53 protein-coding genes and 2 tRNA genes (1 of these 55 cut by a window edge) are annotated in these 55837 nt (G+C 67.2%); 33 read left to right on the top strand and 22 right to left on the bottom strand.

The annotated features are described in order from the left end of the window. Positions 1-897: the 3' portion of a UbiH/UbiF/VisC/COQ6 family ubiquinone biosynthesis hydroxylase gene (locus tag IFR23_RS15750; protein ID WP_192976710.1), read on the top strand. It extends 318 nt beyond the left edge of the window; only the last 897 of its 1215 coding nucleotides appear in the window; the start codon falls outside the window, past its left edge; its stop codon occupies positions 895-897. Here IFR23_RS15750 and IFR23_RS15745 read toward each other — a convergent pair. From IFR23_RS15745 to IFR23_RS15725, 5 genes are all read right to left on the bottom strand, one after another. Then, complete coding sequence (locus IFR23_RS15745; protein WP_192976709.1) at positions 887-1501, bottom strand: DUF2238 domain-containing protein; 615 nt, start codon at positions 1499-1501, stop codon at positions 887-889. The genes IFR23_RS15750 and IFR23_RS15745 overlap by 11 nt on opposite strands. 51 nt (positions 1502-1552) lie before the next feature. Further along, complete coding sequence (locus IFR23_RS15740) at positions 1553-2212, bottom strand: alpha/beta fold hydrolase (protein ID WP_192976708.1); 660 nt, start codon at positions 2210-2212, stop codon at positions 1553-1555. A gap of 40 nt (positions 2213-2252) precedes the next feature. Beyond that, complete coding sequence (locus IFR23_RS15735; protein ID WP_056064457.1) at positions 2253-3554, bottom strand: CitMHS family transporter; 1302 nt, start codon at positions 3552-3554, stop codon at positions 2253-2255. 217 nt (positions 3555-3771) lie between these two features. Beyond that, positions 3772-5253: an OprO/OprP family phosphate-selective porin gene (locus IFR23_RS15730; RefSeq protein WP_192976707.1), complete on the bottom strand. Its 1482-nt coding sequence runs from the start codon at positions 5251-5253 to the stop codon at positions 3772-3774. Further along, positions 5250-6332 (bottom strand): ABC transporter substrate-binding protein, encoded by a 1083-nt coding sequence (locus IFR23_RS15725; RefSeq protein ID WP_192976706.1) that lies wholly within the window; start codon positions 6330-6332, stop codon positions 5250-5252. Before IFR23_RS15725 ends, IFR23_RS15730 begins: the two co-directional genes overlap by 4 nt. A 109-nt stretch (positions 6333-6441) precedes the next feature. Between IFR23_RS15725 and IFR23_RS15720 the strand changes: the two genes are divergently transcribed. Next, positions 6442-7107, top strand: a complete 666-nt coding sequence (locus IFR23_RS15720) for a response regulator transcription factor (protein WP_342344980.1) — start codon at positions 6442-6444, stop codon at positions 7105-7107. Then, on the top strand, positions 7097-8491 hold the full coding sequence (locus tag IFR23_RS15715; protein ID WP_192976705.1) for a sensor histidine kinase: 1395 nt from the start codon (positions 7097-7099) through the stop codon (positions 8489-8491). The genes IFR23_RS15720 and IFR23_RS15715 overlap by 11 nt, the downstream gene beginning before the upstream one ends. A gap of 125 nt (positions 8492-8616) precedes the next feature. Here the strand turns inward: IFR23_RS15715 and IFR23_RS15710 are convergent. Beyond that, positions 8617-8691, bottom strand: a tRNA-Gly gene (locus tag IFR23_RS15710). A gap of 165 nt (positions 8692-8856) precedes the next feature. On the opposite strand from IFR23_RS15710, the gene IFR23_RS15705 reads away from it, so the two are divergent. From IFR23_RS15705 to IFR23_RS15680, 6 genes are all read left to right on the top strand, one after another. Continuing rightward, positions 8857-9639 carry a hypothetical protein gene (locus tag IFR23_RS15705; protein WP_192976704.1) on the top strand — a complete coding sequence of 261 codons (783 nt, stop codon included), beginning with the start codon at positions 8857-8859 and terminating at the stop codon, positions 9637-9639. Then, a complete protein-coding gene (locus IFR23_RS15700; protein WP_197978491.1) occupies positions 9608-11077 on the top strand; it encodes a Y-family DNA polymerase in 1470 nt (489 codons plus the stop codon). The genes IFR23_RS15705 and IFR23_RS15700 overlap by 32 nt, the downstream gene beginning before the upstream one ends. Before the next feature lie 7 nt (positions 11078-11084). Next, entirely contained in the window at positions 11085-14603 is a 3519-nt protein-coding gene (locus IFR23_RS15695; RefSeq protein WP_192976703.1) for an error-prone DNA polymerase, read from the top strand. Positions 14604-14917: 314 nt separating this feature from the next. Further along, a complete protein-coding gene (locus tag IFR23_RS15690; protein WP_192976809.1) occupies positions 14918-15814 on the top strand; it encodes a tetratricopeptide repeat protein in 897 nt (298 codons plus the stop codon). Further along, positions 15811-16452: an LON peptidase substrate-binding domain-containing protein gene (locus tag IFR23_RS15685; protein WP_056064511.1), complete on the top strand. Its 642-nt coding sequence runs from the start codon at positions 15811-15813 to the stop codon at positions 16450-16452. Before IFR23_RS15690 ends, IFR23_RS15685 begins: the two co-directional genes overlap by 4 nt. Then, a complete protein-coding gene (locus IFR23_RS15680) occupies positions 16449-16634 on the top strand; it encodes a Trm112 family protein (RefSeq protein ID WP_342344979.1) in 186 nt (61 codons plus the stop codon). Before IFR23_RS15685 ends, IFR23_RS15680 begins: the two co-directional genes overlap by 4 nt. Before the next feature lie 10 nt (positions 16635-16644). Here the strand turns inward: IFR23_RS15680 and IFR23_RS15675 are convergent, their stop codons facing one another. Further along, the gene (locus IFR23_RS15675; RefSeq protein ID WP_244655734.1) at positions 16645-17676 is read right to left on the bottom strand and encodes an alpha-hydroxy-acid oxidizing protein; all 1032 of its coding nucleotides are present in this window, start codon (positions 17674-17676) and stop codon (positions 16645-16647) included. 162 nt (positions 17677-17838) lie between these two features. Then, positions 17839-18636, bottom strand: a complete 798-nt coding sequence (locus IFR23_RS15670; protein ID WP_192976702.1) for a class II aldolase/adducin family protein — start codon at positions 18634-18636, stop codon at positions 17839-17841. A 94-nt stretch (positions 18637-18730) separates the two neighbouring features. Here IFR23_RS15670 and IFR23_RS15665 point away from each other — a divergent pair, with 94 nt between their 5' ends. From IFR23_RS15665 to IFR23_RS15655, 3 genes are all read left to right on the top strand, one after another. Continuing rightward, a complete protein-coding gene (locus IFR23_RS15665; protein ID WP_192976701.1) occupies positions 18731-19396 on the top strand; it encodes a Crp/Fnr family transcriptional regulator in 666 nt (221 codons plus the stop codon). Between the two features lie 41 nt (positions 19397-19437). Then, on the top strand, positions 19438-20229 hold the full coding sequence (locus tag IFR23_RS15660) for a DUF72 domain-containing protein (RefSeq protein WP_192976700.1): 792 nt from the start codon (positions 19438-19440) through the stop codon (positions 20227-20229). Positions 20230-20552: 323 nt separating this feature from the next. Continuing rightward, complete coding sequence (locus IFR23_RS15655; RefSeq protein WP_192976699.1) at positions 20553-20696, top strand: hypothetical protein; 144 nt, start codon at positions 20553-20555, stop codon at positions 20694-20696. 258 nt (positions 20697-20954) lie between these two features. Here the strand turns inward: IFR23_RS15655 and IFR23_RS20320 are convergent, their stop codons facing one another. Next, positions 20955-22604, bottom strand: a complete 1650-nt coding sequence (locus IFR23_RS20320) for a uroporphyrinogen-III synthase (protein WP_244655729.1) — start codon at positions 22602-22604, stop codon at positions 20955-20957. Continuing rightward, entirely contained in the window at positions 22601-23506 is a 906-nt protein-coding gene (hemC, locus tag IFR23_RS15640; protein WP_446740922.1) for a hydroxymethylbilane synthase, read from the bottom strand. The genes IFR23_RS20320 and hemC overlap by 4 nt, the downstream gene beginning before the upstream one ends. A gap of 64 nt (positions 23507-23570) precedes the next feature. Between hemC and tsaD the strand changes: the two genes are divergently transcribed. From tsaD to IFR23_RS15625, 3 genes are read left to right on the top strand one after another with little or no spacing between them, the layout of a single operon-like run. Next, positions 23571-24596, top strand: coding sequence for a tRNA (adenosine(37)-N6)-threonylcarbamoyltransferase complex transferase subunit TsaD (gene tsaD / locus IFR23_RS15635; RefSeq protein WP_192976697.1), 1026 nt, complete (start codon positions 23571-23573; stop codon positions 24594-24596). After that, positions 24593-25570: an NAD(P)H-dependent glycerol-3-phosphate dehydrogenase gene (locus IFR23_RS15630; RefSeq protein WP_192976696.1), complete on the top strand. Its 978-nt coding sequence runs from the start codon at positions 24593-24595 to the stop codon at positions 25568-25570. Before tsaD ends, IFR23_RS15630 begins: the two co-directional genes overlap by 4 nt. A 58-nt stretch (positions 25571-25628) precedes the next feature. Then, positions 25629-26126, top strand: a complete 498-nt coding sequence (locus IFR23_RS15625; RefSeq protein WP_056064776.1) for an MmcB family DNA repair protein — start codon at positions 25629-25631, stop codon at positions 26124-26126. Between the two features lie 110 nt (positions 26127-26236). Here IFR23_RS15625 and IFR23_RS15620 read toward each other — a convergent pair whose 3' ends face one another. Then, positions 26237-26845 (bottom strand): ankyrin repeat domain-containing protein, encoded by a 609-nt coding sequence (locus IFR23_RS15620; RefSeq protein ID WP_244647334.1) that lies wholly within the window; start codon positions 26843-26845, stop codon positions 26237-26239. 79 nt (positions 26846-26924) lie between these two features. On the opposite strand from IFR23_RS15620, the gene IFR23_RS15615 reads away from it, so the two are divergent. From IFR23_RS15615 to IFR23_RS15605, 3 genes are read left to right on the top strand one after another with little or no spacing between them, the layout of a single operon-like run. Continuing rightward, positions 26925-27506: an SCO family protein gene (locus tag IFR23_RS15615; protein ID WP_192976695.1), complete on the top strand. Its 582-nt coding sequence runs from the start codon at positions 26925-26927 to the stop codon at positions 27504-27506. Further along, complete coding sequence (locus IFR23_RS15610; protein ID WP_133020171.1) at positions 27503-27937, top strand: YcgN family cysteine cluster protein; 435 nt, start codon at positions 27503-27505, stop codon at positions 27935-27937. The genes IFR23_RS15615 and IFR23_RS15610 overlap by 4 nt, the downstream gene beginning before the upstream one ends. A gap of 26 nt (positions 27938-27963) precedes the next feature. Beyond that, positions 27964-28638 (top strand): M48 family metallopeptidase, encoded by a 675-nt coding sequence (locus IFR23_RS15605; protein ID WP_192976694.1) that lies wholly within the window; start codon positions 27964-27966, stop codon positions 28636-28638. On the opposite strand, the gene IFR23_RS15600 is transcribed toward IFR23_RS15605, so the two are convergent. The 5 genes from IFR23_RS15600 to IFR23_RS15580 form a co-directional block, all read right to left on the bottom strand. Further along, complete coding sequence (locus IFR23_RS15600; protein WP_446740921.1) at positions 28614-30704, bottom strand: PBP1A family penicillin-binding protein; 2091 nt, start codon at positions 30702-30704, stop codon at positions 28614-28616. The two genes, IFR23_RS15605 and IFR23_RS15600, sit on opposite strands and share 25 nt — an antisense overlap. Positions 30705-30841: 137 nt before the next feature. After that, positions 30842-31252, bottom strand: coding sequence for a peptide-methionine (R)-S-oxide reductase MsrB (gene msrB, locus IFR23_RS15595; RefSeq protein ID WP_192976692.1), 411 nt, complete (start codon positions 31250-31252; stop codon positions 30842-30844). Between the two features lie 44 nt (positions 31253-31296). Then, positions 31297-32385, bottom strand: coding sequence for an NAD(P)/FAD-dependent oxidoreductase (locus tag IFR23_RS15590; protein WP_192976691.1), 1089 nt, complete (start codon positions 32383-32385; stop codon positions 31297-31299). Further along, the gene (locus tag IFR23_RS15585; RefSeq protein WP_192976690.1) at positions 32364-33044 is read right to left on the bottom strand and encodes a methyltransferase domain-containing protein; all 681 of its coding nucleotides are present in this window, start codon (positions 33042-33044) and stop codon (positions 32364-32366) included. Before IFR23_RS15585 ends, IFR23_RS15590 begins: the two co-directional genes overlap by 22 nt. Continuing rightward, on the bottom strand, positions 33041-34120 hold the full coding sequence (locus tag IFR23_RS15580; protein WP_192976689.1) for a type III polyketide synthase: 1080 nt from the start codon (positions 34118-34120) through the stop codon (positions 33041-33043). The genes IFR23_RS15585 and IFR23_RS15580 overlap by 4 nt, the downstream gene beginning before the upstream one ends. Positions 34121-34621: 501 nt before the next feature. Between IFR23_RS15580 and IFR23_RS15575 the strand changes: the two genes are divergently transcribed. The 6 genes from IFR23_RS15575 (at position 34622) to IFR23_RS15550 (ending at position 43401) form a co-directional block, all read left to right on the top strand. Further along, positions 34622-35083: a hypothetical protein gene (locus tag IFR23_RS15575; protein ID WP_192976688.1), complete on the top strand. Its 462-nt coding sequence runs from the start codon at positions 34622-34624 to the stop codon at positions 35081-35083. A gap of 326 nt (positions 35084-35409) precedes the next feature. Beyond that, positions 35410-36354, top strand: a complete 945-nt coding sequence (locus IFR23_RS15570) for a hypothetical protein (RefSeq protein ID WP_192976687.1) — start codon at positions 35410-35412, stop codon at positions 36352-36354. Positions 36355-36380: 26 nt separating this feature from the next. Then, positions 36381-36854, top strand: coding sequence for a DUF11 domain-containing protein (locus IFR23_RS15565; protein ID WP_192238399.1), 474 nt, complete (start codon positions 36381-36383; stop codon positions 36852-36854). Positions 36855-36909: 55 nt separating this feature from the next. Next, complete coding sequence (locus IFR23_RS15560; RefSeq protein ID WP_192976686.1) at positions 36910-38028, top strand: DUF11 domain-containing protein; 1119 nt, start codon at positions 36910-36912, stop codon at positions 38026-38028. A 69-nt stretch (positions 38029-38097) separates the two neighbouring features. Next, positions 38098-43128 carry a DUF11 domain-containing protein gene (locus IFR23_RS15555; protein WP_244655728.1) on the top strand — a complete coding sequence of 1677 codons (5031 nt, stop codon included), beginning with the start codon at positions 38098-38100 and terminating at the stop codon, positions 43126-43128. 18 nt (positions 43129-43146) lie between these two features. Then, complete coding sequence (locus IFR23_RS15550; protein WP_192976685.1) at positions 43147-43401, top strand: hypothetical protein; 255 nt, start codon at positions 43147-43149, stop codon at positions 43399-43401. A gap of 43 nt (positions 43402-43444) precedes the next feature. Here IFR23_RS15550 and IFR23_RS15545 read toward each other — a convergent pair whose 3' ends face one another. Together IFR23_RS15545 and IFR23_RS15540 are read right to left on the bottom strand one after the other, a co-directional pair. Then, positions 43445-43597, bottom strand: a complete 153-nt coding sequence (locus tag IFR23_RS15545; protein WP_175518116.1) for a hypothetical protein — start codon at positions 43595-43597, stop codon at positions 43445-43447. 78 nt (positions 43598-43675) lie between these two features. Beyond that, positions 43676-43762 (bottom strand) — tRNA-Leu (locus tag IFR23_RS15540). A 112-nt stretch (positions 43763-43874) separates the two neighbouring features. On the opposite strand from IFR23_RS15540, the gene IFR23_RS15535 reads away from it, so the two are divergent. Beyond that, entirely contained in the window at positions 43875-45251 is a 1377-nt protein-coding gene (locus tag IFR23_RS15535; RefSeq protein WP_244655727.1) for an MATE family efflux transporter, read from the top strand. Here IFR23_RS15535 and IFR23_RS15530 read toward each other — a convergent pair. Next, entirely contained in the window at positions 45248-46066 is an 819-nt protein-coding gene (locus tag IFR23_RS15530; protein ID WP_192976684.1) for an MJ0042-type zinc finger domain-containing protein, read from the bottom strand. The genes IFR23_RS15535 and IFR23_RS15530 overlap by 4 nt on opposite strands. A gap of 152 nt (positions 46067-46218) precedes the next feature. Here IFR23_RS15530 and ftsE point away from each other — a divergent pair, with 152 nt between their 5' ends. From ftsE to IFR23_RS15510, 4 genes are read left to right on the top strand one after another with little or no spacing between them, the layout of a single operon-like run. Then, positions 46219-46947 carry a cell division ATP-binding protein FtsE gene (ftsE, locus tag IFR23_RS15525; RefSeq protein ID WP_056054749.1) on the top strand — a complete coding sequence of 243 codons (729 nt, stop codon included), beginning with the start codon at positions 46219-46221 and terminating at the stop codon, positions 46945-46947. Next, positions 46944-47843, top strand: a complete 900-nt coding sequence (locus IFR23_RS15520; RefSeq protein WP_342344978.1) for a cell division protein FtsX — start codon at positions 46944-46946, stop codon at positions 47841-47843. Before ftsE ends, IFR23_RS15520 begins: the two co-directional genes overlap by 4 nt. Then, positions 47840-48376 carry an ElyC/SanA/YdcF family protein gene (locus tag IFR23_RS15515; protein WP_192976683.1) on the top strand — a complete coding sequence of 179 codons (537 nt, stop codon included), beginning with the start codon at positions 47840-47842 and terminating at the stop codon, positions 48374-48376. The genes IFR23_RS15520 and IFR23_RS15515 overlap by 4 nt, the downstream gene beginning before the upstream one ends. Further along, positions 48373-49053: a lysophospholipid acyltransferase family protein gene (locus IFR23_RS15510; RefSeq protein WP_121904886.1), complete on the top strand. Its 681-nt coding sequence runs from the start codon at positions 48373-48375 to the stop codon at positions 49051-49053. Before IFR23_RS15515 ends, IFR23_RS15510 begins: the two co-directional genes overlap by 4 nt. 144 nt (positions 49054-49197) lie before the next feature. On the opposite strand, the gene IFR23_RS15505 is transcribed toward IFR23_RS15510, so the two are convergent. Both IFR23_RS15505 and hisC read right to left on the bottom strand, forming a co-directional pair. Beyond that, positions 49198-50106 (bottom strand): prephenate/arogenate dehydrogenase family protein, encoded by a 909-nt coding sequence (locus IFR23_RS15505; RefSeq protein WP_056064181.1) that lies wholly within the window; start codon positions 50104-50106, stop codon positions 49198-49200. After that, positions 50106-51203, bottom strand: a complete 1098-nt coding sequence (gene hisC / locus IFR23_RS15500) for a histidinol-phosphate transaminase (protein ID WP_192976803.1) — start codon at positions 51201-51203, stop codon at positions 50106-50108. Before hisC ends, IFR23_RS15505 begins: the two co-directional genes overlap by 1 nt. 254 nt (positions 51204-51457) lie before the next feature. On the opposite strand from hisC, the gene metX reads away from it, so the two are divergent. The 4 genes from metX to IFR23_RS15480 all read left to right on the top strand — a co-directional run bounded on the left by metX (position 51458) and on the right by IFR23_RS15480 (position 54142). Then, a complete protein-coding gene (metX, locus tag IFR23_RS15495) occupies positions 51458-52609 on the top strand; it encodes a homoserine O-acetyltransferase MetX (RefSeq protein ID WP_197978485.1) in 1152 nt (383 codons plus the stop codon). Then, the gene (locus IFR23_RS15490) at positions 52606-53040 is read left to right on the top strand and encodes a GNAT family N-acetyltransferase (RefSeq protein WP_192976681.1); all 435 of its coding nucleotides are present in this window, start codon (positions 52606-52608) and stop codon (positions 53038-53040) included. The genes metX and IFR23_RS15490 overlap by 4 nt, the downstream gene beginning before the upstream one ends. Further along, positions 53037-53636 (top strand): methionine biosynthesis protein MetW, encoded by a 600-nt coding sequence (gene metW, locus IFR23_RS15485; RefSeq protein ID WP_192238391.1) that lies wholly within the window; start codon positions 53037-53039, stop codon positions 53634-53636. Before IFR23_RS15490 ends, metW begins: the two co-directional genes overlap by 4 nt. Positions 53637-53755: 119 nt before the next feature. Further along, on the top strand, positions 53756-54142 hold the full coding sequence (locus tag IFR23_RS15480; RefSeq protein ID WP_192976680.1) for a response regulator: 387 nt from the start codon (positions 53756-53758) through the stop codon (positions 54140-54142). Here IFR23_RS15480 and IFR23_RS15475 read toward each other — a convergent pair. Further along, the gene (locus tag IFR23_RS15475; protein ID WP_446740920.1) at positions 54132-55664 is read right to left on the bottom strand and encodes a sensor histidine kinase; all 1533 of its coding nucleotides are present in this window, start codon (positions 55662-55664) and stop codon (positions 54132-54134) included. The two genes, IFR23_RS15480 and IFR23_RS15475, sit on opposite strands and share 11 nt — an antisense overlap. Between the last annotated feature and the right edge of the window lie 173 nt (positions 55665-55837).

Below are 55837 nucleotides of genomic sequence, written 5' to 3'. Positions count from 1 at the left end.
AAGCTGCTCCGCCGCACGCTGTTCGATGCCGCGACTGCCGCGCCGCATGTCGACCTCCGCATGCAGACGCGCGCGACGTCGGTCGACCGCGCCGAATCGGGCGTCACCGCCACGCTGGACTCGGGCGACGTCATTCGCGCGCCGCTGTTGATCGCCGCGGAGGGCCGCAACTCGCCGACGCGCGAGGCCGCCGGGATCACGATCGCGCGCTGGTCCTACGAGCACACCGCGATCATCGCCGCGTTCCATCACGAGCGTTCGCACGAGGATGTCGCGTACGAGATCTTCTACGCGAGCGGCCCGTTCGCGCTGCTCCCGCTTCCGGATGATGCCGATGGCCATCGCTCGGCGATCGTCTGGACGGTCGACGCGAAGAACGCTCCCGGCATGCTGAAACTTGGCGACCGAGCGTTCCTCGCGGAAGCGGAAAAGAGCATGGGCGGCTTCCTCGGCACGCTGTCGATGGCGACGCCGCGGTCGAGCTACCCGCTCGGCTTCCACCACGCCGCGCGCATCACCGACACGCGTCTCGCATTGGTCGGCGACGCCGGCCACGGCATCCACCCGATCGCCGGACAGGGGCTCAACCTGGGTTTCCGCGACGTCGCCACGCTCGCCGAGGTACTGGTCGAGGGCAAGCGCCTCGGCCTCGACCTCGGCGATGCGGCGCTGCTCGCGCGCTACCAGCGCTGGCGCGGGCTCGACACGTTCATGACCGCGGCGGCCACCGACACGCTCACCCGTCTGTTCGGCCTCCCCGGCAAGACCGCCAGCGCCGTCCGCCGCTTCGGCATCAGCGCGGTCAATGCGATCCCGCCGCTCAAGGATCGATTCATGGCGGAAGCACGCGGTGAATCGGGTGACTTGCCCAAGCTGTTACAGGGTCTCAAGACCTGAGGCCGACAATCTGCCTGTCGTGAACGCGGGATAGCAGGAGCAACGCGAGTATGGCGCCGACCAGGCACATCAGCATGTCCCACTGCGTATCCCACGGATCGCCCTGCGTCCCGAGAAACGCGTCCGCGCCTTGGCCGAGCGCGACGGCGGCGCCGAACTCGATCAGTTCGTACAAGGCGCTGACGGACAGGCAGTAGGCGAGGACGGTGACGATCAGGAGCCGACTGGACGCGATGCTGCCGGTCCGGACAAGGATCTCGCGCAGCACGATCGCGGGCACGAAGCCCTGCATCAGATGGCCGAACCGAACATAGGGATTGCGGGCGAGATGCAGCCAGTCCTGTACCGCGAAACCGACCGGTACGCGCGCATAGGTGTAAGCGCCGCCTAGCATGAGAACGAGGCCGTGGAGCGCGATCAGCACGAGGGCGAGCGTCGTGAACGCGAAGCTGCGTCGCAGGGCGACCAATATGGGGAAGGCGATGAGGACGGGTGCGATCTCCATCCACCACGTCGCGCGATCGGCTGGCGCCCAGCCGGATGCCAAGAGCCCGATCGACCACAGGATTGCCAATATGGGAAGCCGGCGGTCGGTCGAGGTCATGATGCGCTTTCGTCGAAGGACAGGGTCCTTGTAAGGGGCCCTCCTAATCGATCAGCCGGTCTTCAGCCACTGGCGGAGCAGCGCGGTGACTTCGCCGGGACGCTCCATCGGCGCGAGGTGGCCGCAGGAGCGCAGCATGTGGAACCGCGAGCCCTCGATCCGCGCACTCAGCGCGCGTGCGTCGTCGGGGGTGCAGATCAGGTCGCGGTCGCCGACCGCCACGAGCGTCGGGACGTGGATCGCGGCGATCGCGTCGCTGATGTCGGGACGCGCGAGCAGCGCGCGTTGCTGGCGTTCGAAGACGGTCTGGCCGACGCGCTCCGCCATCGCCTGTGCGGGGCCGGCGACGATCGCGGTCAGGCGCGGGTCGGCGTGCGGCGCGGTGGCGAGCAGGCCCTGGCCGACGACGGTGCGCGGGCGCACTTCCATCGACGCGCGGGTGCCGAACAGCGCGATCCGCTCGATCCGGTCGGGGGCTTGCCGCACCATCTCCATCGCGACGTAGCCGCCGAGGCTGACGCCGGCGACCGCGAACCGCGGTGGTGCGCTGGCAAGCACGCGTGCGGCCATTTCGGACAGCGTATCGTCTTGGGAGAGGTCGCCGAACTCCACTTGCGCGATCCCGGCGAGGTCGACGATCTGGCGGGCCCAGAGCTGGCCGTCGCAGCCCATCGCGGGGAGCAGCATCAACGGTGTACGCGGTCGGACCATGCGAAATCTCCGGTAGCGGCGAGTTGCGGGGATGCTCACCTCAGGCGACGAACGGGAAGGCGAGCGCGATCATGCCGACGATCGTCATCACGACGCACACGGCGATCGCGGGCACGAGCGTGAAGCGCTGGTGATCGGCGAGGTCGATCCCGACCAGGCTGACCAGCAGGTAGGTCGACGGCACCAGCGGGCTGAGCAGGTGGACCGGCTGGCCCATCAGCGATGCACGGGCGATCGCCTCGGGTGCGACGCCGTAATGCGCGCCGGCCTCGGCGAGGATCGGCAGCATCCCGAAATAGAACGCGTCGTTCGAGATGAAGAAGGTGAACGGCATGCTCAGCACCGCGGTGATCGGCGCCATGTACGGCCCGAGCGCGGGCGGGATCACACCGACCACCGCCTTGCTCATCGCCTCGACCATGCCGGTGCCGCCGAGGATGCCGGTGAAGATGCCCGCCGCGAAGATCAGCGAGACGACCGCGAGCACGTTGCCGGCATGCGCGGAGATGCGCTCCTTCTGGTCGGCGACGCCGGGATAGTTGACGATCATCGCGATCGCGAACGCCAGCATCATCAGCACCGACAGCGGGAGAATGCCCCACACCAGCAACGTCAGCAGCGTGATGACGAGCGCGGCGTTGAACCAGATCAGCTTGGGACGGCGTGCCTCGGGATATTGCGAGACGGCCATGCCGGTGAACTCGGTGTCCGCGGTGATCCCCGCCTCACCCATCCGGACGCGTTCCTTGCGCCCGAAATACACCGCGAGCCCGATCAGGAAGGCGAGGCCGGCGATCATGCCGGGGATCAACGGCAGGAACAGCGTCGCGGGATCTAGCTTCAGCGCACTCGCTGCGCGCGCGGTCGGTCCGCCCCACGGCGTCAGGTTCATGATCCCGCTCGTCGTCATCAACAGGCAGACGAGGTACAGCCGGTTCATGTTGAAGCGCTTGTAGAGCGGCAGCAGCGCGGCGATCGTGATGATGTACGTCGTCGAGCCGTCGCCATCGAGGCTGACGAGCGCGCACAGCACGACCGTCCCGATCAGGATCCGCATCGGATCGCCGTGGACCATCCGGATCAGCCGTCCGACCAGTGGATCGAAGAGGCCTGTGTCGGTCATCGTCGAGAAGAACAGGATCGCGAACAGCAGCATCACGCCGGTCGGCGCAAGGTTCTTGATACCGTCGATCATCATCGGGCCGAGACCCGCGGCCTCACCCGCGAATACGCCGAAGATCGAAGGGATCACGATGAGCGCGACCAGCGGCGTCATCTTCTTGGTCATGATCAACGTCATGAACGTGGCGACCATCAGGAAGCCGAGCAGGGCAAGGTTCATCGCATCGTCCTAGGAAAGGGCGTGAATAGGGGGGTGGGGGTGGCAGGCATCGCCGAGGTTATCGTCGCGGGGGCCGCCACGAACACTCCGTCATCCTGACGAAAGTCAGGACCCAGGGTTACGGAGCGTGGTCCCTTGTGGCTCTGGATCCTGACTTTCGTCAGGATGACGGAGGGGTGGGGCCGGGCCGTCGTGGCAGATCGCATGCCGGCCAGCATCAGAAGGTGACGCCGACGCGGGCGCTGAGCGTCTGCCCGCTATCGTTGCCGACATAGTCGCCGGCGCGGTTGTCGGTGTTCCACTGGATCGCGTTCACCTGGAAGCGGGTGAAGGAGTTCAAATACCAGTTGACCCCGACGGTCGCCGCCCAGCCGTCGCCGCCGGTCAGCAGATTGTCGAAATCGAGGCTTTCGTAGCGTGCGGTCAGCTCGATCGCGCCGACCCCGCCGTCGAAGGTCGGCTTCAACACCTTGGGCTGGCCGAAGCTGCCGAGCCGCGGGTTGTACGGCGGCAGGTCGCCGGTCAGGAACAGACCGCCCGAGACGCTCCACGCCTTGCTGACGAAATCGGGACGCCCGCCGTCGAGCCGCGCGTTGCGACGGCCCGCCTCGCCCATCACCCACAACGGCCCACGATAGCCGCCGAGCTCGACCCCGTAGCCGGTCGTGCCCGTGCCGCCGATCAGCGGGCCTGTCGACACGCGCAGCGCACCGTTGAAGCGGCCGCCGATCACCGTGTTGCGAGTCAGCGTGCCCGCCACCGACGACAGCGACTCGTCGAAGCCCCAGGCACCGAGATGGAGCACGCCGGTGTCGGACTTGATCGGGTTCCAGTGCGCACGGCCGAGCACCGTGCGGCTGTCGCCGACCGTCTGCGTCCCGTCGATCCGGTCGCCGGTGATCGTCACCGATGCGTGGCCGGTCTTCCAGAAGATGCGCGGCATGATCCCTACGCCGTAGAAACCGCGCTGTGGGATGATCGCGGTCGAGACCGTGGTGCGCTCCAGGAACGGGGTCGAGTCCGAGCCGGTCGAGCCTTCGAAGCCGCGATCGTTGAACAGGTGCCCCGCGCGGACGTCGTAGTCCAGGCCCGGCTTGATCTTGTTGCGCCAGCCGACGAACGCGGTGACGACGTCGACCTCGTTCTCCGAGAAATCGCTCTCGAACTGGTAGAAGAAATGCGTGCCGACGCCGCCTTCGAGACCGAGGCGCAGCGCGCGCATGCCGGTCGTGGTGATGTTGCGGCCGTCGTACTTCGAGCCGAAGCTCGAGCTGACGTCGGTCAGGATACGGCCGCGCGGCTTGAACGTGTAGACCCCGTCCGCCGAGTGGAAGACAGGCAGCCCGGCGCCCCATTCGGTGGTCACGCCCGACGGATTGTCACGTGCGGCAACCGCCTGCGCGACGCTGCGGTCGGCGGGGCCCGGAGGCGCGAGCTGCGGCGCGAACGGTACCGTGCGACGCGGCTCGGTGTTCTGCGCGACGGCCTGCGGTGCGATTTGGACGGGCGGCACGGGCGCGGACGCCTGCGCGACGGCGGCGACGTTCTCCAGCCGGTCTAGCCGCGACTTCAGCGCGGCGATCTCGGCGGCCTGCGCACGGACCAGCGCGGCAAGGTCCGCGTTGCTCGGAGCTTGGGCCAGCGCCGGCGTCGCGGCGATCAGCGCGAGTGCGGCGCACCCGGTACGGAAGAGAGTCATTGTTGGGCTCCGGTGGCGAGAATCGCGGTCCAGTCGCGCAGGAAACGCTGGCGCTTGACGCGGTCGAGGTTGACGAGAAGTTGTTGCCCCACGCGGATCGGTCGCGCCTGGCTCGAGGGAAGACGGCGGGCGGAAACGTCGGTACGGACCGGCCACAGGCTGCGCCTGGCGAGCAGCGACTGGCCCTCGCGCGACAGCAGGAAATCGAGGAACAGCTTCGCCGCCGCGGGGTGCGCGGCCTCGCGCGCGATGAACGCGATCCGCGACGTGACGATAGTATAGTCCTGGAGGAACGCGACGCCGATGCGGGGATCGGTCCGCGCGCGTTCCACCGCGTACGAGCCGATGACGTTGTACGCGAGGGCCTGCCGCCCCTCGGCGACGCCGCGCAGCATCGGCTCGCTGGTCCGCGACAGCACGGGCTTGGTCGCGGCGATCGCCTCCAGCAATGACCGCGTATCGCGCGTGATCGCGAGATCCTCCGACAGGTACAGATAGCCGACATTCGAGCGCGCCGGATCGAACGTGGTCACCCGGCCTGTCAGGGCGCGCGCATTCTTCCGCAGCCATGTCTCCAGCGCGGCGTGCGTGCGCGGCACCTGAGCGGGCGGCACGAGGCGCTTGTTGTAGACGATCCCGATCGGCTCCGCGGTGACGCCGAAGCCCATGTTCTTCCACACCGACACCGGCGGCAGCGCGGGCTTTTCGGGGCTCGCATAGCCCTGTGCGAAGCCGTCGTTGATCAGCTTGACCTGCAGGTCCATCGCCGACGACCAGACGAGATCGGCGGACATCTTTTTCGCGCGCGTCTCGGTGACGAAGCGGCGGTACATCTCGGTCGAGCCGATGTCTGCGTAGAGTACGGTGATGCCCGGATACCGCTTCCGGAACGCGGCGACGACCGGCAGCAGTTCGGCACGATCGGCATTGCCGTAGATCCGCACCTGCCGCTCGGCACGCGCGTCGGAGATCAGCTGGTCGTAGGAGCGGGGATAATTGGCAGGGCGCTGTGCCACGGCTGTCGCGGCAAGCGCCGACAGCCCGGTCAGTATCGCGATCTTCATTAAAATGCGTGCCATCATCACTCTCCTCGCCTTCCGTCTCTGTGTTCGGATAGACTGCAACGGTGGAGTACGAAGCGAACCTGTCACCAACCTTTCACGCCGATCGGGCGCAGGACGAGCCGTTGTGCGCATCCTGCTGATCGAGGACGACGCGGCCCTCGCGCGCAGTATCGCGGCATTGTTGCGCGCCGGCGGCAACGCGGTCGATCACGTCGCGACCGGTGAGGAGGCGCTGTCGGTGGTCGCCGGCGAGCCCTATGCGCTCGTCATTCTCGACGTCGGCTTGCCCGGTATCGACGGCTTCTCGGTGCTCGAAACGCTGCGGCGGCGCGGCGAACGCGTGCCGGTGTTGATGCTGACCGCGCGCGATGCGCTCGACGACCGGGTGCGCGGGCTCGACCTCGGCGCTGACGATTACCTGCGGAAGCCGTTCGAGCCCGAGGAACTGGAGGCGCGTGTCCGAGCGCTGGGGCGGCGGCGCGGGGGCGATCCGCTGCCGGTGCTGAGCGTCGGTACGCTGACGATCAACCGCTCGACTGGTGACGCGGACATCGCCGGTCGTGCGCTCGACCTGCGTCGGCGGGAGCGTGCGGTGCTGGAGGCACTTGCAACCCGCGCCGGACGGGTCGTCCCCCGAGCGTTGCTGATCGGCGAGGTGTTCGGGTTCGACGAGCCAGTCGGCGACAACGCGATCGAGGTCCATGTCACGCGCCTCCGCGGCAAGCTAGCGCCCGATGGCCCCGGTATCCGCACCGTCCGCGGGGTCGGCTACATGCTCGATGCCGGCTGAGACGCGGACTCCTGCGCTGCGCACGCGCCTGCTGGTCGCGGTGCTCGGGCCGTTGCTGGCGGCGGCGATCCTGATCGGCGTGGTCGGTGCGACGCTGATCGCCGACGTCGTCCGTCGCACCAACGACCGTGTGCTCGGTGGCGCGCTCGGCGCGATCGCCGAGACGGTGCAGGTCGAACGCGGCGAGGTAACGCTCGACCTGCCGTCCGCCGCGTTCGGAATGCTGGAGAATACCGAACGCGACAACGTCTATTACCGCGTCGCCGTCGGCCCGGACCTGCTCACCGGCTACGCGGACCTGCCAGCTCCCGATCCCGCCACGCTCTCGATCGACGTCCCGCGCTATCGCTTCGCGCGCTACCGCGGCCAGCAGATCCGCATCGCCGAAGTCCGCCGCTCGCTCCCCCGGATCGACAAGCCCGTAATCGTCCAGATCGCCGAGACGCTCGACAACCGCGGCGCACTCACCCGCCGGCTGATGCTCGCACTGCTGATCGGCGAATGCGTGCTGGTCGGCGCCGCCGCCTTGTTGCTGCGACCGGCGTTAGGCTGGAGCCTCCGTCCGCTCGCCCGCCTCCGCGACGCGGTGGAGGCACGCGACGAACGCGCGCGTCCCGATTTCTCGCCGCTCGACACTGGCCCGCTCCCCAGCGAACTCCGCCCGCTCGCCGGCGCGTTCGACCGCCTGCTGGCGCAGCTCGACACGGCCACCGTCGGCGTCCGCCGCTTCACCGCCGACGCCTCGCACCAGATGCGTACGCCGTTGTCGGTGCTGAAGGTCCAGGTCGCACTCGCCCGCCGCGGCTCGGGCCCCGAACGCAGCGTCGCGCTCGACGAGATCGCCGACGCGGTGATACGTCTCGAACGCCTGGTGACGCAGTTGCTGGCATTGGCGCGCGCCGAGGAGGCGGGCGTGTCCGCGCCACTCGAGGCGGTCGACCTGCGCGAAGTGGCGGCTGCGGTGATCACCCGACAGATCAAAAGCGCGATCGAAGCGGGCATCGATCTGACCATAGAAGGCGACCCCGAGGTCGGCCACGTCGTCCCCGGCCACCGCACGCTGATCTTCGAGATCGTGTCGAACCTGATCGACAACGGCATCCGCTACAACCGGCGCGGCGGCACCGTCTCGGTCAGGCTCCAGACGACGCCGTCGGAAACGACGATCGCGGTCGTCGACGATGGTCCGGGCATCGCGCCCGAGCACCGCGACGCCGCGTTCGATCGGTTCGTCCGGCTGGATGCTGCCGGCAGCCCGGAGGGGAGCGGTCTCGGCTTGGCGATCGTGCGCTCGGCGGCGACCCGCCTCAACGCGGACGTCGCATTCGGCGATGCGGACATCGGCACCACGATAATCTTGAAATTCGCGCGCACCAAGCAATGACGATCGCGCCATGCGGATAGGGCGAAGGCGCTGGCATGAAGGATTTGCAGGCGATCGGTGATGAATCACGGTGACGCTGAACCGTCGTTTCGACGGTGTGTCAGTATCCCAACGATTGGGAAAACTGGAGCGGGCGAAGGGATTCGAACCCTCGACCCCAACCTTGGCAAGGTTGTGCTCTACCCCTGAGCTACGCCCGCTCTGGCGCCTATGTCTCCGGTCTGAAGCGACACGGTGACTGGGTGAGGCGCGCTGTTAGCCCGGTGTTTCCGGGACGGCAAGCGCCTTTTCAACTTTCGTGTGAAATTTGCTGCAGACACGATTCCGCTTGGCGACTCCGGCACTAGAACATTACAAGAACAGTTGTGAACGAGTCGCTTGCCTTGATAGCCCGCCTGAAGCGGATCGCCACGGTGGGGATGCCGACCCAGGGCGACGATCGCGCCGACGATGCGTGGCTGACGCAGGGCATGGCGAAGGCGCAGTTGCACGAGGTTTTTGCGACGATCGATGATTCGGCGAGCGCCGCGGGGTTCGCGGTCGCCTCGATATTGGCGGCAAAGGCAGCGCCGGTGATGTGGCTGCGGACCGAGGCCAGCGAGCGGCAGGGGGGCAGGTTGCATGCGACCGGGCTGGTCGAGATGGGGCTCGACGTGACGTCGCTGGTGCTGGGACTGGTCGAGGACGAGGCGAGCTTGCTACGCGCCGCTGCCGATGCTGCGCGGTGTCATGGGCTCGGCACGTTGGTGATGGAATCCTGGGGCAGGGCGCCCGGACTCGACCTCACTGCGACGCGGCGGCTGATGCTGGCCGCGGAAGGCTCGGGTGTGACCATCCTCAGCCTGCGCATCGGTGCCGAACCGGTGCCGAGTGCGGCCGCGTCGCGCTGGCGGGTGGCGGCATCCTGCTCCCGGCTGCTGGAAGCCGACGCACCTGGCAAACCTGCCTTCGACATCGAATTGCTACGCCGACGCGGAGGCCAGGCCGGGCTTCGCTGGCGTGTGGAGTGGGACCGTGACGCGCACATCTTCGACCAAAACGCCTTCGCCTCTGGTGATTCCGCGGCGCTACCTGGCGCTGGTATTCCCGTGGCTGCCGATCGAGCGGCTGCGGACGATGCGGCCGCATTTGTTCGTCGGACGGGCTGAGACGCCGATCGCATTCGTCGAATCGGTCTCGGGTGGGGTCCGTCTGAAGTCGCTCGATCGCGAGGCGGTGCGGGCAGGGCTCCAGCCGGGGCTGACGCTCGCCGACGCACGGGCGCGCGTGCCGGAGCTGGAGGTGTACGAGCATGACGCGCATGCCGATCACGAATGGCTCGAGCGGCTCGCGGACGGGTGCCAGCGCTATACGCCGTCGGTCGCGCTCGACGAGCCCGATGGCCTGATCCTCGACATCGCCGGGTGCGTGCACGAGTTCGAGGGCGAACGCCGTCTGGCTGCCGATCTGGAGGAGCGCCTCGCGCGCCGGGGTGTGCTGGTACGCCACGCGTTCGGCGACACACCCGACACGGCGCGCGCGCTGGCGCGGTATGCCGGGGCGCCGGCGCCGGATGAAAAGCGCGCGGTCAAGCGGTTGCCGGTGGCGGCGCTGGGGCTGGACGAGGATGCGACGACCGCGTTGTCGCGCGCCGGGCTGAAGACGGTCGGCGACGTGATGGCGCGGCCCTTGGCGACGATCGCCGCACGGTTCGGCGAGGAGGCGGCGATGATGATCCGCCGGCTCGATGGCTCGGTGAAGGGACCGATCGTCGCGCGGCGGACGGTGCCGAAGATCGGCGTCGAACGCCGCTTCGCCGAACCCATCGCACGCACCGAATACGCACTCGAGATGCTGGCCGAACTCGCCACCGAAGCCGCGGCTCAGCTTGCCGATCGTCACGAGGGCGGCCGCCGCTGGGAAGCGCGCCTGTTCCGCGCCGACGGCCTCGTCCAGCGCCTGCGAATAGAGACCGGTCAGCCGACACGTGACGTAGCGTTATTGATGCGATTGTTCCGCGAGCGGATCGACAGCCTCGCCGATCCGCTCGATCCGGGGTTCGGCTATGATCTGGTCCGGCTCGACGTGGCGCTCGCGGAGAAGCTCGACGCGTCGCAGTTGAAGCTGGAGGGCGGCGAGGCGCAGAAGGGCGAGGTCGCGCAACTCGTCGACCAGCTCGGTACACGACTGGGCCGGACGCGCGTCCGCCGGTTCTCCGCGCGCGACAATCATATTCCCGAACAGGCCGAGCTGATGCTGCCCGCCGCCGAAGCGCCCGCCCCAACGCCGTGGATCGCGCCCGAAACCGACGAACCGCCGCTGCGGCCGATCTACCTGTTCGACCCGCCGCAACCGATCGAATCGATGATGGCCGAAGTCCCCGACGGCCCGCCGCACCGCTTCCGCTGGCGCCGCACGGTGCACGACGTCGCGCACAGCGAAGGCCCGGAACGGATCGCCGGCGAATGGTGGCGACGCCAGGACATCCCGACGCGCGATTACTACCGCATCGAAGACCGCCGCGGCCGCCGCTTTTGGATCTTCCGCCACGGCCTGTATTCCGAGATGGAGACGCCCCGCTGGTACCTCCACGGCGTCTTCGCGTGAGGATCGGATGAACGGGCGGGCCGCGCCAGCGTTCGCGGAACTGGTCGCCGCGACCAACTACTCGTTCCTCGATGGCGCGAGCCACCCCAGCGACATCGTCGGCCGCGCGATCGAATTGAAGCTGGCCGGTATCGGCATCGCCGATCGCAATACGGTTGCCGGCGTGGTCCGGGCCTATGATGCCCTGGAACGCGCAAAACGGGGGCAGCTCGGCGCGAACCTGCCACCGTTCGATTTCAAGCTGGTGGTCGGCGCGCGTCTCGTATTCGCCGACGGTACGCCGGACATCGTCGCCTATCCCGCAACCCGGGCCGGATGGGGACGGCTGACGCGGCTGCTGACGCTGGGCAACCGGCGGGCCGAGAAAGGCGGCTGCATCCTCGGCTTCGACGATCTGCTCGCGCATCTCGGCGAAATCCTGTTGATCGTCATGCCCGAGTGCACCGCGCGGCAGGCAGTCGCACACAAGGATTTCGTGCTTCCCGTCCGCAACGATGCCAGTCTCGAGGCTACGCTTGCCGCGCTCCGTCCGCTTGCGCGGCGATCGGTGTGGCTTGGGGTTACGATGCCACATGGCGGTCGCGATCGGCGACGCCAGACCCGGCTGGCCCGGATCGCCGTCAAGGCGCGCGTGCCGATCCTGGCGACCAACGACGTGCGTTATGCGGTCGCCGACGATCGCTCGCTTCACGACATCGTCACCTGCATCCGTGAGGGCACGACGATCCAGCGTGCCGGCAAACGGCTCGGTGCCAATGGCGAACGCCATTTGAAGGATGCGGACGAGATCGCACACCTTTACCGCGACCGGCCGCACGCGATCGCCGAGACGGCAAAGCTGCTGGCGCGGATCGACTTCACGCTCGACGAACTCAAATACGAATATCCGCATGAGCCCGTCCCCGCAGGCTGGGACCCTCAGGGATGGCTGGAGCATCTCGTCTGGGAAAGCGCTTTGGATCGGTACGGCGAACGCGTACCCGAGAAGATGCTGGCGCTGCTGTACGAGGAGTTCCGGCTGATCCGCGCACGCGAATACGCCTATTACTTTCTCACGGTGCACGATGTCGTCCGATACGCACGCAGCGTAGAGCCGCCGATCCTATGTCAGGGGCGTGGGTCCGCGGCCAATTCGGCCGTATGCTTTCTGCTTGGTGTCACTTCGGTCGACCCGATGAAATACGATTTGCTGTTCTCGCGGTTCGTCAGCGCCGAACGCGACGAACCACCGGATATCGACGTCGATTTCGAGCATGAACGGCGCGAGGAGGTGATGCAGTACATCTACCGCCGCTATGGTCGGGATCGCGCTGCTATCGCTGCGACCGTCATCCATTACCGACCCCGCAGCACCGTACGCGAGGTCGGCAAGGCACTTGGCCTGACCGAGGACGTGACTCATCGGCTGACCAGTACGGTCTGGGGCAGCTTTTCCAGTCGGTTCGGCGAGCAACGGTTGAAGGAGACCGGCTTCGATCCTGGAAACCCCGAGATCGCACGCCTGCACGACATGGTCGACCGGCTGCTTCAGTTCCCGCGCCATTTGTCGCAGCATGTCGGCGGTTTCGTACTGACCCAGGGCCGTCTCGACGAGATGGTGCCGATCCACAATGGCGCGATGGTGGATCGCACCTTCATCGAATGGGACAAGGACGATATCGATTGTCTTGGCCTGATGAAGGTCGACATCCTGGCGCTCGGGATGCTGACGTGCATCCGCAAGAGCTTCGACCTCATGCGGTCACACGGCCTTGGCGACCACGACCTCGATACGATCCCGGATGCTGCAAAGCCGGTCTACGATATGCTGTGCAAGGGTGACAGCATCGGTGTGTTCCAAGTGGAGAGCCGCGCGCAGATAAACATGCTGCCGCGCCTCCGGCCCAAGGAGTTGTACGACTTGGTCGTTCAAGTTGCGATCGTTCGGCCGGGACCGATCGAAGGCGACATGGTGCATCCGTATCTACGTCGACGAGCGAAGAAGGAGAAAGTCGAATATCCCTCGCCTTCGCCGCTCCACGGCCCTGCCGGCGAACTGCGCGACGTGCTGGAAAAGACGCTTGGCGTGCCTCTGTTCCAGGAACAGGCGATGAAACTTGCGATCGTTGCGGCCAAGTTCACGCCTGAGGAAGCCAACCAACTCCGCCGGGCGATGGCGACGTTCCGCAACGTCGGCAAGATGGAGAACTTTCAGGTCAAGATGGTCGAGGGCATGGTCGCCCGTGGCTACGAGCGCGAGTTCGCCGAACGCTGTTTCAAGCAGATCGAGGGGTTTGGATCCTACGGGTTTCCAGAGAGCCACGCCCTTTCGTTCGCGCGGCTGGTGTATGTGTCGTCGTGGATCAAATGTTTTCACCCAGCGGTGTTCTGTTGCGCGTTGCTCAATTCGCAGCCGATGGGGTTTTATGCGCCGGCGCAACTGGTGCGGGATGCCGTGGAGCACGGGGTTACCGTGCTGCCGGTCGATGTGAATGCGAGCGGGTGGGATAACAGCTTATCCTCCCCGGCACCGGGAGGGGCGCGCGACGCGGGGTGGAGGGGGGCTTCCGCGGACGTATCGCTTGCGGATGTTCCTGTTACTGACGGCGAGCTTTCGACTGCCACCCTTCCAGGCGGAGCGTCTGCGGCGGCCCCCCTCCACCATCCTGCGGATGGTCCCCCTCCCCGTGCCGGGGAGGATGTGCGGCTCGGGTTTCGGCAGGTGGATGGGTTTCGCAAAGACTGGGCCGACGAGATCGTTCGCGTTCGGACCACGCCGTTCGCTAGCATCGAGGAACTCGCGCGGCGCGCCAATTTGCCGCAGCGGGCGATGAACCTGCTGGCCGATGCGGATGCGTTTCGATCGGTGGCTAAGGAGCGGCGCGAGGCTTTGTGGGATTTGCGCCGGACGCCGCCCAAGCAGCTTGCGCTGTTCGCCGCCGCCGAGGTGCCCGAGCTTGGCCAGGAGCCCGACGCGCATCTGCCGGCGATGCCGCTGTCCGAACAGGTTGCGGCGGATTACCAGACGACGCGGCTGTCGTTGAAGGCGCATCCGATGCAGTTCCTCCGCGAACGCTTTGCCGCCGAGGGGATCCTGTCGAGCGCGCAGGCCAACGCGACGAAGGACGGGCGGCGCGCGAAAGTGGCGGGCGTGGTGCTGGTCCGCCAGCGGCCGGGCAAGGGCAATGCGATCTTCGTGACGATCGAGGACGAGACCGGGATCACCAACGGCCTGATGTGGGCGCGCGACTTCGAGGCGAACCGCCGCGCGGTGATGGCCTCGCGGCTGATGGTGCTGGAGGGCGTGATCCAGCGCAGCGAGGAAGGTGTCACGCACCTGATGACGTCGCGGGTGCAGGATCGCAGCGACATGCTGAGGCTGTTGTCGGAAGATCAGGCGCTGGAGCCGCCGCTCGCGCGAGTCGACGAGGTGATCCGGCCTGTCCTCCCACGCGGCCCTGACGGACGGACACCGCGTGCCCAGCATCCGCGCGCCCAGCATCCCCGGGACGTCCGCGTGCTGCCCAAATCGCGCGACTTCCATTGATGCCAATCCCGTCTCGGATCCCGATCTCGTCGAGCCCAAGGCTCGTCTCGAATCCTACGGCCGTCACCCCAGCGAAAGCTGGGGTATCTCACGTGGCACGCGACCACCGCCTCACGGGGATACCCCAGCTTTCGCTGGGGTGACGGGTCTGGGGTGACGGACCAAGGATCGACGGGCCGCTTCAACGGCGCCGCCGCCACGTGGAATTTCGACCGCGATGCTCTACAGGTGGCCTCTAGAGGTGGCATTCGCCGCGGGGGCGCCCCAGATAGCACGCGAGAATTACACGGGAGTTGAACTTGGCCACGCTTGGAATGTCCCCCGCGGAGAAGGACGCCGTCGAGGCGTTCCGTCGCGACGTCGTCGAACCGTCGATGACCAGCCTCGTGATCATCGATTTCTGGGCGGAATGGTGCGGGCCGTGCAAGGCGCTGACGCCGACGCTGGAGAAGGTCGCGGCGGATTATGCCGACAAGGGCGTCGTGCTGGCGAAGGTCGATACCGACAAGAACCAGTTCATCGCCGCGCAATTCCAGATCAAGTCGATCCCGACCGTCTACGCGATGTTCCAGGGCCAGCTGGTCGCCGACATGACCAGCGCGCGCACCGAATCGCAGCTGCGCGTGATCCTCGACCAGTTGCTCAAGCAGTTGCCGATCGAGGCCGGGCCGGCGGATGCGGCAGCCGATGTCGAGCCGCTGATCGCGATCGGCGAAGAGGCGCTAACGGAAGGCGACGGCGATCGCGCGCTCGGCATCTTCCGCGAGATCGCCGAGATCGCGCCCGAGCATCCGCAGGTCCATGCCGGCTTCGTTCGCGCACTGGTCGCGACCGGGCAACTCGACGAGGCGGCGGACTGGCTGGCGAACCTCGATCCGGCGATCGCCAAGGACCCGGCGATCCACCGTGCGCAGGCGGCACTCGCACTCGCTCAGTCCGCGCCCCCGGTCGAGGACCTGTCGCCGCTGCTTGCTGCGGTCGAGGCGAACCCTGACGACCTGCAGGCCCGGTTCGCGCTCGCCAACGGCCAGATGGCGGCGAACGACCGTGATGCCGCAGCCGACACGTTCCTCGGTATCATCGCCACCGAGCGCGACTGGAACGAGGGCGCGGCGCGGACGCAGTTGCTGAAACTGTTCGAAGTCGTCGGGCTCGAGGATCCCTGGGTGTCTGGACAACGCCGCCGCCTGTCTGCGATCCTGTTCGGATGACCACCGAGTCCGCCCCCCCGCGCGCCACCACGCGGCTGTCGATCTTCCCGTTGCCGGGGGCGTTGCTGTTCCCCGGCATGCACCTGCCGCTGCACATGTTCGAGCCGCGCTATCGGGCGATGATCAGCGATGCGATGGCGCGCGACCGGCGGATCGGGATGATCCAGCCGCGGGGCGGACCGCATGACGACGCGGACGCGCTGTACGACATCGGCTGCGTCGGCAAGATCGCCGAGGTCGAGGCGCTCGACGACGGGCGGTACAACGTCGTGCTGGAGGGCATCGCGCTGTTCCGGATCGTCCGCGAACTCGACGTGACGACCGCGTTCCGACAGGTCGAGGCTGAGCTGCTGCCGTTGATCGAGGACGATGCACTGTCGCTCGGGCGCCGATCGTCGCTGGAACTGGAGTCGCGTCGGTTCGCGGACATGCAGGGCTATGCGGTCGATTGGGATGCGGTCGGCCGGCTCGACGACGAGAGCTTGGTCAACGGCATCGCGCAGATCGCGCCGTTCGATGCGGCCGCCAAGCAGGCGCTGCTCGAGGCGCCGGATATCGAGCAGCGCGCCGAACTGATCATCCAGCTGATGCAGTTCTTCGGGCGGCACGACGGTGACGAATCGGTGACGTTGCAGTGAGCGCGCTCGATCCCTGGCTGCTCGAACGTCTCGTTTGCCCGATGACGCGCACGCCGCTCCGCTATGACGAGCCTGCGCAGGAACTGATTTCGGACGCGGCCGGCCTTGCTTACCCGATCCGCGATGGCGTGCCGGTGATGCTTGTCGAAGAGGCACGCCGGATCGACGAGACCGCCGCCTGATCGTCTTGCTTCAATACCCCGTCCGCGTCGCGCCGGCCTCTCGGACGGCAGCGAGCGTCGGGTAGCCGTTTACGGCCATGAGCAGGTCGGCTTCGGCGAGGATGCACTTCAGCACATGCGCCGCGCCGTTCGCACCATCAAGCGCCAGACCGTACGTGTAGGGCCGGCCGATCCCGACCGCGGTGGCGCCGAGTGCGAGTGCTTTGACGACGTCGCTGCCTGACCGGACGCCGGAGTCGAACAGCACCGGCACGGTCCCGCTCGCCGCGACCACCGCGGGCAGCATGTCGATCGCGGCGATCCCGCCATTCGCCTGGCGGCCGCCATGGTTGGAGCAATAGATTGCGTCCGCACCCAGATCGATCGCGCGCCTCGCGTCGTCGGGATGGCAGATCCCCTTCAGGACGATCGGCAGCTTGGTCATCGACCGCAGCCACGGCATGTCGTCCCACGTCAGCACCTTGCCGAACGTCCCGGCCCATTGCCGCACCGCCGCGGGCAAATCCTCGCGCGGTGGCTTGGCGAGCATCGCGCGGAAGACTGGGTCGCTGAGGTAATTCTCCAGCACGTGGCCGCGCAGTTGCGGGAAGTTCGCGACGTTCAGGTCGCGCGGGCGCCAGCCGGTGACCCAGGTGTCGAGCGTGACGACGATCGCCTTGTATCCCGCCGCCTCGGCACGGTGGACGAGGCTCTCGGCGAGCGGCTTGTCCTTGGGCGTGTAGAGCTGGAAGAAACCGGGCGTGTCGCCCATCGCCGCGGCGACGTCCTCGAGCGGATCGTTCGACAGCGTCGACTGGATCAGCGGGACGCTGGTCGTCGCGGCGGCCCGCGCGGCGGCGAGATCGCCGTGGCCGTCCTGCGTGCAGAGGCCGTTGATCCCGACCGGGCTCATGAAGATCGGGCTGGGCAGCGTCATCCCGAACAGGTCGATCGACAGGTCGCGGCGCATGGCGTCGACCATCATCCGCGGGGTCATGCCCCAATGCCGGAACGCGTCGGCATTCTGGCGCTGCGTGAACTCGTCGCCGCACCCACCTTGCAGATAGCCGAGTACCGACGGTGGCAGTGCCGCTGCCGCCCGAGCCTCGAGCGATGCGAAGTCGACCCGGGACTTTCGGGACGACCCCGGCGAGCCCGGCGAAATAGATTTCGTTCTGGTAATCGCCGTAATGCGGCATGCGCTGCCCTCCGAAGCTCGTCGCGATCAGTCCCGATAGCCCGGATTGACCCGGTCGAGCTTGCGCAGCAACGCCGGCCAGGCGAGTCCATCGGCGAGCATGCGCATGCCTGCACCGCTCGATTGCCCCTCGACCTTCTCCGCGACGCCCTGGTTCGGGTTGTTCAGGTTCTCGCGACCGGCGCTCAGCATCAGGACCTGTGCCTCGCAGGCGCGTTCGAGGAAATACATCCGCAGGAACGCCTGCGGCACCGACTCGCCCACCGTCAGCGTGCCGTGGTTGCGCAGGATCATCGCGTTCTTGGTGCCGAGATCCTGCACCAGCCGCTCGCGTTCCTCCAGTTCCGTCGCGATGCCCTCGAAGTCGTGATAGGCGACGTCGTGCCCGGCGATCATCGCCGTCTGCGTATGCGGGAGCAGCCCCTCGGCCATCGCCGACACCGCCTGGCCGTGCGGCGTGTGGAGATGCAGCACCGCCACCGCATCGTGGCGCGCGGCGTGGACCGCGGAGTGGATCACGAAGCCGGCGCGGTTGACCGGGGCAGGGGTGTCCATGACCTTGTTGCCGTCGACGTCGATCTTGACCAGCGACGATGCGGTGATCTCCTCGAACATGTGCGTGTACGGATTGATCAGGAAATGATGCTCGGGGCCGGGGACGCGCGCGGACAGATGCGTGAAGATCAGATCGTCCCAGCCGTAGAGCGCGACCAGCCGGTACGCGGCGGCGAGATCGACGCGCAGCGCCCATTCTTCGGCCGATACCTGATCCTTGATCGGCGTTGCCGCCGCCGTTGGTTCCATCGCCTTCAATGCCGTCGCCATCATCCGCCTCCTATGTTTGTTCCCTTGTACGACCGGCCTTCGACAAACTTTGTCTCGATGGTGACAATCTCTAAATTTCGCCTAGCCTTGCGCGATGCACGATGTGGATCACACGATACTGGCGACCGATAGCTGGTTCGGCGCGATACCGGCGGGCCGTCGCGAGCGCCTGTTGCAGGAGGCGCGAGTCGAGCTGCTGGAGAACGGCGCGCGGATCTACGGCTCCGGCGATCCCCCGAACGGATTGTGGGCGGTTCTGGACGGGCAGGTCCGGTTGAAGGGTTTGTCCGCCAATGGTGCCGAACTGCTCGCGCTGATCGTGCGGCCGGGGACGTGGTTCGGGGAATTGTCGACGCTGGACGGGCATCCACGGCCGCATGATGCGACGGCGTTCGGCACGGCGCGTCTGCTGCATGTGCCAGTGGCGGCGTTCGCGCGGGCGGCGGTGGCGGACCCGGAGCTTTACCGCGATCTCGGACTGCTCGTGTGCGCGCACCAACGCACCGCCTTACGGTTCATCGCGCAGAGCGTCGGGCAATCGATCCGAGTGCGACTGGCGCAGGCGCTGATGCGCGCGTCGCAGGCGGGGGATGGTCGGATCACGATCCGGCAGGAGGAGCTTGCCGGCGTGGTCGGTATCGCGCGCCAGACGCTCAACCGCCACCTGAAGCGGTTCGAGCGCGATGGCCTGGTCGCGGTCGCCTATGCGCAGGTTCGCATTCTCGACCTGCCGGGGCTGCGCGGCGTCATCACCGAATAGGGCATCGCCAAGCCCTTCTCCCGCGCGCTACACTCGCGCCCATGACGATCAGAATCGGTATTGGCGGCTGGACCTACGAGCCGTGGCGCGGGACCTTCTATCCGGAGAAATGGCCGCAGAAGCGCGAGCTCGACTATGCCGCCGAGCACGTCACCGCGATCGAGATCAACGGCACCTATTATGGCAGCCAGAAGCCCGCGACGTTCGCATCCTGGGCGAAGGCGGTGCCGGACGGGTTCGTCTTTTCGCTCAAGGCGTCGCGCTACTGCACCAACCGGAAGGTGCTGGCCGACGCGGGGGAGTCTATCGCCAAGTTCACCGGTCAGGGGATCGTCGAGCTCGGCGATCGGCTCGGACCGATCCTGTGGCAGTTCATGGCCACCAAGAAATTCGACGCCGACGATTTCGCCGCGTTCCTGAAGCTGTTGCCGCTCGAGCAGGACGGGCTCGCGTTGCGCCACGCTATCCAGGTCCGTCACGAGAGTTTCGCGGTGCCGGAGTTCGTCGCGATGTGCCGCGATGCCGGCGTCGCGATCGTCTTCGCGCAGTCGGCGGAATACCCCGCGATCGCCGACGTGACCGGCGACTTCGTCTATGTGCGACTCGAGGATGCCGAGGAGCGCTTCGTAGCCGGCTATGCGCCGACTGCGCTGGACGGATGGGCGGACAAGGCGAGGATCTGGGCGGCGGGGGGACGGCCTGACGGTCTGCCCTATGTCGAGGACGCCGCGCCGGCGAAGACGCCGCGAGAGACGTTCATGTTCTTCATCAACGGCGCGAAGGTTCGCGCACCCCATGCAGCGATGGCGCTGATCGAGCGAGTTCGAGAGTAAGTCTGGCAGTATTCAGGTAATGCTTTCGCTGACGGTGAGGTTCGATATGTTGCCGACATGGCTACAAGTCGGTCGATCGTTCAGAGAAAATCCGATACGGTAGTTCAGGACCGCAATGGTCCGTGCGATCGACCTTACTGTATTGAAGGGAGCGCTCGATGAAGTTGGCAGTATCATGTGCCGTCATGTGCTTTTCGACGATGGCAAACGCACAAGCTTTCCAGCCGCCTCAGTCCTACACACCCTATTCGGATCCCTTTCGCGGGATCAACCCGGATCGCGATGTCTTGCGCGGTCGTGGATGGGGGGGCGATACGCCGACGATGCGGCAGCAACGGGAAAAGCGTGTTGCCGCGTTCCGGATGAAGGTGGCGAACCTCGTGACGCTCAAGAGCGGGACGCTTTCGGACGCGGACCAGGAGACCTTGAGGCACGAATATACCAAGCTTCTCTATCGCAACCGGTAGATGTATTCTGGGGCAGTGAGCAGCATCAACCACGCCGCTAGCTGAAGATGCGATCCCGAAAGCGATCGTTGATCCTCCGACGTTCGGGTCGGGATAACGGTCCAATGGTGGCGACGCGGATCAGCAGCTTTTGGAAATATCGCTCGAATAGCTCGCCAGCGGCCTGCATTCCGAAATGATGGCCCTGCAACGTGCTTCTCCAACACCGATCATGCGCAATCGAGGCATTTGCCACAGAGCGCGTAGCAATCGATCGGTTTAGATCCCGTCGGACTCGGGAGCGGTCGTCTCGACCGGCGTGGCGGGGATCACCACCGGTGCCGGCTGAGGCTGTCCGGCCTGGCCGATCAACGCGGTGTTTTCGATCACGTCGAGCGCCTGGCGTGCGACGACATAGCGTCGTGCCGCATCCATCCAGTTGCCGGCCTGGGCGGCGCCGGGCAGGCGCGCGACTTCGGCCCGTGCCGCTTCGACTTGGCCCGCGCCCAACAAGCGGCGTGCCCGCGCGAGGCGATCCGCCGGCATCGGCGAGGGGGTGCCCGCCTTGCGGAGTACCACGAGCGTGTCGATCTGATGCTGGATGGTATCGAGCCAGTTCTCGCCGGTCGAGCTGGTGATGTCCGGTGCGATCGCGTCGAGCCCCTGGCGCAGATCTTCCAGAGTCACCGGTTGGCGTGCGGCCTGGATCAGCAACGTCGTCGCGCGGGGCTGCGCCTGGCCGAACCGCAGGCGTACTTGCTCTTCCAGATAGCCGAGCCCGACGCCGCGATCGAGCGCACGGCGAGCTGCGAAGGCCACCAGCAGCCCTTCGGCGCGCGTAGCCTGTGCGCCGGCGGCGGCGGCATCGGTGGTGATCGTGGCCGTGCGCGCCTCGAGTGCGGTGAGCTGGCCGGCCAGCGTCGCCTCTCGCGTGGCCAGGACCGTCGTATCTATCGGTGCCGCTGCCTGCGGCTCACCGTCCGGACCTAGCGGTTGTGCGGGGATATAGCCCGAATTGCCGGCCGCCAGCTTTTGCCGCGCGGCGGACGACGCGGCCGCCGTCGCCTGCGTGGCCTTGAACCACGGCAGCATCTTCGCCGCATAGGCCATCAGCCCGAGCCCGGCGATAAACGCGAGCGCGGTAAGGGCGATGATGACGCCCATTCGGGGTCCGCGTGCCCGTGGGCGATCGGTCGGCACGTAGTCGCTCATGGCGTGCTTATCCCCGCCGCGCACCGGATGGTCAATCGCGCGTATGTTCGCACGTGCAGCAGCGAGTGCTACGAGTGCCGGATCGCTCGGTTGCGGGGCGATCGAGACGGTCGCCCAGCCGGTTCCGGCCGCTTCGGCGACGGCGGCGCTGATCGCGGCGATCTCGATTCCGGATTGGGCAATGTCCGCCGTATCGAGCATATCCTTCAACCGAGCCGCGGCGCGTTCGGAGTGCAGCAGCACGACGGTGTCGACGAACGACTGCGCAACCGTAGCGTCGATCGGCACATCATCGCTCGCGTAGACCGTAATGGCCTCGATCCCGTCGCCGGTCGGGGCACGATCGCGCCCGGCGAGATGCAACAGTCGCGCAAAACCGCGATCGCGCGCCTCGGAGACGGCATCGCGCGCGTCGCCCGACCCGGTCACCGCGACCGCAAAACCCGCGTCGCTCGCCGCCGTGGCAGTCGCAGCGCCGACCGCCACCACCGGCAGGCGCTTCAACGCGTCCAGTCCTGCGCCACCATGCCGCACCGCGTTCGCGCTGGTCAGCAACAGCCCGTCGAACGCTGCCGGATCGGGCGCGCTCCAGTCGACCGGCGTTACGGCGAACAGCGGAACCTGCCGTACGTCGAGCCCTAACGCCCGCAGCGCCGCCGCAGTCCGCGCATTGCCGGGCTCCGGCCGCACCACGACGACCGCGTGGGGCGACGTCATGCCGTGAACAGCCGGCGGACGCTGGCCGGGGCGCGCGTGAGAAGGTCGACCGCCAGCATCGTACCCAGGTCTTCGCCAGCACTGCCCTCGATCGATCCGGCGACGTCGCACGTGCCGTCCTCGGCGATCAGCTCGGCGCGCAACGTCAGCGTCTCCCCCGCCAGCGACGCGAGCGCCGCGACCGGAGAGTGGCAGTCCGCCCCGAGCCTGGCGAGCAACGCGCGCTCGGTCAGCACGCACAGGCTGGTGTCGGCATGGTCGATCGCGGCGACGATCGCGTGCGCGGCGCTACCGTCGAGGACCTCGATCCCGACCGCGCCCTGCGCCGGCGCGGGTAGCATGATGTCGGTCGGGATCGCATGGCCGTCGTCGCGCCCGAGGCGATCGAGCCCCGCGGCGGCGAGCAGCGTGGCATCCATCTCGCCGCTCGCCACCCGGCCGAGCCGCGTGTCGACGTTGCCGCGGATCAGCACGATCTCCAGGTCGGGCCGCAGCCGCAGCATCTGCGCGCGGCGTCGCGGCGAACTCGTCCCGACGACGGCGCCCGGGCGCAGGTCGGCAAAGGTCTCCGCACCGATCAGCCGATCGCGCACGTCGGCCCGCGGCAGCATCGCGGCGATCCTCAGCGTGTGTGGGCGGATCGTCTCGACGTCCTTCATCGAATGCACCGCGCAGTCGATGTCGCCGTCGTGGAGCGCGCGGTCGAGCTCCCTGGTCCACAGCGCCTTGCCGCCGATCTCGGCGAGCGCGCGATCCTGGACACGGTCGCCCGTCGTGCGGATCACGACCGTCTCGACCTTGTCAGGCGACCAGCCATGCGCCGCACACAACGCATCGCGGACCAGGCCTGCCTGGGTGAGCGCCAGCGGCGAACCGCGCGTACCGAGCCGAAAAACTGTCATGCTGCGTGCCATGCAGAAAGGGGCCCCCTTCGACAAGCTTCACGCAGGCCTATACAGACACGCGATGATCATTCTCGGCATCGAATCCTCCTGCGACGAAACCGCCGCTGCGCTCGTCACCGGCGACCGGCAGGTCCTCGCGCACCGGCTGCTCGGGCAGGAAGCGGCGCACGCTCCGTTCGGCGGCGTCGTCCCCGAGATCGCCGCGCGCGCGCATGTCGAGGCGCTGGAGCCGCTGATCGTCGCGGCGCTGGCCGACGCGAAGCTGACGCTGGCGGATGTCGATGCGATCGCCGCGACCGCTGGGCCGGGGCTGATCGGCGGGGTGATGGTCGGGCTCGTCACCGGCAAGGCGCTCGCGCACGCCGCGGGGAAGCCGTTGATCGCGGTCAATCATCTCGAGGGCCACGCGCTCTCGCCGCGCCTGTCGGACCCGGACCTGGAGTTTCCCTATCTGCTGCTGCTAGTGTCGGGCGGACATTGCCAGTTGCTGCTGGTCGAGGGCGTCGGTGCGTATCGGCGCCTTGCCACGACGATCGACGATGCGGCGGGCGAGGCGTTCGACAAGACCGCCAAGCTGCTCGGGCTTGGCTTCCCCGGAGGCCCCGCGGTCGAGCGCGCTGCGGCGTTGGGGGATCCCAGGGCAGTCCCATTGCCGCGCCCGCTCAAAGGCTCGGCCGAGCCGCATTTCTCGTTCGCCGGCCTGAAGAGCGCGGTCGCGCGCGTCGTCGGCCAATATTCACCCGAGGATATCGCCGCGTCGTTCCAGGCGGCGGTGGTGGACTGCCTGATCGACCGCACGACCAAGGCTTTGCGGACATCGCATGGCGCCACCGCGCTCGTCGTCGCCGGCGGGGTCGCGGCCAACACCGCGGTCCGTACTGCCTTGCAGGGCCTCGCCAGCGCCCACCGTCTCCGTTTCGTCGCGCCGCCCTTGTGGCTGTGCACCGACAACGCCGCGATGATCGGCTGGGCAGGGGCCGAGCGATTCGCCGCGGGCCTCACCGATCCGCTCGATGTCGCCGCGCGTCCCCGCTGGCCGCTCGATCCGAATGCCGAAGCGGTGCGTGGCGCAGGGGTGAAGGCATGAAAATCGGCGTCATCGGTGGCGGGGCGTGGGGCACCGCCCTGGCTCAGGTCGCAGCCAATGGTGGCCGCGACGTGATCCTTTGGGCGCGCGAAACCGCCGTCATCGAATCGATCAACACCGCCCATGAGAACACGCTGTTCCTTGGCGGCGTCGCGCTGTCGCCGACGATCCACGCGACCGACGACCTCGCCGCGCTGGCGGAGATGGATGCGATCCTCGTCGTCGCGCCCGCCCAGCACGTCGGCAGCGTGCTCGCCGCCGCCCCGATCGGCCGCATTCCGCTCGTGCTGTGCGCGAAGGGGATCGAGGCGGGAAGCAAGCGTCTCGTTGGCGAGGTCGCGCGCGCGGTGCATCCCGATGCGCCGATCGCGGTGCTCTCGGGACCGACCTTTGCGCACGAAGTTGCTGCCGGGTTGCCGACCGCGGTGACGCTGGCCTGCCAGGATGCCGAACTCGGTGAGCGGCTCGCGACACGTCTCGCCGCGCGGCATTTCCGGACCTACGCCTCGACTGACGTCGCAGGCGCGGAGATCGGTGGCGCGGTGAAGAACGTCCTCGCGATCGGTTGCGGCGTGGTCGAGGGGGCAGGGCTCGGCCAGAACGCGCGGGCGGCGTTGATCGCGCGCGGGTTCGCGGAGATGACGCGGTTCGGGCTGGCACGCGGCGCGCGCGCGGAGACACTCGCCGGGCTTTCCGGGCTGGGCGATCTCGTGCTCACCTGTTCCTCGACGAGTTCGCGCAACTTCTCGCTGGGTGTCGGCCTCGGGCGCGGCGATTCGGCGGCGACCTTGCTGGCAGATCGCCGGACCGTCGCGGAAGGCGCTTTCACTGCGCCCGTCCTGCGCGAGGCCGCCCGCGACGCGCGTGTTGACATGCCGATCACCGAAGCGGTCTGCCGCCTATTGGAGGGCGCTCCGGTGAGCGACGTGATCGGCGACCTGCTCGCCCGGCCGCTGAAGGGCGAGGCGGGCTGACCGCCAGGCGATCCGCGAATGGGCTTGCCTCGTTCGCGGATTGTTCTATTTCCGCCGCATGCTCGATATGCCGCCGGACTCCTGCATCGACGAACCTGGATCACCCTTATGTGCGGCCGATGTGGCGCGCGGCGTGATCCGCATGTTGCTGCGTCACGACCTCACCGCGATGACCGAAGTGCCACTAGATGGCGGCCGCCGTGCCGACCTGATGGCGGTGGACGCGCGCGGCCAGATCGTGATCGTCGAGATCAAGGTGTCGCGCGCCGATCTGCTCGGCGACGGGAAGTGGCCGGATTATCTCGGGCACTGCGACCGGTATTTTTGGGCGGTCCCGGCCGGGTTCGACGTCGGCCCGCTGAACGGGCCCGCGTTCCTGCCGGAGCGGACGGGGATCATCGTGGCGGACCGCTACGACGCGGCGATCGTGCGGGAGGCGCATACCGTGCCGCTGCCGGCGCATGTGCGGAAACGGTGCACGCTCGCGTTTGCGAGGCGGGCGGCACGGCGGCTGATCGCGCAGATGGACCCGGACGCCGACGGGCTGGCATTCTAAGTCCGTCATCCCCCCGGCAGGGGGAGGACACGAAGCAGAGGTTGCTCCTTTCCTCCCCCTCCGTCTGGCATGTGCCAGCCACCTCCCCCTGGCGGGGGAGGATCAGAACTTCAGAACTTCGGGCCCGAAACAGCCTTGCGCACCTTCTTCGGCGCATCTTCCAGCAGCTTGCTCACGATCGGGTTGCGTCCATCCTGCTTGGCATAGGCGCGCGCGGACATGCCCGCCATGATGTCCGCCTGGTCGGGATCGGCGTTCTCGGCCAGCAGCACCCGGATCATGCCCACATCGCGGCGCTGCACCGCGCGGATCAGCGGCGTCTCGCCCGCCGAATTGGCGAGGTTCGGGTTCGCCCCTGCCGCGGTCAGGATCGGGATCATGTTCGTCTGGCCCAGCGTTACCGCGAGCAGCAGCGGCGTATTGCCCTTGCCGTCGCGCAGGTTCGCGTCCGCACCCTTCTGCAGCAGGAAGCGCAGATACACCTCGTCGCCGCGCTTGATGACGATGTGCAGCGCACCTTCGCCGCTGGTCACGTCGCGCGTGTTGATGATGTTGCTGCCGGGCTTGCCGAGCATCTCCAGCACCTCGTTGTTCTTCGCGTCGCGCACCGCGGACAGGAACTTGTACCCCTCCGACTGGCCTTGCGCGAACGCGGGCGCCGCGACGCAGGCGAGCGCTGGCGTCAGGAGGGTAGCGGCGAGCATCAGGCGGATACGCATCGAGTGACTTCCTTGGTTCGTCCTGGATATAGGGTGACGCTTGCGCCGCAGTAGCGAACAGATCAAGGCTGGCGGAACCATGACCCTCCGTTTCCTTCTCATACCGGCACTCGCCTTGTCCGCGTGCACCGCCTCGGCACCGCCCGCCAAACCGCCGCTCGAAGGTGCCCGGATCGGCGGCGCCTTCACGCTGACCGACCAGAACGGGAAGACCGTCACCGAACAGGCGTTCGCGGGCAAATACCGGATCATGTATTTCGGCTACACCTTCTGTCCCGATGTGTGTCCGACGGATGTCCAGGCGATCGGCGCCGCGGTGAAAAAGCTCGAGGCGAGCGACCCTGCGCTTGCCGCGAAGATCGTGCCGGTGTTCGTGACGGTCGATCCGGCGCGCGATACGCCCGCGGTGCTCAAGCAGTTCGTCTCCGCCTTCCACCCGCGCATGGTCGGCCTCACCGGCACCGATGCGCAGATCGCCAGGATCAAGACCGAATATGCAGTGTATTCGAGCAAGGGCGACGCGTCGCCGGGTGGCGGCTACCTCGTAAACCACTCGCGCCAGGCCTATCTGATGGACCCGGACGGCAAGCCCCTCGCTTTGCTGCCGCAGGAACAAGGGCCCGACGCGGTGGTGACGGAAATCAAGCGCTGGGCCCGGTGAGCGCGCGCTTCTGGGAAGATACGCCGATCGACCAGCTCGATCGTGGCCAATGGGAAGCCTTGTGCGACGGCTGCGGCAAATGCTGCATCCACAAGCTCGAGGACGAGGATACCGGCGAGCTCGTCGCCACCAACGTCTCGTGCCGCCTGCTCGACCGGCGCAGCGGGCAATGCTCCGATTACCGCCACCGCCATGCCTATGTCCCCGAATGCGTGCGGCTGACGACCGGCAACGTCCGCGGGATCGACTGGCTGCCGTCGACCTGCGCCTACCGCCTGCGCGCGGCCGGCGAGCAATTGCCCGAATGGCATTATCTCGTCTGCGGCGACCGCGAGGCCGTCCACCGCGCCAAGCAATCGGTGCGCGGCTGGACGATCAGCGAGGACGAGGCCGGCGAGCTGGAATATCACGTGATCGACCGCGAGCTCTGACTCGGTGATAGCCCGATGATCGCCCGATGATAGAAGGCCTGGAGATCGTCCGTCACCCGCGCGCACGCCGCGCGCGTCTGTCGATCGATCCCGCGAGTGGCCGGGCAAGGCTGGTCCTTCCCAAGCGTGCGGCGCTGAAACAGGCGCTGGCCTGGGCGGAGGACAAGGCCGGCTGGATCGCCGAACAGCGCGCGCTGCTCCCCCAGCCGCGCCCGTTCGTGCCCGGCGCAATCATCACCGTCGCCGACGAACCGCTGACGGTCGAGTGGACGCCCGGTAGCCGTCGAACCGTGGTCCGCGAAGGCTCGGTCCTGTCGCTGTCAGGCCCTTCCGAAACGATCGCGCGCCGCGTCGAGGCTTGGCTGAAGCGTACCGCGCTTGCCGTCCTGGAAACCGAGACCGCCGAATACGCCGCCAAGGCCAAGGTGACCGTCGCGCAGGTCGCGGTCGGCGATGCCAAGGGCCGCTGGGGCAGCTGCGCGTCGAGCGGCATCATCCGCTACAGCTGGCGGCTGATCCTGGCGCCGAGCTGGGTCCGCCGCGCCACCGTCGCGCACGAAGTCGCACACCGCGTCCACATGAACCACGCGCCGGTCTTCCACGCGCTCGTGGAGCAATTGTACGGCGAAGACCCGACGCCCGCACGCGTCTGGCTACGCACGCACGGCGCGGGGCTTCACTGGTTCGGACGCTCTTCCTGATCGCTCTGGAAGCGTTGCGTCTGGACCTGATCGCGTGGCCCATCTTGGGGCACGTCGCGCTGGAGCGGTTGCCGCCCTGCCGGTGACGGCTCGCGCCGCTCACGCCCGGTAACCCGGTCGATCCAGTCCTGATTCAACTGCTGCGGCGGCGCTGCGGGAGCTTCGGGCTGATCCGCATCGGGCCGCGGGATCGTGTCGCCGGTCTGCGCATCGGTCGGGACCGACGGCTGGCCCTGCTCGATCGGATTGCCATCGGCGTCGACCGCCATCTGCCCATTGTCGGGCTGGCCGAAATAGCTCTCCTCGTCGGGCTCAAGCTGCCACTCGGGCAGCGTGACCTTCGTATCGAACTGCTCGATCGGACGGTTGGCCGTCGCGGGCTTCATAAACGCCGCCCACGCCTTTGCCGGCGCGGTGCTGCCGTGCAGGCCGGCGATCGGCTTGGCATCGTCGCGACCCATCCACACACCCGTAGTGATGCCGCTGGAGAAGCCGAGGAACCAGCCATCCTTCGACGCGGTGGTGGTGCCGGTCTTGCCCGCGACCGGCCGACCGATCTGCGCAGCGCGACCGGTGCCGGTGTTGACCGCGGTCTGCAACAGATCGGTCATCTCGGCGGCGACATAGGGCGCGACGAGCACGTGGCTGCGGTCGACCTCATGTGTGTAGATCGTCTGGCCGTTGGCCGTGACTCGCGTGATCCCGTATGGCGTCACCGCGACGCCCTTGCTCGCGACTGAAGCGAACGCGCGCGTCATGTCGATCACGCGGACCTCCGACGTGCCGAGCACCATCGACGGATGGACGTTGACCGGGGTGGTGATCCCGAACCGCCGCGCCATGTCGGCGACCGTGTTGAAGCCGACCTCCTGGCCGAGCTTGGCGGCGACGGTGTTCAGCGAATAGGCGAATGCGGTCCGCAGTGAGACCGCGCCGGAGTTTCGGCGGGAATCGTTACGTGGGCTCCAGCCGTTGATCGTGACGGGCTCGTCGACGATCGAGTCCTCCGGCTTGTGGCCTGCCTCAAGCGCAGCGAGGTACACGAACAGCTTGAACGACGAGCCCGGCTGACGGACCGCCTGCGTCGCGCGGTTGTAGATCGACGACACGTAATCCTTGCCGCCGACCATCGCACGCACTTCGCCGCCACGATCGAGCGCGACCAGTGCGCCCTGCGCTCCTGGTGGGGCATTGGCGCGGATCGCATCGTCGGCTTGGCGCTGCATCGTCAGGTCGAGCGTCGTCCAGACTTCGAGCGGTTCGGTCGTCTCGTCGATCAGCGTATCGAGCTGCGGCAGCGCCCAGTCGGTGAAGTACCGGACGCTGTTCTGCTTGGGCTCGGGCGCGAGTTTCAGTCCGGACACGTCGGCATCGGCAGCCTCGGACGCGGTGATCGCGCCGGTTTCCTGCATCGTCTCCAGCACGACACCGGCGCGGCCCATCGCGGCCTCGGCATCGGCGGTCGGCGAGTAATTGGACGGCGCCTTGACGAGCCCGGCGATGACCGCCGCCTCGGCAAGGCTCAGATGATCCGCGCCGTGGCCGAAGAATTTCCGGCTCGCCGCGTCGATCCCGTAGGCACCGCCGCCGTAGTAAACTTTGTTGAGGTACAGTTCGAGGATCTGGTCCTTCGAAAACTTCCATTCGAGCGCGAACGCCAGGATGCCCTCGCGGAATTTACGCCCGAACTTCTTCTGGTTGTTGAGGAAGACGGTGCGCGCGAGCTGCTGCGTGATCGTCGATCCACCCTGCGTCCAATGTCCGCGATCGAACCGCACCTTCACGGAGCGCGCGATGCCGACCGGATCGACGCCGATATGCGAGCGGAAGCGGCGATCCTCGACCGAGACGGTCGCGTCGCGCATCACCTTGGGGATCTGGCCGTAAGGCAGCCACTCGCCGAAGCTCGGCCCCATCGATACGATCACCGTGCCGTCGGCGGCATGGACCCGGATCATCTGGCCGTTGGGAGAGGACTTCAGGCTGTCGAAACTCGGCAGCTGCGACATCGCGATATACACCGCGATCGCCAGCGCACCGAGCGCGAGGATGCCGATCCCGACCATGACCTGGAGAAAGACGACCAGCCGCCGCCGCCAGCGTGACGCCGGGGGAGTTGGGGACCGACGGGACGGGGGAGCAGAACGCGTACGAGCCATGTGGCCGCAGAATTACGCGCGATGGTCCCGCCCTACAAGCGACATCAGGCCGCGACGTTCGCTTTGCGCGGCCGGAATTCGAGCGAGAGCGAGTTCATGCAATAACGTTGCCCGGTCGGCGGTGGACCGTCCGGGAAGACGTGCCCCATATGGCTGTCGCAGCGCGCGCACCGCGTCTCGATCCGGGTCATGCCGTGGCTGCGATCCGCGTGATCGGTAATCGCATCGGGGCGGATCGGCTGGGTGAAGCTGGGCCAGCCCGACCCGGAATCATATTTGTCCGTGCTGTCGAACAGCTCGTTGCTGCACGCGGCACAGCGGTAGATCCCGTCGGCCTTGTTATCGTTCAGGACGCCTGCGAACGCGCGTTCGGTGCCGGCTTCGCGGAGCACGTGATATTGCTCGGGGGTGAGCCGCTTGCGCCATTCGGCCTCGGAAAGATTGAGCTGGTCCATGGACATGCATCTCGTGCTGGCGGGGCGTGCAGACTGGGCGGCTTTCAAGATTGCCCCAATCTGGTTGCGTTGGCGATGACCTGGATCAGTGTGGGGCGCAGGAAAGGGAGCAGCCACGCGGCGCGTTCGCTTTCGGCGATGTGACGGACGAGGCCGGCGATACCGATCGGGCGGGCGAGGCGGCTGGCGAAATCCTCCTGCCATGACGCTGCGGCGGCGGGGCCACCTTTGTCATAGGCGCGCGCGGCTGCGACGCCGCTGGCGAGTGCGATACCCATGCCTTCGCCGGCGAGCGAGGGGATCACGCCGGCCTGATCGCCGAGCCGGAAGAGCGCGCCGGCACCGGTGCGCTGGCGCCAGCCGTAAGGGACGTTGGCGATCGCATCGATCTGTGCGCTCGGGTCGATCAACGCGACCCATTCGCCGAGTGCGGGCATCTCTCGGCCGAGGGCTTCGAGCAGTTGCGCGGGGGAACCTGCCGCCTGGAGCCGCGAGCGGTGCACGGCCATGCAGAGGTTCGCGGTGCCATCCTCCTGCATCGCCAGACCGGCATAGCCGCGGTCGAACAGGTGAAGCTCGATGCCGCCGGCGAGCGCTTTGCTAAGCGCAGGCGAAGGCGTGATCCGAACGCGGATCCCCAGCGTCGGGTCGAGACCGCGTGCCTCCTCGGGGCGCGCCATCCCGCGAACGTCGTGCTTGCCGCTGGCCAGAAACAGCGCATCGGCCGCGATCGTCGCGCCGTCCGCAAGTCGTGCGCTCGTCGCGTCGATCTCGCGCACGGTGACACCGCGCTCGACCGGCGTGCCCAGCCGTTCGGCCTCTGCCAGCAGCACGGTATCGAGCCGGTGGCGCGTCACCGAGACCGCCGGATGGGGCAGGGCGGCTTCGGCGCGGCGATTGGCCGCGAAAATGCGCGCGCGCGTCACCCGCTCGGGGTTCAACGTATCCGGATCGATCCCGAGCCCGCCGAGCGTCTCCAGCGTCCGCCAACTGAGGAACCCGCCGCAGATCGCATCACCGGTCTCGCGCGATCGCTCGACAAGCAGATGCGGCAGGCCGGCACGTGCCAACCGAATCGCGGTCGCGGCGCCGGCAAGCCCGCCGCCGACGATCAGCGCAGGCGTTCGACGCATAACCGGAACGGAAAGACGCGGCGGACCTTCGCCTCGGTGATGCCGGCCTCGGCCAGCAGCGGCGGCCATTCGTCGGGGCGATAGCTGCGTGCGATCGACAACGTGCCGTCGTGGCGCACGATCGGATGCCAGCGCGCGATCGTCGCGAGGACGGGGAAACCCCAGTGCGCGAAGCCGTGGCGGTGGAGGTCGTTGACGAACCACCCCGCGCTCGCATGGTCCTCCATGAACCGCAGGAACGCGATCAGCTGGTCGTGGCTCATGTGATGCGCGACGAGGCTGCTGACGATCACGTCCCACGGCTCATACGCGAGGTCGGCATAGTCGCCCGTGACGTAGCGGATGTCGCCGCCATGCGCCCGCGCCGCCTGTTCGCTGCGCGGGTTGAGATCGACCCCGACCAGCTCCGCCTCGATACCCTTCGCCTTCGCCCAATTTGCGATCCGGCGCAGCATGTCGCCATCGCCGAACCCGACGTCGAGCAGTCGGAAGCTTTTCCGCCCCGCAATCGCCCGCGCGAGAAAGTCGAGCGTCGGCCGACGCGCCATCGTCACCGTGTTGACCGTGGCGAGATCGCCGACCACGTCCGCATAGGTGGCCGCGTCGAGGTCGTCGGCGTCCATCAGCTCTTCGGCCTGGCTGCGAACCGCGAGGCTCATGCCGCGCTCCGGAATCCGAAGCCCTCCGCCGCTAGGCCGGGCCCGAACGCGAGTGCCACGCCGTGCTCAACCCGCGGCCCTGCGAGCAGTCGCTCGAACACGAACATCAGCGTCGCCGACGACATGTTGCCGTTCTCCGACAGCACCTGACGCGACGCGGCGAGTGCATCCGGTTTCAGATCGAGCGAATGCTCTACCGCGTCGAGGATCGATCGACCGCCGGCATGCACCGCCCACGCGTCGATCTCGTTCGGCTTTCGCCCGTCGCTGACGATATCGCGGAACGCCGCATCGGACAGCGCGGTGGCGATCCGTCCGGGAACCTCGCCCGACAGATGCATCGCGAACCCCGCATCGGTGACGTCCCAGCGGATCAGGGCCTCGCTGTCGGCCAGCGTCGCGGCGAACGGCGTGTCGAGCGCGAACCCGGTGGCGTCCGCCGTCACCAGCGCCGCCGCAGCACCATCGCCGAACTGGAGCATCGCCAGCAGCGATTCGAGTTCGCTCGCGGGTTGCAGGTGCAGCGTGGAGAGTTCGACGGTCACGACCAGCACGCGCGCCTGTGGCTCGGATCGGACGATGTGGCGGGCGCTGCGCAACGCGACGACCGCGGCATAGCAGCCCATGAAGCCGATCAGCAGCCGCTCGACGCTGGACGCGAGGCCAAGCCGCCGCGCGATGATCTGGTCGATGCCGGGCGCGACGAAGCCGGTGCAACTCGCCACCACGAGATGCGTGATGCCCTCGACCGCGATCTTGTCGCGCAGCGCCTCGATCGCGCGGATCGCCAGATCGGGGGCGTGCTCGGCATATAGCGTCATGCGGGCGGCCGTTCCCGGATGCGGCTCGACTGCGTAGAAGCCGGCATCGTCGATCGGCGAACCCCCGTTCGCGGTCGGCGGCAGCACCGACCAGCGATGCGCGATACCCGATCGCGCCGCCATCCGGTCGAACACGCGTTCCGCGCGGGCATCGACCCGCGTACGCGCCCAGCCAATGAAGGCGGTGTGGATATCATGACCGGGAACTGCGGAACCGACGGCATTCAGATAAGCGGACACGATACCCTTTCGCATGCGATCGAGCCCTAACGCACCACCCGATCAAACGGCCTGCGTCTGACCACGGGGGAATCGATCCGGCATCGAACGGGGTGTCTGTAAACGATGGGGACCGCCGATGACATCGTTTCGGCATCGCTGGCGTCCCGGAACGGTTCGCGCCCGATATCGGCGATCGAGCCGAATTCCGAATCTGTCAAATATACGAACTGCGTTTTCAAGAGGTCGACCTGGAATGAGCAATATCGAAACCATAATGGATTGATTTAATCGATCGGTATTGGATCGATTAAGGGAAATATAGTCCGCGATGTGCATTCGATCTTCATATGGTTACCGATTTTTGCAGGTTTGGGTTGAATTTGCGGTGCGGTAGTCGACAATGACGGTGCGTCGGACCTGTTCGTCCGTACGTCCGGTCGGTTCGGTTGGCGACGTGCGATAGCGGCTACAGGCTGCGGGCATCGTTTTTCGGCTGGGTGTCGGGTGTAACAACGGGGGCAAGGGGAGCCTTGAGTGAAAAACGAGTCCGTCGTCGAGTTGATCAAGGATCTGACCGCGAAGCTGTCGGCGGTCGCCGAAGAGTTCAATGGACGAGTCGCGCAAGCCGCGGAGCCAGTACCGGTCGGCGATGAGCCAAGCGACGACGCGCTCATCGAACATGCCACCCTGGTGCTCGCGGAGCGACGGATGCGCCGCAAGTTCCTCCCAGCAGAACTGTTTCACGAGCCCGCCTGGGACATGCTCCTCGCGTTGTTCGCATCGCGCGACGATCGGATGCCGATGAACATCAAGGCGCTGGTCAGCATGTCCGACGCGCCTGTCACCACCTCGCAGCGCTGGATCGAGCATCTCCACAAGCTGAAACTGATCGACCGCGTCATCGATCCAACCGATCGGCGACGGATCGAGGTTTCGCTCAGCCATGTCGGCGACCAGGCCATGAAATCCTACCTGCGCGCGCTGCTCACGCGATAACCACTGGGATTTTCGCCAACGTCTGCGTTCGCGTCGTTGCCGGAAGTATGCCGAGGAATGCGATAGAATTGGCATCATGATCCGTTATGGTTCTTTGTTATAACTTAAATACGCCGTTTCGGATGTTGTTGTATTAAGTATCAAAATGCAGCCGAAAAAGTCCGTTTTGAGTTGGTAGTATTTGATTAAGTGGCGGTGGACAATTTGGTCTCGATCAAAGGATTGGGACAAAATTGGTTCGTCGTATGTCAGGATGTGCAGGAGAAAACGGCGCGCTTCGGTGCGCTCGCGTGGCTTTGCGCCTCGCCTGCATGATCGGGACTGCGATGTCGCAATCCATCCCGGCGCAGACGTTTTCGGATCCCGCTACGGGGACGCCCGCCGGTACGCCGATCGTCAACACCGCGGCGCTTCGCTACGATCTTGGCGGGACGACGGGATCGACCACGTCGAACACCGTCTCGATCATCGTCGCCGAGCGGCTGGACGTCGCGCTGGTGCGCGATGGGCAGGGCGCGATCGTCGTAACGCCGCGCCCGCTCGCGATCCCCTTCACGCTGACCAACCGCGACAATGGCAACGAATCGTTCGTGCTGGCAGCCAGCGTGTCGCCGGGTGCGGTCGCGTTGCAGGCGCTGGTGATCGATGCCGATGGCGACGGCATCTACGATCCGGCCAAGGATAGCGCGCCGGTCGACGGCAGGACGCCGCCGCTCTCGCCCGGCCAGTCGATCAAGCTGCTGGCGATCGTCGTCGCCCCGGCCGGCACCGCTACGGCGAATGCCACGCTGACCGTCACCGCACGCTCGACGACGGGGTCGGGCCAGACCGGCAGCGCCTATGCCGGCATGGGCGATGGCGGCGGCGATGCGGTGGTCGGGCGGACCGGCGCGATCGCCACCGTTGCGGTCCCGCTCGGCACCGCGCTTGCCGGCCCGGCGCTGTTCAAGAGCCAGTCGGTGCGGGCCGCGGACGGATCGCAGAACGCCGTACGCGACGCGGTCATCACCTACACGCTCGAAGCGCGCTTCAGCGATGCCGTCACGGGCGCGCGCATCGTCGATCCGATTCCCGACGGCACCGTCTTCGTCCCCGGCAGCCTCATGCTCGACGGCGCCGCGCTGACCGATGGCGCGGATGGCGACGCGGGGCGCTTCGAAGCGCCCGGCGCGCAGGCGGGCGCTACCCCGCGCGGCGGGATCGCCGTCGCGCTCGGCCAGGTCGCCGCGGCCTCGGTCCACACCGTCCAGTTCAAGACCAAGATCCAATGACCAGACATCTCAAGAGGAGCACGTTCATGATCACACGCCCGATGATTGCCATCGTTCTCGCAGCCACCACTGGCACGGTGTCCGCCGCGGCGGGTCCGTTGCAGGTTACCAGCAGCATCCTGGTCGAGAGCCGCAGCGCCGCGGCCGACGGCACCACGCGCGTCGCGTTGGTCAAGCCGTCGAAGGTGACGCCGGGCGACAAGGTGATCTTCGTCCTCGCCTATCGCAACACGGGTGCGCAGCCGCTCGCCAACGTCGTGCTGGCCAACCCGTTGCCGCGTCAGATTTCCTACCGCTCGGCCAATCCCGGTTCGCCCGCACCCGACGTGTCGGTCGACGGCAAGACTTTCGGTTCGCTTGATTCCCTGCGCGTCCGCAGCCTCGACGGCAGCACGCGCGCGGCGAGCCCCAACGATGTCACCAGCGTCCGGTGGCGCCTCGCGAGTCCGATTCCGGCCGGCGCGCAAGGCCAGTTCGCGTTCCAGGCCGTCCTGAAATGATCCCGTTCTCTCACTCTCCCCAAAACTAAACACACCGCAGAAGGAAGACTTAGAAATGCATGCAACAGGGGTAATACGCACGTTGCTGGCCGGAACGGCCGCCATCGTGTCGATCGGTACTGCCAACGCACAGGCGCCGGGTCCGGCGGGTACCGCCGCGGGTACCACGATCACCAACACCGCGCAGGCGAGCTACACCGTCAACGGCGTGCAGCAGACCGCGGCATCGAACGCAGCGACGTTCGTGGTCGATCGCAAGGTCAACCTGACCGTCGTCCCGGCGACGCAGAACAACACGCAGGTTTCGGTCGGCCAGCCCAATGCCGTCGTCGCGTTCCAGCTGACCAACAACACCAACGGTACGCAGGACTTCCTGCTGTCGGCGAGCCAGACGCCGATCCAGGGGCTGTTCACGGGCGATAACTTCGACGTGAGCAACATCCGGATCTTCGTCGATTCGAACGGCAACGGCACGTATGACGTCGGCGTCGATACCGCGACCTATATCAACGAACTCGGCGCCGATCAGACCGCGACGGTGTTCATCGTCGGCGACGTGCCGAACCAGCAGACCGCCGCGCTTGCCGGCATCACGCTGATCGCGCAGGTCGCAGCGGGCGGCAATGCCGCGGCGCAGGGCACGGCGCTGACGCCGAGCATCCTCGCCAACGACGACAACGCGATCGATATCGTCTTTGCCGACAATGATTCGGACGGTCTCGGCGCCGACATTGCCTATAACGGGCAAGGGCGCGCTTCGCTCGGCTACGAGATCACGACGCGCAACGTCGCGCTGACCGTGACCAAGTCGTCGGTGGTGGTCTCCGATCCGGTATCGGGCGTGCTGCTGCCCAAGGCGATTCCGGGCGCGGTCGTGCAATATTGCCTGGTGGTCAACAATGCGACGCTGCTGGTGCCGGCGAACAACGTCAATTTGACCGATATCGTCCCCACCAACACGACCTATGTGCCGGGTTCGATCACGATCGGTGGCCTCGGCGTCGGCGGCGCCTGCGTACTGAACGGCTTCCCGGCGAACGACGACGGTTCGGCGATCCCGCTCACCCCCTTCACCGGTTCGTACGATGCCGGGACGAAACGGGTGACCGCGACCATCCCGACCCTGCTCGGGGGTACGTCGGTCGCGGCAAGCTTCCGCGTGACGATCAACTAAACCCGCCCCTCGCGAACAAGGAACGACCGATCCCGGCGCGTGGCGACACGTGCCGGGAGAGGACCCTTCATGCCCAGCTTCCGCCGCCTTCCGCGCCTCGGCGCACCCCTTTTGGGAGCCCTGTTGGGGCTTGCCGTCGGCACCATGCCGTCGGCAGCGCAGACGGGTACTCCCACGGGCCGTATCCAGAACACCGCAACCCTGTCGTTCGACGATACGGGTAGCGACTCCGGGGTACGCACGGTGCCGTCCAACATGGTTTCGCTCGACGTGAATCGGGCCAAGCGTCCGACCACGCTCACATTCCATCTGCCGCCGCCCAATTACGAGCTCAAGGGCGCGACGTGTCAGACCTCCCCCAGTTTCCAGTTCACCCCCGCGCCGATCGACGCCGAGACCTTCGCGAAATCGCCTTGGGTGGCGGCGATCGATATCTATGCCGACATGCTCCTGGTGCTCGACAACCAGGCTGGCAATCATGATCCCGACGTGCGCGAGACGTCGATCATCAACGTCGACGTCGGTACGCTCCACACGACATTGGCGCTGACCGAGACCGCGGTCGACAGCGGCATCTTCGCCGGCGGGATCCCTGCGACCGCGACCGGCAAACACCCCGAGTTGCAGGCCTGCGACGTCCGCAACATGCGCGGCGCGACGATCAAGCTGAGCTTCGTCGAGGACGGCTACAGTCTCGCCTCGATGGCGTCGCTGCTGATCGATCCGGCGGGCTACACGTTCGATTCACGCACCGGCGCGCTGGTCGACGGCACGACCGTGTCGCTGGTCGACGAGAGCGGCCAGCCGGCGACCGTGTTCGGCGACGACGGCGTCAGCCGCTATCCCTCGACGGTCGTAACGGGCGAGGCCGTCACCGACGCCAGCGGGCGCATCTATCCGGGCGAGACCGGGCGCTATCGCTTTCCGTTGTCCGCGCCGGGCCGGTATTTCCTGAAAGTCGCACCGCCCGGCACCTATACCGCGCCGTCGACCGTCGACCGCGCCACGCTGGCCGCGTTGAAGGACCCACAGGGCAGGCCGTTCATCCTCAACGACACGAGTTTCGGCGGCGCGCTGACGCTATCGACGCCCGAGCCTTTTTCCGCCGACATTCCGCTGGATAGCCCCGGCGCGGGCACGCTGCTGCTGACCAAGGTCGCCTCCGTCCGCGAAGCCTCGCCAGGCGATTTCGTCCAGTATCTGTTGCGCATCACCAACCGGGATTCGATCGCCGCGCGGGGTCTGCACGTCGCCGATACCTTGCCCAGGGGCCTGCGCTACGAACGTAATTCCGCGCGCGGCGGCGACGAGCCGACCGTGTCGACCGACGGTCGTAGCCTCGACTTCGCGATTCCGGTGCTCGCCGCCGGCGCCACTGCAGAGCTGAAATACGTCGTCAGCATCGCGCCTGGTGCACCCACCGGCGAGGCGCTCAATCGCGCGCGTGTTGCGGGGCAGGGTTCCATCACCAGCAACGAAGCCGCCGCCTCGGTGCGTCTGCGTCCGCTGCTGTTCACCGACGCGATGACGATCATCGGCCGCGTGACCGAGGGGAATTGCGGCGATCCGGTCGACAAGCGCAAGGGCGTGCCCGGAATCCGCCTGCTGATGGAGGACGGCACCTTCGTCGTCACTGATCGCGACGGCCTGTACCATTTCGAAGGCGTCCGCGCCGGCCGTCACATCGTCCAGATCGACACCGCGAGCATCCCCGCGACGCACGCGCCGGTCGCCTGCGACATCGACACGCGCCAGGCCAACAGCCCGATCTCGCGCTTCGTCGAGGGCGATGGCGGGCTCCTGAAGCGCGTCGATTTCCAGCTGAAGCCGACTGGCATCGCTGCCGTCGCCGATGCCGGCCTCCCTGTCGCGATTGCCGACGACGCCACCGCCGCGGGCAACCGCGACTGGCTAGGCGCTGGGCAGGCCGCGGGGGTCGACTGGCTGTTCCCAAGCGCCGACTACAACCCGCGCGCACCGATTTCTCGCGCGGTCATCAAGCACCTGCCCGGCCAGCGCGTCGCGCTGATGATCAACGGCAAGCAGGTCGAGCCGCTCGCGTTCGACGGCACCGACGCGCGCGACGGCAGCCCCGTGGCGGTGTCGCGCTGGTCGGGTATCCCACTGGTCGACGGCGACAATCATCTCGGCGCGCGCATCCTCGCCGCGGACGGCAGCGTCGTGAAGGTCCTCGATCGCGTGGTGCATTTCTCGGGTGCGCCGGTCCGCGCGGTGTTCGATGCCGCGAGCAGCCGCCTCGTCGCCGATGGCCTGACCCGTCCGTTGATCGCGGTGCGCGTGACCGACAAGACCGGCCGCCCGGTCCGCGCGGGCACGCTCGTCCCGTTCACCGTCGACCAGCCCTATACCGCCGCCGTCGAGGCCGAACTCGAACAGGGCCGCCAGCTTGCGGGCCGCGAACGCTCGGCGACCACCGCGCGCGTCGTCGGCGACGACGGCCTTGCCTTCATCGCGCTCCAGCCGACCACTCAGGCCGGCGCGGTCCATGCGATCGTCTCGCTGACCGAGGACAAGCTGGTCCACACGCACGAGATTCGCGCCTGGCTGGCCGCGTCCGCGAAGGACTGGGTCGTGGTCGGCTTCGGCGCGGGTTCGCTCGGCTACGACATGCTCAGCAAGCGCCAGTCGGGCCTGCCCAGGTCGCAGCGTAACAGCGTCGTCACCGACGGCCAGCTCGCCTTCTACGCCAAGGGTCGCGTCAAGGGTTCGTGGCTTGCGACGATCGCCTATGACAGCGATCGCAAATACGATCCGCAGCGCGGGCTGCTCGGCACGATCGACCCCGACCGCTACTACACCGTGTACGGCGACGGCTCGCGCCAGGGCTATGACGCCGCCACCCGCCGGAAGCTGTATCTGCGGCTCGAGCGTCGCGAATTCTATGCGCTGTTCGGCGATTTCGAGACCGGCTTCACCGACACGCAGCTGACCCGCTACAACCGCACGCTGAACGGCGTGAAGGCCGCCTATGAGGGCAAGCGGATCCGCGCGACCGGGTTCGCCGCCAACACCGACACGCTGTATTCGCGCGACGAAATACAGGGCAACGGCCTGTCCGGCCCGTACCGGCTGTCGGGACGCAACATCGTGCCGAACAGCGACAAGCTGCGGATCGAGACGCGCGATCGCTTCCGCTCCGAACTGATCGTCGCGACCACCGAGCTGACGCGGCATATCGACTACGACATCGACACGTCGATGGGCACGGTCCGCTTCCGCCAGCCGATCCTCAGCCGTGATTCGAACCTGAATCCGATCTTCATCGTCGCCGACTACGAGGTCGAGGGCGGCAAGTCGGCCAAGCTCGCCGCCGCTGCCCGCGTCGCGACCAAGTTGGCCAACGGTCGCGTCGAAGTCGGTGCGGCGGTGATCCGCGACGAGACGGTCGGCAGGGCCACCGTCGTCGGCGCCGACATCAAGGCGCGCGTGACCGCCAACACCGAACTGCGCGGCGAGATCGCCAAGGGCGGACGCCTCGGGCTTGGGCAGGGCCTAGCCTACCTCGCCGAAGTCGATCATCACGGTTCGAAGCTCGATCTGCTCGCTTACGCCCGCCAGCAGGATACCGCGTTCGGTGTCGGCCAGCAGAACCTCGTCGAGGCGGGTACGCGGAAGTTCGGGCTCGACGGCCGCGTGCGGCTGACCGATCGGCTCAGCATCACCGGTGTCGCCTGGCACCAGCAGCAGCTCGACAGCGCCGGCACGCGCACTGCCGCCGACGCGCGCCTCGAATATCGCCGCGACTCCGGCACGATCTTCGTCGGCGGCCAGTACGCGTCGGACAAGGGCATGGACGGCCGCAACCGCGACAGCCGCCTGCTCACCCTCGGTGGCAGCCAGGCGCTGTTCGGCAATGCGGTGACGATCACCGCCCAGACCCAGTTCGCGCCCGGTGGCGACAGCGACAGTGTCGACTTCCCGGTCCGCCACCAAGTGCAGCTCGCCTACCGGATCACGCCCGGCATCCGCCTGATCGGCGGGTACGAGATCGCCAAGGGCGACGGCTATGTCGCGCATACCAAGCAGTTCGGCGTCGACGTCGCCCCCTGGACCGGCGCCAAGCTGATGAGCACGCTGAACCAGCAGGCGATCGGCGAGAACGGCGCGCGCACCTACGCGCAATACGGCCTCAGCCAGTCGGTGCCGCTCGGCAAGCACTGGACCATCGATGGCACGCTCGACGCCAGCAACACGCTGAAGGGGCAGATCCCCGATGGTGCGGTGGTCAACGCGTTCCAGCCCGTCACCTCGGGCGGCTATGTCGGGCAGGACCAGACCAACGGCGACTATGCGGCGGCCACGCTCGGCGCGACCTATCGCCAGGCGCGCTGGTCGGTGAACGGGCGGCTCGAATACCGCAACGCCGACAGCGGCGATCGCTGGGGGATCACGACCAACTTCCTGCGCACGCTGGGGCAGGGCAAGACGCTCGCGTCGAGCATCAAGGCGTACACGATCAAGGACAAGACCGGCGCGGTCGCGACCTATGCCACCGCCGACGTCGCGCTCGCGTTCCGCCCGCTCGACAGCCGCTGGTCGCTGCTCGAACGCCTCGAATTGCGGCACGAGAGCGCGGACTCGGGGTTCTCGGACTCCAACGCGCTCGGCGTGCCCGCCTACGGCGGCGGCGATCAGGTGACGACGCGGGCGATCAACAACCTCGCGGTCAACTATCGCACCGGACCCGAAGGGCTTGGCCACGGCACCGAGGCGACGCTCTATTACGGTGCGAAATACGTCGCCGGGCGTTTCGCCGACGATACGTATGATGGTTATATCGACGTCACCGGGTTCGAACTGCGCCAGGATATCGGCACGCGGATCGACGTCGGCGTGAGCGGATCGGTCCAGCATGCGTGGTCGCGCGGCGCCTGGTCGTGGAGCGGTGGGCCGTCGGTCGGCGTGTCGCCCGCGCAGAACATGTGGATCACCGCCGGCTACAACGTCTCGGGCTACCGCGACCGTGATTTCGAGGACGACCGCTACACGCGGCAGGGGCCGTTCGTCACGATGCGGCTGAAGTTCGACCAGACGACGCTCGGTGGCGCCACGCGTGCGCTGTTCGGTGGTCGACGTTAATTACAGGGAGAAAGATATATGCCGATGCCGAGCCAGCCCACACCCATGCCGCTGCCGCGCGACTTTACCGATCACGGCCCATGCGTCGAAGACCTCGCACGCGAGTTCGCCAAACAGGACGCCGCAACCAGCGAGGCGCTGATCGAGACGCTGGCGACGCAGGCGATCCGGCAATGGCGGCTCGACGACGCGACGTTCTGGCAACGGGTGAAGTTCCAGGCGCGTATGATTCGTGCGCAGACCGGGGCAGGGGCGCCGGTGGGACGGCACTAAATTCAGATCCTCCCTCCCGCTTTGGGGGATCCTAGCGCGCCGCCTATTTCTCGTCGGTGGTGAGCTTCACCTTGTTGGGCAGCTTCTTCCCCTTGGTCCGGCGCGAGGGCAGCTGGACCGGGTTCTTCTTCTTCCACTGCGCAAAGGTCATCGGGCCCTCGGGGGTCTCGATGATCGTGTCGTCTATCGAACTCATGCAATACCTCCGCCAAGCCCAACGCATCACATGCCAAGGGGGACCCTCGAAGGGGGTGTTTACTCGATCTGTAAAAAATGGTGCGGCCAAGAAGACTCGAACTTCCACGGGCTTTCGCCCACAACGACCTCAACGTTGCGCGTCTACCAGTTCCGCCATGGCCGCCCATGAAACATCACCGGGCGGACCCGGCATCTGGTAGGCGAGCGCCACTAGCAAGGCTTTGAACGCTACGCAACGCCCTTTGCGAAAAAGCGTTCGTCCGGTACCGCAAACGATGCCCGCAGCACTTCTATCCCCCGATACGCGGGCCGGTCTGAGCGCCGAAACGCAGCGCATTCTCGCGCTCGCGTGGCCGGTGATGCTGACCAGCCTCAACTGGACGATCCTGCACGTCACCGACGTGATCGTCGTCGGGCTGGTCGGCGCGCACGAGGTAGCGGCGCTGGGGGCGAGCCGGTCGCTGACGTTCATCGCGATCGTCACCGGGCTCGCATGGCTGTCGGGCGTGCTCGTCCACACCGCGCGCGCCGACGGGGCGGGGGACCTGCCGCGGACCGGGCAGGTGCTTCGCGAAGGGCTCGTGCTGGGATTGCTGCTCGGGCTCGTCGTAGGTGTCGTGATGTTCGCGTTCGCGGACGTCATGCTCGCCGGGATCGGTGTCGCGCCTGCGCTGGTCGCGCCGGCAGGACGGGTCGTGCGGGTGATGGCGTTCACCTATCCGCCGCAGCTGATGATCGTCGCCGCCAGCTTCTTCCTGGAGGGCGTCAGCCGGCCGCGCCGCGTCGCAGTAGTGAATTTGTCGATCCTGCCGCTCAACGCGGTGCTGGCGTGGGCGATGTCGGGCGGTCATCTCGGGTTGCCGGCAATGGGGGCGGTCGGGGCGGCAACCGCCACCGCGATCGCGTCGGGATTGGGGGCGGTTGGGATGATCGCGGCGGCGCTGACCTTGCCGCGCGCCAAGGAGCGTGGCGTTCGGCGTATCGACCTGGCCGCATGGCGTGGCGTGCCGGCGGGAATCGCTGCGCTGGCGGTGTTCGGGATCGTGCCCGCCGTTGCGTCCGGTCTTGAGCTTGCCGGCTTCTCGATCCTGATCGCACTGTCGACGCAGTTCGGCGACGACGTCGCGCACGCGTTCCAGATCGTGTTCTCGGTCCACAACGTCACGTTCGGGTTGGCGCTTGGGCTTGGGTCGGCGTGTGGCGTCCGTGTCGGCAATGCGGTGGGCGAGGGTGATCCGAAAGCGGGCATCTCGCGCGCGCTGATCGCGACCGGGCTGTCAATGCTCGCGCTGGGTGTGTGCGGGATCGTGCTGATCGTCGCGCGCGGGCCGATCGTCGCGGCGTTTCCAGCCGATGCCGCAACGCATGCGGTCGCGCTGGCGATGCTGCCGGTGTGGGCGCCGTTCATCCTGTTCGACGGCGCGCAGGTGGTGCTGGTTTACGCACTCCGCTCGCTCGTCGATCAGGTCGTCGCGGGCGTGAACAGCATCGCCGCATATTTCATCGTTACCGGTGGCGCGGGCTGGTGGATGGTTCGCGCCGGGGTGGGGCCGATGGCACTGGTCTATGCCTCCGGGCTCGGGATGCTGACGGCCGCGCTGTTGCACGGCGCGCGGTTCTGGATCGTGAGCCGGCGTTTGCAGCGCGCCTAGCGGCTTGCCTCGCCTGCAAAGCTCAACTCGAGACGCTTCGAGTTCGCCGGGACGTTCAGCGTCGCCGAGTTGAAGTCGATCGCACCACCCGGCGCCAGCGTCCGCTGCTGCGGGGTGATCGTCCAGCTATAGACCAGCCGCCCCTGCGCATCGCGGAGTTCGGCGCGGATGTCGGGCACGCGCTGGCGCTGGTCGGACGGATTGGTTACCTGGCCACTGACCGCGAACAGCTCGGAGCCGTTGTCGAGTTCGCGCCGCTCGATCGGATTGTCGCGCAGCCGCAGCGGAGTCTCGTCCGTGCCCAGGCCAAGGCCGAGTTTGGCCACGACGCCCGGCGCGCCGAGATAGACGATCGATCCGACCGCGATCAGCATCAGCAATCCGGCGAGCACGGCCGCGACCGTCCACCACCGCGCCGTATTGCGCCGCGCCTTGAACGGCGGTCGCTCGGCAAAGGCGTCATATTTCACGACCGGATCGGCGGACACCGACGCGTGCGTTGCAGATAGGGGGGCTGCAGAGACGGGTTCGGGCGCAGCTGGAACATACACCGGCGGAGCAGGCGTAACCGGAATAGCCGGTGTGAAGCGCTCGGTCGGCGTCGCGATCGGCGGGCGCGCCAGCGGAGCGAGCGGCGGCGGCATGGGCGCGAGCAGCGTCGGCTCGGGGATCTCCAGCGCGTCCTCGACCAGCGGTGCGGGCGCCTGGAACCAGCTGTGCTTGCAATTGGCGCAGCGCACGGTGCGCCCCTCGGTCCCGATCGCGCTGTCGGGAACCAGATAGCGCGTGCTGCACTCGGGACATTGGAGGATCATGGATGCGCTTCACCAGCGGCCGCTGGAGCGCGACCGGTCTTGTGCCGAATAAGCACGCTGCCCGCATAGGTGGCAAGCTTGAAGCGGCGCGCGCTTTCATGGCAAAGCGCCGATACGGGCATCAAGCGGGCGAAAGCGGGCGCAACCACGTCATGGCGAATATCGTCCAATTCGAAAATGTAGGGCTTCGCTACGGCACCGAGTCAGACTCGGGGCCCGACGCCGGGCCGGAGACGCTGTCGGACCTCAGCTTCACGCTGCGTAGCGGTGCGTTCTATTTCCTGACCGGCGCGAGCGGCGCGGGGAAGACCTCGTTGCTCAAGCTGCTGTATCTCGCGCAGCGTCCGACGCGCGGCGTGATCCGGCTGTTCGGCGAGGACGCGGTGGTGCTGTCGCGCGACCGGCTGCCCGGGTTCCGGCGGCGGATCGGCGTGGTGTTCCAGGATTTCCGGCTCGTCCCGCATCTGTCGACCTGGGACAATATCGCGCTGCCGTTGCGCGTGGCGGGGATGCCCGAGGCGGATATCGAGCAACCGGTGCGCGAGATGCTCGCCTGGGTCGGGCTCGGCGACCGCGCCGATGCGCGACCCGCGACGCTGTCTGGCGGCGAGCAACAGCGCGTCGCGATCGCGCGTGCCGTCATCGCACGCCCCGAAATCCTGGTCGCGGACGAGCCGACCGGCAATGTCGATCCCGACATGGCCGAGCGGCTGCTGCACCTGTTCGAATCGCTCAACAAGCTGGGGACGACCGTGGTGGTCGCGACGCACGACTTCCACCTGCTCGGCCGGATACCCGGCGCACAGATGATGCGGCTCGATCGCGGGCGATTGCTCGATCCGACCGGTTCGCTGCGCTATCCACCGACGCGGCCCGAATGATGAGTCGCGCCATCAAAGCCCGGTCGTCGGCCGAACGCCGGGTGCTCGACGAAGCCGGCGGCCTGCGCGCGATGACGTGGGTGATGGCGATCATGCTGTTCCTGACGATGCTCGCCGCCGCCCTTGGACTGGCGACCTCGGGTGCGGCGCGGTTGCTCGATCGGCAGTTGGCGGGGCGGTTGACGGTGCAGGTCGTCGATGGCGATCCCGTGCGGCGTGACGCCGTCGCGGCGCGCGTGCTGGCGGCGCTGCGGACGATGCCGGCGGTCGCGACGGCGACGCCGGTCGATCGCGCCGAACTTACGCGGCTGCTGCAACCCTGGCTCGGGTCCGATGGCGCGGACCCGCAATTGCCGGTGCCGGCGATGATCGATGTTGATCTGGCGGACCAAGACGAGGCCGCTGCCCTGCGCGTAGCGACTGCCGTGCGTCGCCTGAGCCCGATCGTCCGCGTCGACCGCCACGAAAGCTGGATGTCGCCGGTCAACGACGTGATGCGCTCGCTGACGTTCCTCGCGCTGGCGCTGGTCCTGCTGATGGCGAGCGCGACCGCCGCGGTCGTCGTGCTCGCAGCGCGCGCGGGGCTCCAGACGCATCACGCGACGATCGCGGTGATGCACATGCTCGGCTCGACCGATTTGCAGGTCGCGCGGTTGTTCCAGCGGCGGATCGCGCTCGATGCGACGATCGGTGGTGTCGGGGGCGGCGTCACGGCGTTGCTGGTGATCGCGTTCATTGGCATCCGGTTGCACGGGCTGGGCTCGGAACTGCTCGGCGGCGTGACTCTCGGCGGGGTCGATTGGGTGCTGCTCGCGATGCTCCCGGTCGCGTTCGTCGTCCTGGCCACGCTCGCCGCCCGCGTGACGATCGTCCGCGCGCTGAGGCATATCCTGTGATCGTGCGGTTCCTCGGCATCTTGGGTCTCGCCTGGGCATTCGGGTTCGCGGTGTTCATGCTGCTGCTGCCCAAGCCGCTCGACGGCTTCACCTCGGATGCGATCGTCGTGCCGACCGGTGGGGCAGGGCGGATCGACCGCGGCATCGCGCTGCTCCGCGATCACCAGGCGAAGCGGATGCTGGTGACCGGCGTCGCGCCGGGGGTGCGGCCGATCGATCTCGCACTGGAATATCGGACGTCGCCCGCGTTGTTCGCGTGCTGCATCGATCTCGGTGCCGATGCGGTCGATACGCGCTCGAACGCGGAGGAGACCGCGCAGTGGGTGCGCGTGCACAAATACCGCTCGGTGCGGCTGGTGACGTCGGACTGGCACGTCGCGCGCGCGCGAATGGAGCTGGCGGCGGCGCTCGACAAGAATGTCGTGATCCTCGGCGACGGTGTGCAGGGCACGCCGCGGCTCGGGACCTTGATCAACGAATATAACAAGTTGATCCTTCGCCGGATCGCGTTGTGGATTGGATATGGCGGATGATCTGGCTGCGTAACTGGGCGTTCATGCTCGTTTTCTACACGATCTCGGTGCCGATCGTGGTGACCGTGCCGATCTCGGCGCTGTTCGGCTCCCGCGCGGTGATCGTGCATTCGACGATCTGGACGCGCTTCCATCGCTGGTGCGCGCGCGTGATCCTCGGCGTGCACATCCGCGTGGAGGGGACACGGCCGACCGAACCGGCGTTTTATGCGTGCAAGCATCAGGCGATGTTCGAGACGCTCGAATTGCAGGCGTTGCTCGACGGCCCCGCGATCGTTTTGAAGCGCGAACTCGCGGATATCCCGGCCTGGGGCTGGGCAGCGCGGCGCTACGGCGCGATCGTCGTCGACCGCGAGGCGTCGGCGACGGCGATGCGGAGCATGATGCGCGAAGCGACCGCGGCGAAGGCGACTGGGAGATCGATCCTGATCTTTCCGGAAGGGACGCGGGTGTCACCCGGCGAGCATCCGCCGCTGAAGCCAGGGTTCGCCGGGCTGTACCGTGCGCTGAAGATGCCGACGGTGCCGATCGCGTGCGACAGCGGGCTGGTGTGGCCGAAAAAGGGGCCGAAACTGCCGGGGGTGATCACCTTCCGGTTTGGCGAGGTGGTGCCGCCGGGTTTGCCGCGGGAAGAGGCGGAGCAGCGGGTTCATGCGGCGATGAACGCGCTGGACTAGACGAAGCAGACGACCACCCCGGCGAAGGCCGGGGCCCAATTGGGGGACAATACTGACGGGCGCTGCGTGTCGTTACTCCAGCCTACCCAATTGGGCCCCGGCCTTCGCCGGGGTGGTGCCGTTTAGGTAGAGCGGCGCACCTCCTTACCCGTGCGTACGCCCAAAATCCTGGACGTCATCGTCCTGCCCCTGCTCGACGATGCTCCGGCGGATCGCCCGGGTCCTCGTGAACAGGTCGAACAGCGCATCGCCGTCGCCCCAGCGGATCGCCCGCTGGAGGTGGCTCAGGTCCTCCGAGAAGCGCTGGAGCATTTCCAGCACCGCCTCGCGGTTGTTGAGGAAGATGTCGCGCCACATGGTCGGGTCCGACGCCGCGATCCGCGTGAAATCGCGAAAACCACCGGCGGAGTATTTGATGACCTCCGACTGCGTCACTTCCTCCAGGTCGCCCGCAGTGCCGACGATCGTGTAGGCGATCAGATGCGGCAGATGGCTGGTGACGGCGAGGACGCGGTCGTGATGCTCGGGCGCCATCGTCTCGACCTGCGCACCGAGCCGTCGCCAGAATTCTGAGACACGCTCGACCGCGACCGGGTCGGCGCCCTCGGGGGGCGTGACGATGCACCAGCGGTGACGGAACAGCGTCGCAAAGCCGGCTTCGGGGCCGCTCCGCTCGGTGCCCGCGACCGGGTGCGCAGGGATGACGGTCGCGTTGGGCAGAGCTTCAGTCAGCGCGCGGACGATCTCGGCCTTGCAGCTGCCGACGTCACTGACGATCGCATCCGCGGGGAGTTCGGCCGCGAACTCGGCGGCGACCTCGCCCATGATCCCGACCGGCACGCACAGGATCACGAGGTCGGCGTCGATCACCGCTGCGCCGGCTGAGTCCGCGACGTCGTCGCAGAACTGCAGCCGGTCGGCGGCTTCGCGCACGGTCGCGTCGGCATCGTAGCCGGTGACGCGAACCGTCGGCATCGTCGCCTGCACCGCGCGCGCCACCGACGAGCCGATCAGTCCCAGCCCGATGATCGTGACGCGCGCGAACGGCAGCATCAGGCGGCTTCGACTAGGTTGCGCAGCGCCGCGGTGACGCCGCGCGTTTCCGCCTCGGTGCCGATCGTGATGCGCAGTGCGTTGGGCAGGCCCTGGCCGGGCAGCCAGCGGACGATGTAGCCCGCGTCCATCAGGCCGTGATACGCGGCGTCGGCAGTCAGCTTGCCCTCGAACAGCACGAGCACGAAGTTCGCCTTCGACGGCACGGCACGAAGCCCGGCATTGCCCATCTGCGCGATCTGCTCGACGAACCAGCCGCGCCACGTGTCGTTATGCGCGCGCGTCGCGTCGACGAAATCGGTGTCGCCGATCGCGGCGACCGCGGCGGCCTGGCCTGCGGTGGTGACGTTGAAGGGTGCGCGGATGCGGTGCATCGCGTCGATGATCGGCGCGCAGGCATAGCCCCAGCCGATCCGCTCCGCCGCCAGCCCGTGGATCTTCGAGAAGGTCCGCGTGACCAGCACGTTCGCCTCGGTCATCGCCAGCGCAAGGCCGGCATCGTCCTCCTCGGGCGACAGATATTCAGCATAGGCCTGGTCGAGCACGAGTAGCACCGACTTCGGCAGCCCGGCATGCAGCCGCGCGATTTCCGCGCGCGGCGTGAACGTGCCAGTCGGGTTGTTCGGGTTGGCGACGAAGACGACACGCGTACGCTCGGTGACGGCGGCGACGATCGCGTCGACATCGGTCGCATAGTCGCGGTCGTCGACGATGACGGGCTCGGCGCCGACGCGACGCGTGGCGATCTCGTACACCGCGAATCCGTAGCGGACGTGGATGATTTCGTCGCCTGGGCCGGCATAGGCGCCCGCGACCAGATGCAGGATCTCGTCGGAGCCCGTGCCGTAGATCACGCGCGCCGGATCGAGGTCGTAATGCGCCGCCAGCGCCTCGCGCAGTTCCGCCGCGCCCGCATCCGGATAGCGCTCCAGCGTGCGGTCGGCGGCGTCGAATGCGGCCTTCGCAGCGGGGCTGGTGCCGAGCGGGTTCTCGTTCGACGACAGCTTGATCACCGTGCGGCCGTCATCGGTCGTCGAGCGACCGGGCGTGTACGGCGCGATCCCCAGGATCCAGGGCTTCGGCGCGGGTGCGGGCATGATGTTTGTCATGGCGCGGGGCATAGCGGGCGGTGTGGCGCGGTGGCAAATCTTTGTGCGTGGCAAGGACGGAGTTGACGATCCTCCCCCGCAAGGGGGAGGTGGCGCTGAAGGCGACGGAGGGGGAGGGTGACGCAACAGCTGTTTTCCTTACCTCCCCCTCCGTCTGGCAAGGGCCAGCCACCTCCCCCTTGCGGGGGAGGATCGAGGAAGCGGCGCTGGCATGACGGTGTCCCCCTATGGTAGCGCGCGGCATGCTCGACACGCCTGCCATCGACCCCGGGACCGGCCACGACACCGACCAGCGCTTCGGTCTCGCGCGGCGCGTCACGTTGCCGGGGCCGCTCAGGCTCGATGGCGGCGTGCTGCTGTCGCCAGTGGATATTGCGTACGAGACCTACGGGACGCTTAACGCCGATGCGTCGAACGCCGTCCTGATCTGCCACGCGCTGACCGGCGACCAGCACGTCGCCTCGCACCACCCGCGTACCGGCAAGCCCGGCTGGTGGACGCGCATGGTCGGCCAAGGCAAGCCGATCGACCCTGCGCGGCACTTCATCGTCTGCGCCAACGTGCTCGGCAGCTGCATGGGCACCTCGGGACCCGCGACGATCAACCCGGCAACCGGACGGCCATGGGCGATGGGCTTCCCGGTCATCACGATCCGGGACATGGTGCGCGCGCAGGCGATGCTGCTCGATCATCTCGGCGTCGGCGTGCTCCACGCTGTGGTCGGCGGATCAATGGGCGGGATGCAGGCGCTGAGCTGGCCCGCCACCTTCCCCGAGCGGGTGAAGGCGTGTGTCGTGATCGCCTCGACCGCGCGTCATACTGCGCAGAACATCGCGTTCCACGAGGTCGGGCGGCAGGCGGTTATGGCCGATCCGAACTGGCGTGGCGGCGAGTATCACGATGACGCCGCGCCGACCGCTGGGCTCGCGGTCGCACGCATGGCCGCGCACATCACATACTTATCGGAAGCCGGGCTGACCGAGAAGTTCGGGCGTCGGCTTCAGGCGCGCGACGCGAAGTCGTTCGGGTTCGACGCGGATTTTCAGGTCGAGAGCTATCTGCGCCACCAGGGACTCGCCTTCACCGACCGGTTCGATGCGAACTCCTACCTCTACATCACGCGCGCAATGGATTATTTCGACTTGGTCGAGGAGCATGGCGGGCTGCTCGCCAATGCGTTTCGCGCGACCAAATCGCGGTTCTGTCTCGTTAGTTTCGACACCGACTGGCTTTATCCGACTGCCGAGTCGCGCGCTATCGTCCAGGCACTCAACGCAGCCGGTGCCCCGGTCAGCTTCGTCGAACTGTCGAGCCCGTATGGCCATGACGCGTTCCTGCTGGAGGCGCCGGACCTGAACCGGGTCGTCGACGGCTTCCTGAGGGCCGGCCGATGACGATCATCCTGTCCGACGACGCGAGCAAATTGCAGGTCGACCGAATCCACGGCTGGCTCGCGAGCAGTTACTGGTCGCCGGGGATCGAGCGCGGTCTGGTCGAACGCGCGATCGCCGGGTCGCATTGTCTCGGCGCGTACGAGAGCGAGCAGCAGGTCGGCTTTGCGCGAATGATTACGGATCACGCGACGTTTGCGTGGCTGGCGGACGTATGGGTCGACGAGTCCGTGCGTGGGCAGGGGCTCGGGCGGCAGATGGTGAGCTGGTTCCTGGAGCATCCGTCGTTTGCTGGGTTGCGCAGGTTCGGCCTCGTCACCGCCGACGCGCACGGCGTGTATGCGGACCTTGGTTTCCATCCGCTGGTTCGTGCCGATCGCTACATGGAGAGGCTCGCACCGGGCCTCGCCGAGCAATTGCGGAGTGCGCCATGACGCCCCCTGAGACATTGCGGACCGACCTCGCCGTCATTGCCGAGAACGTCGCGCAGGGTAGTCGCGTGCTCGACATCGGTTGCGGCGATGGCGCGTTGATGGCCGCACTCCGCGACACGCGCGATGTCGATGCACGCGGGCTGGAGATTGACGCGCACAACGTGGCGTCGGCGGTCGCCCGCGGGCTGTCGGTGATTCAGGGCGATGCGGATATCGACCTTGCCGGCTATCCCGACGCCAGCTTCGACTACGCGATCCTCAGCCAGACGTTGCAGACCGCCCGCGCGCCCGATCTGGTGTTGGATCACCTGCTGCGGATCGGCCGGCGCGCGTTCGTCAGCTTCCCGAATTTCGCGCACTGGCGCGTGCGGCTGTCGCTCCTCTGGGGCGGGCGAATGCCGGTGACCCGGCAGTTGCCCGAGAGCTGGTACGACACGCCGAACATCCACCACGTCACGATCGACGATTTCCGCGCCTTCGTGAAAACACGCGGGATTACCGTTGAGGATGCGTGGTTTTTGTCGGGCGACAAGCGCACCGGCGCGGGCGGTGCCAACCTGCTCGCCGAGCACGCGGTGTTCCTGCTGCGACGGTAATCGGCTGCGACGGTAATCGATTGCAGGAATTTGCGGGATTCAGGCCATATCGGGACAAGCGGTTGATCTAAATCACCGATTTGGCGGAACCGATCAGCGGGCGACTGGTTACTTCGCCGATGACCAAGACCGCCCTCATTGTCGAAGACGAAATCTTCGTCGCGCTCGACCTCGAGAGAATCCTCATGGATGCCGGCTACGGCGTCGCGGGGATCGCGGCGGACCGCGATAGCGCGATCGCGGCGGCACCGGGGTGCAACTTCGCGTTCGTCGACATCAATCTACGCGACGGACCGACCGGGCCTGAGATCGCCAAGCGTATGGCGCAGGATTACGGCGTCAAGGTCGTGTTCGTGACCGCCAACCCCGCGCAGATCGGCGATGCGGAGCGCCTTGGGTACATTCGCAAGCCATTCAGCGACGCGGCGATCCTGGCCGCGGCCGCGCTGGCCTGCAACGACGATCCGATCGCCCATGACGACGTCATTCGCGTGGTCAGCGGCTGAACGCAGCCTTCGGGATCGTCAGGTCGACGATCAGGCCATCGTCGTTCCAAATCCGGTTCACGCTACCGCCCAGCTGACGCACGGCGCTCATTTCTATTAGCTGCGTACCAAAACCTGCTGGCGTCGTCGGCTTGGCGACGGACGGGCCACCCTGTTCGCACCAGTTCAAACTCACCGTGTCGTCGTTCGCCGAGACGGTGATCCGTACCGTACCGAGTTCGGTCGCAAGCGCGCCGTACTTCGTCGCGTTGGTGGCAAGCTCGTGGAACAGCAAGGCGAGCGGCGTGGCCGAGCGATCGTCAATCTGAACGTCGTCGCCGGTGACGCTGAGACGTGCGCCGTCGATCCGCTGATACGGTTCGAACAATTCCTGCAACAGGCCGTGCAGGCTGTTCTGCGCGGCGGCCGGACGCGAGTTCGCGCTGTGCGGGCGGACGAAGTCGTGCGCGCGGCCAAGCGCGTTGATCCGGTGGCGCAAGTCCGTCGCGATCCCCGCGAACTCCGGCTTGCCCCGCGCGGAAAACGCGATCAGTCCGGCGATCACCGCGAAGATGTTCTTGATCCGGTGGCTCAGCTCCTGGCTGATGATCTCGCGCTCTTCATAAGCAAGCTTTTGTTCGTGGATGTCGGTGCACGTCCCGAACCAGCGCGTGATCGCACCGTTTTCGTCGCGTACCGGCAGCGCACGGCCGAGCACCCAGCGGTAGGTGCCGTCGAAATGCCGCAGCCGATATTCGATGTTGTAGGGCTCGCCGGTGTCGAGCGACTGGCGCCAGATCGCCCAAGCGCGATCCTGATCGTCGGGATGGAACATGTCGTTCCAGCCTTCGCCATCGGTCGTTCCCGCGGGAGCACCGGTGAACTCGTACCAGCGTGCGTTATAGTAATCGTGGAAGCCGTCGGGCAGCGTCGACCACACCATCTGTGGCATGGTGTCAGCGAGCGTGCGGAACTTGAGGTCGCTCGCTTCCAGCGTACGCCGCGCCTCGGCCTCTGCCATCGCCTGTTCGCGCGCGGAGCGGCGGTCGTCGAGCCGGCCCATCGCTGCCTTGGCGAGCAATGTGAGGCCATCGCGCTGGAACCGGGTCAGGCCTTCGCGAGGCGCGCTCGCTAAAACGCAGAGCGCCCCCAGCGGCACGCCCTCGCTGGAGACGAGCGGCGCGCCGGCGTAGAAGCGCACATACGGCTCGCCCGTCACCAGCGGATTGTCGACGAAACGCGGGTCGGCCTGCGCGTCGGGCACTTCCATCACCTCGTGATGGTGCATGGCATGCGCACAGAACGACATGCTGCGCGGCGTCTGCTCTAGGTCGAAGCCGGTCCGCGCCAGGAAACGCTGATATTCCTCCTCGACCAGGCTCAGCAACGCGACCGGGGCGCCGCAAAGCTCGGCTGCGAACGCCACGATATCGTCGAGCTGGCCCTTCGCGCGCGCACCGGCGACGTCGTAGGCCGAGATCACGCGGGAGCGCTCGGCCTCGTCGAACGTGGCGGTCTTGGGAACGGAATACAGCGTCGTCACAGAGATCAGAACGGCACGTCGTCGTCGAGATCGTCCGAGAAGCCGCCGGTCTGGCCGAAGCTGCCGCCGCGTGCGCCGCCACCGCTACCGCCACCCGAGGGTGCGCTGCCGCCACGACCACCGCCGCCGCCGCCGTAACCGCCGCCGCCGCCCGACGAACCACCGCCGAAGTC

The organism is Sphingomonas sp. CFBP 13603 (assembly GCF_014892665.1).
Lineage (GTDB): Bacteria > Pseudomonadota > Alphaproteobacteria > Sphingomonadales > Sphingomonadaceae > Sphingomonas.
This window is presented reverse-complemented; position numbering and strand designations above follow the sequence as displayed.

What these genes read in the sequence shown, in the direction of transcription:
- IFR23_RS15745 (WP_192976709.1), bottom strand. Translation starts at nt 1,501, where the DNA reads ATGACCTCGACCGACCGCCGGCTTCCCATATTGGCAATCCTGTGGTCG.
- IFR23_RS15740 (WP_192976708.1), bottom strand. Translation starts at nt 2,212, where the DNA reads ATGGTCCGACCGCGTACACCGTTGATGCTGCTCCCCGCGATGGGCTGC.
- IFR23_RS15735 (WP_056064457.1), bottom strand. Translation starts at nt 3,554, where the DNA reads ATGAACCTTGCCCTGCTCGGCTTCCTGATGGTCGCCACGTTCATGACG.
- IFR23_RS15730 (WP_192976707.1), bottom strand. Translation starts at nt 5,253, where the DNA reads ATGACTCTCTTCCGTACCGGGTGCGCCGCACTCGCGCTGATCGCCGCG.
- IFR23_RS15725 (WP_192976706.1), bottom strand. Translation starts at nt 6,332, where the DNA reads ATGGCACGCATTTTAATGAAGATCGCGATACTGACCGGGCTGTCGGCG.
- IFR23_RS15715 (WP_192976705.1), top strand. Translation starts at nt 7,097, where the DNA reads ATGCCGGCTGAGACGCGGACTCCTGCGCTGCGCACGCGCCTGCTGGTC.
- IFR23_RS15700 (WP_197978491.1), top strand. Translation starts at nt 9,608, where the DNA reads ATGCGGCCGCATTTGTTCGTCGGACGGGCTGAGACGCCGATCGCATTC.
- IFR23_RS15695 (WP_192976703.1), top strand. Translation starts at nt 11,085, where the DNA reads ATGAACGGGCGGGCCGCGCCAGCGTTCGCGGAACTGGTCGCCGCGACC.
- IFR23_RS15690 (WP_192976809.1), top strand. Translation starts at nt 14,918, where the DNA reads ATGTCCCCCGCGGAGAAGGACGCCGTCGAGGCGTTCCGTCGCGACGTC.
- IFR23_RS15685 (WP_056064511.1), top strand. Translation starts at nt 15,811, where the DNA reads ATGACCACCGAGTCCGCCCCCCCGCGCGCCACCACGCGGCTGTCGATC.
- IFR23_RS15670 (WP_192976702.1), bottom strand. Translation starts at nt 18,636, where the DNA reads ATGGCGACGGCATTGAAGGCGATGGAACCAACGGCGGCGGCAACGCCG.
- IFR23_RS15665 (WP_192976701.1), top strand. Translation starts at nt 18,731, where the DNA reads ATGCACGATGTGGATCACACGATACTGGCGACCGATAGCTGGTTCGGC.
- IFR23_RS15660 (WP_192976700.1), top strand. Translation starts at nt 19,438, where the DNA reads ATGACGATCAGAATCGGTATTGGCGGCTGGACCTACGAGCCGTGGCGC.
- IFR23_RS15655 (WP_192976699.1), top strand. Translation starts at nt 20,553, where the DNA reads ATGCGGCAGCAACGGGAAAAGCGTGTTGCCGCGTTCCGGATGAAGGTG.
- IFR23_RS20320 (WP_244655729.1), bottom strand. Translation starts at nt 22,604, where the DNA reads ATGACGTCGCCCCACGCGGTCGTCGTGGTGCGGCCGGAGCCCGGCAAT.
- hemC (WP_446740922.1), bottom strand. Translation starts at nt 23,506, where the DNA reads ATGACAGTTTTTCGGCTCGGTACGCGCGGTTCGCCGCTGGCGCTCACC.
- tsaD (WP_192976697.1), top strand. Translation starts at nt 23,571, where the DNA reads ATGATCATTCTCGGCATCGAATCCTCCTGCGACGAAACCGCCGCTGCG.
- IFR23_RS15630 (WP_192976696.1), top strand. Translation starts at nt 24,593, where the DNA reads ATGAAAATCGGCGTCATCGGTGGCGGGGCGTGGGGCACCGCCCTGGCT.
- IFR23_RS15625 (WP_056064776.1), top strand. Translation starts at nt 25,629, where the DNA reads ATGCTCGATATGCCGCCGGACTCCTGCATCGACGAACCTGGATCACCC.
- IFR23_RS15620 (WP_244647334.1), bottom strand. Translation starts at nt 26,845, where the DNA reads ATGCGTATCCGCCTGATGCTCGCCGCTACCCTCCTGACGCCAGCGCTC.
- IFR23_RS15615 (WP_192976695.1), top strand. Translation starts at nt 26,925, where the DNA reads ATGACCCTCCGTTTCCTTCTCATACCGGCACTCGCCTTGTCCGCGTGC.
- IFR23_RS15605 (WP_192976694.1), top strand. Translation starts at nt 27,964, where the DNA reads ATGATAGAAGGCCTGGAGATCGTCCGTCACCCGCGCGCACGCCGCGCG.
- IFR23_RS15600 (WP_446740921.1), bottom strand. Translation starts at nt 30,704, where the DNA reads ATGGTCGGGATCGGCATCCTCGCGCTCGGTGCGCTGGCGATCGCGGTG.
- msrB (WP_192976692.1), bottom strand. Translation starts at nt 31,252, where the DNA reads ATGGACCAGCTCAATCTTTCCGAGGCCGAATGGCGCAAGCGGCTCACC.
- IFR23_RS15590 (WP_192976691.1), bottom strand. Translation starts at nt 32,385, where the DNA reads ATGCGTCGAACGCCTGCGCTGATCGTCGGCGGCGGGCTTGCCGGCGCC.
- IFR23_RS15585 (WP_192976690.1), bottom strand. Translation starts at nt 33,044, where the DNA reads ATGAGCCTCGCGGTTCGCAGCCAGGCCGAAGAGCTGATGGACGCCGAC.
- IFR23_RS15580 (WP_192976689.1), bottom strand. Translation starts at nt 34,120, where the DNA reads ATGCGAAAGGGTATCGTGTCCGCTTATCTGAATGCCGTCGGTTCCGCA.
- IFR23_RS15570 (WP_192976687.1), top strand. Translation starts at nt 35,410, where the DNA reads ATGTCGCAATCCATCCCGGCGCAGACGTTTTCGGATCCCGCTACGGGG.
- IFR23_RS15565 (WP_192238399.1), top strand. Translation starts at nt 36,381, where the DNA reads ATGATCACACGCCCGATGATTGCCATCGTTCTCGCAGCCACCACTGGC.
- IFR23_RS15560 (WP_192976686.1), top strand. Translation starts at nt 36,910, where the DNA reads ATGCATGCAACAGGGGTAATACGCACGTTGCTGGCCGGAACGGCCGCC.
- IFR23_RS15555 (WP_244655728.1), top strand. Translation starts at nt 38,098, where the DNA reads ATGCCCAGCTTCCGCCGCCTTCCGCGCCTCGGCGCACCCCTTTTGGGA.
- IFR23_RS15550 (WP_192976685.1), top strand. Translation starts at nt 43,147, where the DNA reads ATGCCGATGCCGAGCCAGCCCACACCCATGCCGCTGCCGCGCGACTTT.
- IFR23_RS15545 (WP_175518116.1), bottom strand. Translation starts at nt 43,597, where the DNA reads ATGAGTTCGATAGACGACACGATCATCGAGACCCCCGAGGGCCCGATG.
- IFR23_RS15535 (WP_244655727.1), top strand. Translation starts at nt 43,875, where the DNA reads ATGCCCGCAGCACTTCTATCCCCCGATACGCGGGCCGGTCTGAGCGCC.
- IFR23_RS15530 (WP_192976684.1), bottom strand. Translation starts at nt 46,066, where the DNA reads ATGATCCTCCAATGTCCCGAGTGCAGCACGCGCTATCTGGTTCCCGAC.
- ftsE (WP_056054749.1), top strand. Translation starts at nt 46,219, where the DNA reads ATGGCGAATATCGTCCAATTCGAAAATGTAGGGCTTCGCTACGGCACC.
- IFR23_RS15520 (WP_342344978.1), top strand. Translation starts at nt 46,944, where the DNA reads ATGATGAGTCGCGCCATCAAAGCCCGGTCGTCGGCCGAACGCCGGGTG.
- IFR23_RS15510 (WP_121904886.1), top strand. Translation starts at nt 48,373, where the DNA reads ATGATCTGGCTGCGTAACTGGGCGTTCATGCTCGTTTTCTACACGATC.
- IFR23_RS15505 (WP_056064181.1), bottom strand. Translation starts at nt 50,106, where the DNA reads ATGCTGCCGTTCGCGCGCGTCACGATCATCGGGCTGGGACTGATCGGC.
- hisC (WP_192976803.1), bottom strand. Translation starts at nt 51,203, where the DNA reads ATGCCCGCACCCGCGCCGAAGCCCTGGATCCTGGGGATCGCGCCGTAC.
- metX (WP_197978485.1), top strand. Translation starts at nt 51,458, where the DNA reads ATGCTCGACACGCCTGCCATCGACCCCGGGACCGGCCACGACACCGAC.
- IFR23_RS15490 (WP_192976681.1), top strand. Translation starts at nt 52,606, where the DNA reads ATGACGATCATCCTGTCCGACGACGCGAGCAAATTGCAGGTCGACCGA.
- metW (WP_192238391.1), top strand. Translation starts at nt 53,037, where the DNA reads ATGACGCCCCCTGAGACATTGCGGACCGACCTCGCCGTCATTGCCGAG.
- IFR23_RS15480 (WP_192976680.1), top strand. Translation starts at nt 53,756, where the DNA reads ATGACCAAGACCGCCCTCATTGTCGAAGACGAAATCTTCGTCGCGCTC.